This is a genomic window from Escherichia sp. WS547 (assembly GCF_046486065.1).
In the GTDB taxonomy this organism is placed as follows: Bacteria; Pseudomonadota; Gammaproteobacteria; order Enterobacterales; family Enterobacteriaceae; genus Escherichia; species Escherichia coli.
The window spans coordinates 1-55,892 of sequence record NZ_JBJQMA010000031.1 but is presented as its reverse complement, the minus strand read 5'-3'; the positions used below and the strand labels follow the sequence as shown (position 1 = coordinate 55,892).

General features: G+C 49.8%; 53 protein-coding genes, 2 tRNA genes, 3 other RNA genes, 1 pseudogene and 1 other annotated feature. Of the genes and pseudogenes, 26 read left to right on the top strand and 33 right to left on the bottom strand.

From position 1 onward, the window contains the following. Positions 1–206: 206 nt before the first annotated feature. The 3 genes from ACJHWK_RS21615 to chaA all read right to left on the bottom strand — a co-directional run bounded on the left by ACJHWK_RS21615 (position 207) and on the right by chaA (position 2,355). Positions 207–314, bottom strand: a complete 108-nt coding sequence (locus ACJHWK_RS21615) for a type I toxin-antitoxin system toxin Ldr family protein (RefSeq protein ID WP_000176713.1) — start codon at positions 312–314, stop codon at positions 207–209. Positions 315–741: 427 nt separating this feature from the next. Next, a complete protein-coding gene (locus tag ACJHWK_RS21610) occupies positions 742–849 on the bottom strand; it encodes a type I toxin-antitoxin system toxin Ldr family protein (protein ID WP_000170955.1) in 108 nt (35 codons plus the stop codon). A gap of 405 nt (positions 850–1,254) precedes the next feature. Continuing rightward, complete coding sequence (gene chaA, locus ACJHWK_RS21605) at positions 1,255–2,355, bottom strand: sodium-potassium/proton antiporter ChaA (RefSeq protein WP_001309461.1); 1,101 nt, start codon at positions 2,353–2,355, stop codon at positions 1,255–1,257. 269 nt (positions 2,356–2,624) lie between these two features. Between chaA and chaB the strand changes: the two genes are divergently transcribed. Next, a complete protein-coding gene (chaB, locus tag ACJHWK_RS21600) occupies positions 2,625–2,855 on the top strand; it encodes a putative cation transport regulator ChaB (RefSeq protein WP_001146444.1) in 231 nt (76 codons plus the stop codon). Positions 2,856–3,012: 157 nt separating this feature from the next. Then, entirely contained in the window at positions 3,013–3,708 is a 696-nt protein-coding gene (gene chaC, locus ACJHWK_RS21595) for a glutathione-specific gamma-glutamylcyclotransferase (protein ID WP_001295621.1), read from the top strand. A gap of 43 nt (positions 3,709–3,751) precedes the next feature. Here chaC and ychN read toward each other — a convergent pair whose 3' ends face one another. Beyond that, positions 3,752–4,105, bottom strand: coding sequence for a DsrE/F sulfur relay family protein YchN (ychN, locus tag ACJHWK_RS21590; RefSeq protein WP_001169659.1), 354 nt, complete (start codon positions 4,103–4,105; stop codon positions 3,752–3,754). Positions 4,106–4,290: 185 nt separating this feature from the next. Here ychN and ychO point away from each other — a divergent pair, with 185 nt between their 5' ends. Beyond that, positions 4,291–5,685, top strand: a complete 1,395-nt coding sequence (ychO, locus tag ACJHWK_RS21585; protein ID WP_024166529.1) for an inverse autotransporter invasin YchO — start codon at positions 4,291–4,293, stop codon at positions 5,683–5,685. Here ychO and narL read toward each other — a convergent pair whose 3' ends face one another. Both narL and narX read right to left on the bottom strand, forming a co-directional pair. After that, positions 5,686–6,336, bottom strand: coding sequence for a two-component system response regulator NarL (gene narL / locus ACJHWK_RS21580; protein WP_000070491.1), 651 nt, complete (start codon positions 6,334–6,336; stop codon positions 5,686–5,688). Then, positions 6,329–8,125 carry a nitrate/nitrite two-component system sensor histidine kinase NarX gene (gene narX, locus ACJHWK_RS21575; protein ID WP_001522944.1) on the bottom strand — a complete coding sequence of 599 codons (1,797 nt, stop codon included), beginning with the start codon at positions 8,123–8,125 and terminating at the stop codon, positions 6,329–6,331. The genes narL and narX overlap by 8 nt, the downstream gene beginning before the upstream one ends. 338 nt (positions 8,126–8,463) lie before the next feature. Here narX and narK point away from each other — a divergent pair, with 338 nt between their 5' ends. The 5 genes from narK to narI all read left to right on the top strand — a co-directional run bounded on the left by narK (position 8,464) and on the right by narI (position 16,912). Then, entirely contained in the window at positions 8,464–9,855 is a 1,392-nt protein-coding gene (gene narK / locus ACJHWK_RS21570; RefSeq protein ID WP_000019817.1) for a nitrate transporter NarK, read from the top strand. Between the two features lie 394 nt (positions 9,856–10,249). Then, positions 10,250–13,993 carry a nitrate reductase subunit alpha gene (locus tag ACJHWK_RS21565; RefSeq protein ID WP_021517071.1) on the top strand — a complete coding sequence of 1,248 codons (3,744 nt, stop codon included), beginning with the start codon at positions 10,250–10,252 and terminating at the stop codon, positions 13,991–13,993. After that, a complete protein-coding gene (narH, locus tag ACJHWK_RS21560) occupies positions 13,990–15,528 on the top strand; it encodes a nitrate reductase subunit beta (RefSeq protein WP_000702660.1) in 1,539 nt (512 codons plus the stop codon). The genes ACJHWK_RS21565 and narH overlap by 4 nt, the downstream gene beginning before the upstream one ends. Beyond that, a complete protein-coding gene (narJ, locus tag ACJHWK_RS21555) occupies positions 15,525–16,235 on the top strand; it encodes a nitrate reductase molybdenum cofactor assembly chaperone (protein ID WP_000571694.1) in 711 nt (236 codons plus the stop codon). Before narH ends, narJ begins: the two co-directional genes overlap by 4 nt. Further along, positions 16,235–16,912 carry a respiratory nitrate reductase subunit gamma gene (gene narI, locus ACJHWK_RS21550; RefSeq protein WP_001160110.1) on the top strand — a complete coding sequence of 226 codons (678 nt, stop codon included), beginning with the start codon at positions 16,235–16,237 and terminating at the stop codon, positions 16,910–16,912. Before narJ ends, narI begins: the two co-directional genes overlap by 1 nt. A gap of 184 nt (positions 16,913–17,096) precedes the next feature. Here narI and ACJHWK_RS21545 read toward each other — a convergent pair. The 7 genes from ACJHWK_RS21545 to ACJHWK_RS21515 all read right to left on the bottom strand — a co-directional run bounded on the left by ACJHWK_RS21545 (position 17,097) and on the right by ACJHWK_RS21515 (position 19,344). Then, positions 17,097–17,228, bottom strand: a non-coding RNA gene (locus tag ACJHWK_RS21545) — RtT sRNA. 46 nt (positions 17,229–17,274) lie between these two features. Then, a non-coding RNA gene (locus ACJHWK_RS21540) (RtT sRNA) lies at positions 17,275–17,406 on the bottom strand. A 46-nt stretch (positions 17,407–17,452) separates the two neighbouring features. Next, positions 17,453–17,584, bottom strand: a non-coding RNA gene (locus tag ACJHWK_RS21535) — RtT sRNA. Between the two features lie 46 nt (positions 17,585–17,630). Continuing rightward, positions 17,631–17,715, bottom strand: a tRNA-Tyr gene (locus ACJHWK_RS21530). 34 nt (positions 17,716–17,749) lie between these two features. Then, positions 17,750–17,834: transfer RNA gene (locus ACJHWK_RS21525), tRNA-Tyr, on the bottom strand. A gap of 159 nt (positions 17,835–17,993) precedes the next feature. Beyond that, a complete protein-coding gene (gene purU, locus ACJHWK_RS21520; protein ID WP_000555849.1) occupies positions 17,994–18,836 on the bottom strand; it encodes a formyltetrahydrofolate deformylase in 843 nt (280 codons plus the stop codon). 49 nt (positions 18,837–18,885) lie between these two features. After that, positions 18,886–19,344 carry a YchJ family protein gene (locus tag ACJHWK_RS21515; protein ID WP_001314642.1) on the bottom strand — a complete coding sequence of 153 codons (459 nt, stop codon included), beginning with the start codon at positions 19,342–19,344 and terminating at the stop codon, positions 18,886–18,888. Positions 19,345–19,456: 112 nt separating this feature from the next. On the opposite strand from ACJHWK_RS21515, the gene rssA reads away from it, so the two are divergent. From rssA to galU, 3 genes are all read left to right on the top strand, one after another. Beyond that, entirely contained in the window at positions 19,457–20,362 is a 906-nt protein-coding gene (gene rssA / locus ACJHWK_RS21510) for a patatin-like phospholipase RssA (RefSeq protein ID WP_001226476.1), read from the top strand. Positions 20,363–20,453: 91 nt separating this feature from the next. Continuing rightward, complete coding sequence (gene rssB / locus ACJHWK_RS21505; protein ID WP_000193447.1) at positions 20,454–21,467, top strand: two-component system response regulator RssB; 1,014 nt, start codon at positions 20,454–20,456, stop codon at positions 21,465–21,467. Between the two features lie 201 nt (positions 21,468–21,668). Beyond that, positions 21,669–22,577 carry a UTP--glucose-1-phosphate uridylyltransferase GalU gene (galU, locus tag ACJHWK_RS21500; RefSeq protein WP_000718995.1) on the top strand — a complete coding sequence of 303 codons (909 nt, stop codon included), beginning with the start codon at positions 21,669–21,671 and terminating at the stop codon, positions 22,575–22,577. Positions 22,578–22,721: 144 nt separating this feature from the next. Here the strand turns inward: galU and hns are convergent, their stop codons facing one another. After that, positions 22,722–23,135, bottom strand: coding sequence for a histone-like nucleoid-structuring protein H-NS (gene hns / locus ACJHWK_RS21495; RefSeq protein WP_001287378.1), 414 nt, complete (start codon positions 23,133–23,135; stop codon positions 22,722–22,724). A 603-nt stretch (positions 23,136–23,738) separates the two neighbouring features. Between hns and tdk the strand changes: the two genes are divergently transcribed. Then, on the top strand, positions 23,739–24,356 hold the full coding sequence (gene tdk, locus ACJHWK_RS21490; RefSeq protein ID WP_000068076.1) for a thymidine kinase: 618 nt from the start codon (positions 23,739–23,741) through the stop codon (positions 24,354–24,356). Between the two features lie 302 nt (positions 24,357–24,658). Here tdk and adhE read toward each other — a convergent pair whose 3' ends face one another. Continuing rightward, positions 24,659–27,334 carry a bifunctional acetaldehyde-CoA/alcohol dehydrogenase gene (gene adhE, locus ACJHWK_RS21485; protein ID WP_000301651.1) on the bottom strand — a complete coding sequence of 892 codons (2,676 nt, stop codon included), beginning with the start codon at positions 27,332–27,334 and terminating at the stop codon, positions 24,659–24,661. 392 nt (positions 27,335–27,726) lie between these two features. Here adhE and ychE (ACJHWK_RS21480) point away from each other — a divergent pair, with 392 nt between their 5' ends. Both ychE (ACJHWK_RS21480) and ychE (ACJHWK_RS21475) read left to right on the top strand, forming a co-directional pair. Continuing rightward, positions 27,727–27,780 (top strand): protein YchT, encoded by a 54-nt coding sequence (ychE, locus tag ACJHWK_RS21480; RefSeq protein WP_211180492.1) that lies wholly within the window; start codon positions 27,727–27,729, stop codon positions 27,778–27,780. Between the two features lie 30 nt (positions 27,781–27,810). Then, complete coding sequence (ychE, locus tag ACJHWK_RS21475; RefSeq protein ID WP_000616773.1) at positions 27,811–28,458, top strand: NAAT family transporter YchE; 648 nt, start codon at positions 27,811–27,813, stop codon at positions 28,456–28,458. A 157-nt stretch (positions 28,459–28,615) separates the two neighbouring features. Here ychE (ACJHWK_RS21475) and ACJHWK_RS21470 read toward each other — a convergent pair whose 3' ends face one another. Then, positions 28,616–28,912: a hypothetical protein gene (locus ACJHWK_RS21470; protein WP_001211521.1), complete on the bottom strand. Its 297-nt coding sequence runs from the start codon at positions 28,910–28,912 to the stop codon at positions 28,616–28,618. A 283-nt stretch (positions 28,913–29,195) separates the two neighbouring features. On the opposite strand from ACJHWK_RS21470, the gene oppA reads away from it, so the two are divergent. The 5 genes from oppA (at position 29,196) to oppF (ending at position 34,782) form a co-directional block, all read left to right on the top strand. Beyond that, positions 29,196–30,827, top strand: coding sequence for an oligopeptide ABC transporter substrate-binding protein OppA (gene oppA, locus ACJHWK_RS21465; RefSeq protein WP_000182042.1), 1,632 nt, complete (start codon positions 29,196–29,198; stop codon positions 30,825–30,827). Positions 30,828–30,912: 85 nt separating this feature from the next. Further along, positions 30,913–31,833, top strand: a complete 921-nt coding sequence (gene oppB, locus ACJHWK_RS21460) for an oligopeptide ABC transporter permease OppB (protein ID WP_000911112.1) — start codon at positions 30,913–30,915, stop codon at positions 31,831–31,833. 14 nt (positions 31,834–31,847) lie between these two features. Further along, positions 31,848–32,756 carry an oligopeptide ABC transporter permease OppC gene (oppC, locus tag ACJHWK_RS21455; RefSeq protein WP_000979661.1) on the top strand — a complete coding sequence of 303 codons (909 nt, stop codon included), beginning with the start codon at positions 31,848–31,850 and terminating at the stop codon, positions 32,754–32,756. An 11-nt stretch (positions 32,757–32,767) separates the two neighbouring features. Next, positions 32,768–33,781: a murein tripeptide/oligopeptide ABC transporter ATP-binding protein OppD gene (gene oppD / locus ACJHWK_RS21450; RefSeq protein ID WP_000110954.1), complete on the top strand. Its 1,014-nt coding sequence runs from the start codon at positions 32,768–32,770 to the stop codon at positions 33,779–33,781. Then, positions 33,778–34,782, top strand: coding sequence for a murein tripeptide/oligopeptide ABC transporter ATP-binding protein OppF (oppF, locus tag ACJHWK_RS21445; RefSeq protein WP_000994905.1), 1,005 nt, complete (start codon positions 33,778–33,780; stop codon positions 34,780–34,782). Before oppD ends, oppF begins: the two co-directional genes overlap by 4 nt. Positions 34,783–34,834: 52 nt before the next feature. Here the strand turns inward: oppF and ACJHWK_RS21440 are convergent, their stop codons facing one another. Both ACJHWK_RS21440 and cls read right to left on the bottom strand, forming a co-directional pair. Further along, entirely contained in the window at positions 34,835–35,164 is a 330-nt protein-coding gene (locus tag ACJHWK_RS21440) for an HI1450 family dsDNA-mimic protein (protein ID WP_000366959.1), read from the bottom strand. 34 nt (positions 35,165–35,198) lie between these two features. Beyond that, the gene (cls, locus tag ACJHWK_RS21435) at positions 35,199–36,659 is read right to left on the bottom strand and encodes a cardiolipin synthase (RefSeq protein ID WP_000214516.1); all 1,461 of its coding nucleotides are present in this window, start codon (positions 36,657–36,659) and stop codon (positions 35,199–35,201) included. Between the two features lie 142 nt (positions 36,660–36,801). Here cls and ACJHWK_RS21430 point away from each other — a divergent pair, with 142 nt between their 5' ends. Then, positions 36,802–36,975: a YciY family protein gene (locus tag ACJHWK_RS21430; protein WP_001309467.1), complete on the top strand. Its 174-nt coding sequence runs from the start codon at positions 36,802–36,804 to the stop codon at positions 36,973–36,975. A 54-nt stretch (positions 36,976–37,029) separates the two neighbouring features. Here the strand turns inward: ACJHWK_RS21430 and kch are convergent, their stop codons facing one another. Both kch and ACJHWK_RS21420 read right to left on the bottom strand, forming a co-directional pair. Next, positions 37,030–38,283, bottom strand: a complete 1,254-nt coding sequence (gene kch, locus ACJHWK_RS21425; RefSeq protein WP_000020078.1) for a voltage-gated potassium channel protein — start codon at positions 38,281–38,283, stop codon at positions 37,030–37,032. Positions 38,284–38,583: 300 nt separating this feature from the next. Next, positions 38,584–38,880, bottom strand: coding sequence for a YciI family protein (locus ACJHWK_RS21420; RefSeq protein ID WP_000967595.1), 297 nt, complete (start codon positions 38,878–38,880; stop codon positions 38,584–38,586). Positions 38,881–39,103: 223 nt separating this feature from the next. Here ACJHWK_RS21420 and tonB point away from each other — a divergent pair, with 223 nt between their 5' ends. Further along, positions 39,104–39,829 carry a TonB system transport protein TonB gene (tonB, locus tag ACJHWK_RS21415; protein ID WP_001306569.1) on the top strand — a complete coding sequence of 242 codons (726 nt, stop codon included), beginning with the start codon at positions 39,104–39,106 and terminating at the stop codon, positions 39,827–39,829. A gap of 39 nt (positions 39,830–39,868) precedes the next feature. Here tonB and yciA read toward each other — a convergent pair whose 3' ends face one another. From yciA to ACJHWK_RS21395, 4 genes and pseudogenes are all read right to left on the bottom strand, one after another. Further along, the gene (yciA, locus tag ACJHWK_RS21410; protein ID WP_000108160.1) at positions 39,869–40,267 is read right to left on the bottom strand and encodes an acyl-CoA thioester hydrolase YciA; all 399 of its coding nucleotides are present in this window, start codon (positions 40,265–40,267) and stop codon (positions 39,869–39,871) included. Positions 40,268–40,371: 104 nt separating this feature from the next. Further along, complete coding sequence (locus tag ACJHWK_RS21405; RefSeq protein ID WP_000808667.1) at positions 40,372–40,911, bottom strand: septation protein A; 540 nt, start codon at positions 40,909–40,911, stop codon at positions 40,372–40,374. A gap of 29 nt (positions 40,912–40,940) precedes the next feature. After that, the gene (locus ACJHWK_RS21400; protein WP_000028541.1) at positions 40,941–41,684 is read right to left on the bottom strand and encodes a YciC family protein; all 744 of its coding nucleotides are present in this window, start codon (positions 41,682–41,684) and stop codon (positions 40,941–40,943) included. Between the two features lie 27 nt (positions 41,685–41,711). Beyond that, positions 41,712–41,801 (bottom strand): annotated as a pseudogene (locus tag ACJHWK_RS21395) (YkgJ family cysteine cluster protein); the annotation flags it as partial. A gap of 239 nt (positions 41,802–42,040) precedes the next feature. Here ACJHWK_RS21395 and ompW point away from each other — a divergent pair. Next, a complete protein-coding gene (gene ompW, locus ACJHWK_RS21390; RefSeq protein WP_000737245.1) occupies positions 42,041–42,679 on the top strand; it encodes an outer membrane protein OmpW in 639 nt (212 codons plus the stop codon). Positions 42,680–42,737: 58 nt separating this feature from the next. Here the strand turns inward: ompW and ACJHWK_RS21385 are convergent, their stop codons facing one another. From ACJHWK_RS21385 to trpL, 9 genes are all read right to left on the bottom strand, one after another. Further along, positions 42,738–43,244: a ferritin-like domain-containing protein gene (locus tag ACJHWK_RS21385; protein ID WP_001523116.1), complete on the bottom strand. Its 507-nt coding sequence runs from the start codon at positions 43,242–43,244 to the stop codon at positions 42,738–42,740. 45 nt (positions 43,245–43,289) lie between these two features. Next, on the bottom strand, positions 43,290–43,790 hold the full coding sequence (locus ACJHWK_RS21380) for a ferritin-like domain-containing protein (RefSeq protein WP_001056491.1): 501 nt from the start codon (positions 43,788–43,790) through the stop codon (positions 43,290–43,292). A gap of 85 nt (positions 43,791–43,875) precedes the next feature. Beyond that, complete coding sequence (locus tag ACJHWK_RS21375) at positions 43,876–44,055, bottom strand: general stress protein (RefSeq protein ID WP_000807651.1); 180 nt, start codon at positions 44,053–44,055, stop codon at positions 43,876–43,878. A gap of 380 nt (positions 44,056–44,435) precedes the next feature. Beyond that, complete coding sequence (trpA, locus tag ACJHWK_RS21370) at positions 44,436–45,242, bottom strand: tryptophan synthase subunit alpha (RefSeq protein ID WP_000443071.1); 807 nt, start codon at positions 45,240–45,242, stop codon at positions 44,436–44,438. Beyond that, on the bottom strand, positions 45,242–46,435 hold the full coding sequence (gene trpB / locus ACJHWK_RS21365) for a tryptophan synthase subunit beta (protein WP_000209513.1): 1,194 nt from the start codon (positions 46,433–46,435) through the stop codon (positions 45,242–45,244). The genes trpA and trpB overlap by 1 nt, the downstream gene beginning before the upstream one ends. Before the next feature lie 11 nt (positions 46,436–46,446). Next, positions 46,447–47,808: a bifunctional indole-3-glycerol-phosphate synthase TrpC/phosphoribosylanthranilate isomerase TrpF gene (gene trpCF, locus ACJHWK_RS21360; RefSeq protein WP_020233119.1), complete on the bottom strand. Its 1,362-nt coding sequence runs from the start codon at positions 47,806–47,808 to the stop codon at positions 46,447–46,449. Then, positions 47,809–49,404, bottom strand: a complete 1,596-nt coding sequence (trpD, locus tag ACJHWK_RS21355) for a bifunctional anthranilate synthase glutamate amidotransferase component TrpG/anthranilate phosphoribosyltransferase TrpD (RefSeq protein ID WP_000763524.1) — start codon at positions 49,402–49,404, stop codon at positions 47,809–47,811. Then, entirely contained in the window at positions 49,404–50,966 is a 1,563-nt protein-coding gene (trpE, locus tag ACJHWK_RS21350; RefSeq protein ID WP_001194628.1) for an anthranilate synthase component I, read from the bottom strand. The genes trpD and trpE overlap by 1 nt, the downstream gene beginning before the upstream one ends. Before the next feature lie 21 nt (positions 50,967–50,987). Then, positions 50,988–51,081, bottom strand: a sequence feature (Trp leader region). Next, a complete protein-coding gene (trpL, locus tag ACJHWK_RS21345) occupies positions 51,058–51,102 on the bottom strand; it encodes a trp operon leader peptide (RefSeq protein WP_001700591.1) in 45 nt (14 codons plus the stop codon). (Overlaps the previous feature by 24 nt.) A 137-nt stretch (positions 51,103–51,239) precedes the next feature. Here trpL and rnm point away from each other — a divergent pair, with 137 nt between their 5' ends. The 4 genes from rnm (at position 51,240) to rluB (ending at position 55,737) form a co-directional block, all read left to right on the top strand. Further along, complete coding sequence (rnm, locus tag ACJHWK_RS21340; protein ID WP_001285692.1) at positions 51,240–52,121, top strand: RNase RNM; 882 nt, start codon at positions 51,240–51,242, stop codon at positions 52,119–52,121. After that, on the top strand, positions 52,118–52,738 hold the full coding sequence (locus ACJHWK_RS21335; RefSeq protein WP_001295575.1) for an L-threonylcarbamoyladenylate synthase: 621 nt from the start codon (positions 52,118–52,120) through the stop codon (positions 52,736–52,738). The genes rnm and ACJHWK_RS21335 overlap by 4 nt, the downstream gene beginning before the upstream one ends. 27 nt (positions 52,739–52,765) lie before the next feature. Further along, the gene (locus ACJHWK_RS21330) at positions 52,766–54,649 is read left to right on the top strand and encodes a DUF2207 domain-containing protein (RefSeq protein WP_021523068.1); all 1,884 of its coding nucleotides are present in this window, start codon (positions 52,766–52,768) and stop codon (positions 54,647–54,649) included. Between the two features lie 212 nt (positions 54,650–54,861). Then, a complete protein-coding gene (gene rluB / locus ACJHWK_RS21325) occupies positions 54,862–55,737 on the top strand; it encodes a 23S rRNA pseudouridine(2605) synthase RluB (protein WP_001291208.1) in 876 nt (291 codons plus the stop codon). Positions 55,738–55,892: the final 155 nt, after the last annotated feature.

Genomic DNA, 55,892 nt, shown 5'->3' with positions numbered 1-55,892 from the left:
ACGAAGTTGGATGCAAATGTCAGATCGTGTGCGCCTGTTAGGGCGCGGCTGGTAAGAGAGCCTTATAGGCGCATTTGAAAAACCTCCGGCTATGCCGGAGGATATTTATTCATGGGGCCGGATACAAAAAAGGCCGCAGGCTGTTACTCCTGCGGCCGGTTTCGGGCGCATATTGCCATCACGGCAGCCTGACGCCCGTTTTCACCTTACTTCCGGTTACGCCACCAGCTGACAATCGCTGCGGTAATAATTCCCGCCAGGATCGGTGCTGCCAGGTCGTGCCAGAAAGTCATGGCAAACTGCGTGAGCGTCATATAGCCGCCTTGTTGTAATGACAACATTTTGCGGCTATTCTTGAATTGTTCTGGTTCAAGATTAGCCCCCGTTCTGTTGTCAGGTTATACCTCTCAACGTGCGGGGGTTTTCTCTTTCCAGCAACCAATGCCACCAGGGATAGAGCCCCCGCAACATTGCGCCTCACCGGATAACGCCGGCTTGGTGTGGATACTACGACTCAATTCATCTTCACTTCATCCCTGAAATGTATGCAATGAAGAGTGCATTCCGGTTTTTCAACAGCTGTTACAGTCGTTTCATGAGTGCTCTGGATGATGCTTCCAGCTCGGGTTGCCAATATTTACTTGTGGAAGAGATAAAGACAAAAAAGGCCGCAGGCTGTTACACCTGCGGCCGGTTTCGGGCGCATATTGCCATCACGGCAGCCTGACGCCCGTTTTCACCTTACTTCCGGTTACGCCACCAGCTGACAATCGCTGCGGTAATAATTCCCGCCAGGATCGGTGCTGCCAGGTCGTGCCAGAAAATCATGGCAAACTGCGCGAGCGTCATATAGCCGCCTTGTTGTAATGACAACATTTTGCGGCTATTCTTGAATTGTTGATGGTTCAAGATTAGCCCCCGTTCTGTTGTCAGGTTTTACCTCTCAACGTGCGGGGGTTTTCTCTTTCCAGCAACCAATGCCACCAGGGATAAAGCCCCCGCAACATTGCGCCTCACCGGATAACGCCGGCTTGGTGTGGATACTACGTCTCAATTCATCTTCACTTCATCCCTGAAATGTTTGCAATAAAGAGTACATTCCGGCTTTTCAACAGCTGTTGCAGTGGTTTCGTGCAGGTTCTGGTACAGGCTCGCAATTCTGATTAACAACCTGTTCAGGTAGTATGAAGAAATACAATAAGCAGGAATTTATATTATCTCCCCCGATTTCTGTCATCGGAGGAGATATAACTGTCAGGCAAATATCGTCATCAAATAGGCGGCAAACAGTGCCAGATGCGCTGCGCCATTGAGCACGTTAGTACGTCCGGTGGAGAAGGAGATATGGCACAGCACTAAAGAGGCCACCATCACTACCATTTCTGGCGCACCAAGTGCAAACTGCAATTCGTTACCCGTCATAAAGGCAATTAGCGTGACGACAGGTACGGTAAGCGAAATGGTTGCTAACACTGAACCAAAGAACAGATTCATCGCGCGCTGGACCTGGTTGTTCAACACTGCTTTTAACGCACCTAAACCTTCCGGCGACAGAATCAACAGAGCCACCAGGAAGCCAGTAAAGGCGACAGGGGCATTCATGCTGTCGAGCAATGTCTCCAGCGGGCTGGCGTTCATTTTGGTGACTGCAATAACGGCAATCAGATGGACAATCAACCAGATAGCATGCCAAAGGCTGCTATGGGCAGACGGTTTACCGTGGTGCGGGTCGTCATCATCACTGTCATCTTCGTGCTCGTAGACAAATAAACTTTGATGCGTTTTGGTCTGGATCAGCAAAAATACGCCATACATTGCCGCAGAAATTAATGCTACCAGTAACGCCTGACCGGTTGAAAAATTCGCCGCAGGCAGAGCCATTGGAAATACCAGTACGATTATCGCCAGGGGGAACAGCGCAATTAAATACTGCTTGATACCAAACAGATTCATATATTGGGTGGCAAACTTGCGTCCGCCCAACAATAATGAAAAGCCAACCAGCCCACCGGTAACAATCATAATGATTGAATAGAGCGTATCACGCATTAGCGTTGGCGCGGCGTCGCCGGTTGCCATTAAAGCTGAAATCAAACTGACTTCAAGAATAACCACTGAAAGGCTAAGAATAAGCGAACCGTAAGGTTCTCCCAGGCGATGGGCTAATACGTCCGCATGACGGACAACACTAAAGGCGCTACTTAAAATACCAATAAGAGCAAGAAGATTGATGCCAATGACCACTGGTAGTGTCTGGCTGCTTCCCCACAGGAACAGCACTACCAGCGCCAGAACCGGGAAAATAAGCGAAGTCTCCTTGTGGCGGGTTTTTACCGCCTCTTGAGCATTTGACATTATGGTTATCCCTTTGCAGATGAATTTATCGAAAATGTAAAAAATAGGTAGGAAAAATAACAGAAAGTGTCTGGATATCGGTAACATTTTACGAATTTTTACCCCGCTGTCGATTTTTTACTCATCGGGCCATAAAAATAAGCAATGCGTTTAGACAATGTTTGTTTTAGCGTTTCTTAAGAAGAGTCTGACATGAAAATTCTTATGTTTTGGCAAGAGTGGATATTGTTGACCACACTTAATGTTCAACTTTGTAAAAGGAGTCAACGATGCCGTATAAAACGAAAAGCGATCTGCCGGAAAGCGTAAAGCACGTGCTACCGTCTCATGCTCAGGATATCTATAAAGAAGCGTTCAACAGCGCATGGGATCAATATAAAGATAAAGAAGATCGGCGTGATGACGCCAGTCGCGAAGAAACCGCGCATAAAGTGGCCTGGGCTGCTGTGAAGCATGAATATGCCAAAGGGGATGATGATAAATGGCATAAAAAATCGTAAAACCGGTAGCTTAGTTAAAGCAATTCGTGCGGTGTTGCCTTGCAAGTGGTCCGTGGATTGCATATTGTCCCGTTAGTGGTTTCAAAATGAGCAGTAAAAATGTCCGGAAGACACCAAAAAGTTGTCGCAGGGAAGTATGCAGTGGCGGAGGTGTAAGGTGATAACGCGTGATTTCTTGATGAATGCCGATTGTAAAACGGCATTTGGTGCCATTGAAGAATCACTCTTATGGTCAGCAGAGCAACGGGCGGCTTCGCTGGCGGCGACGCTGGCTTGTCGACCTGATGAGGGACCGGTGTGGATCTTCGGTTATGGATCGTTGATGTGGAATCCGGCACTGGAGTTTACCGAGTCGTGCACCGGTACACTGGTTGGATGGCATCGTGCGTTTTGCCTGCGTCTGACCGCCGGGCGTGGGACTGCGCACCAGCCGGGACGAATGCTTGCACTGAAAGAGGGCGGACGCACCACAGGCGTCGCCTATCGACTGCCAGAAGAGACGCTGGAGCAGGAACTAACCCTGTTGTGGAAGCGCGAGATGATTACCGGCTGTTATCTGCCAACCTGGTGTCAGCTTGATCTTGATGATGGACGCACAGTAAACGCCATTGTGTTTATTATGGACCCGCGACATCCAGAATATGAATCTGACACTCGCGCTCAGGTCATCGCGCCGTTGATTGCGGCGGCGAGCGGTCCACTGGGAACCAACGCACAATACCTGTTTTCACTGGAACAGGAGCTTATCAAACTGGGAATGCAGGACGATGGGCTGAATGATTTGCTGGTATCGGTAAAAAAACTGCTGGCGGAGAATTATCCGGATGGTGTGTTACGGCCGGGATTCGCCTGAGTAAACTTCCCTCATAGTGGGGCGTCAGACGCCCCCTCAAACATTAAAATGTGAGCACTTTATCGGCTGACAGCGTCCATTGCGCCAGTTCCACAAGAGTACCGATTTCCACCCCATCAATCAGAGGAAGTGTGCTAATCCCGCGCCCGTCGGTACAGGTTTTGCACAATTTCACCGGTACATTCTGAGCGGTAAGGATCTCCAGCATTTGCTGAATGTTGTAGCCTTCCCCTGGTTTTTGCCCGCGCAACCCGGCTGTGACCGCATCAGACATCAGGAACAGACGCAGATCCAGATTGTTCTCCTGCTCTCGTAACGCAATGGCCAGCCGCAAGCTGTTAAACAAGGATTCGCTCCCGTAAGGTGCGCCATTGGCAACGATCACGATTTTTTGCATTATTTACTCCTGTATTCAGGGAATTAGACACTCATCTTCTATCTTACTGCTTCTGCAGCGTCTGACCAATCGGTCACATTTTTAAGGATTTTCCTGAAAGCGCGAGAAAATACGACAAAAGTTGCCAGTAATCGTTATTCTTTAGGGCTATGGTTTTTCATTTTTTACCGGAAGTTACCGACGTTTTGAGCCGTTTCGTTCCTCGCATTATTCCGTTTTATTTACTCTTGCTGGCGGCAGGCGGTACAGCTAACGCACAATCTACCTTCGAGCAAAAAGCGGCAAATCCCTTTGATAATAACAATGATGGTCTGCCGGATTTAGGCATGGCACCTGAAAATCATGATGGGGAAAAACACTTTGCTGAAATTGTGAAAGATTTCGGCGAAACCAGTATGAATGATAACGGGCTGGATACTGGCGAGCAGGCAAAAGCTTTCGCATTGGGAAAAGTCCGCGATGCGCTTAGTCAACAGGTTAATCAGCACGTAGAGTCCTGGCTATCACCGTGGGGAAATGCCAGTGTTGACGTCAAACTGGATAACGAAGGACATTTCACCGGCAGTCGTGGAAGCTGGTTTGTGCCGTTACAAGATAATGATCGTTATCTCACCTGGAGCCAGCTGGGTCTTACTCAGCAGGATGATGGGTTGGTGAGCAATGTGGGCGTTGGGCAACGCTGGGCGCGCGGCAGCTGGCTGGTGGGTTATAACACTTTTTATGACTACTTGCTGGACGAAAATCTTCAGCGAGCGGGCTTTGGTGCCGAAGCGTGGGGCGAATATTTGCGACTATCGGCAAACTTTTACCAGCCGTTTGCTGCATGGCACGAACAGACAGCCACGCAGGAACAACGGATGGCGCGCGGGTACGACCTGACAGCCCGGATGCGCATGCCGTTCTATCAACACCTCAATACCAGTGTCAGCGTAGAACAGTATTTTGGTGATCGTGTTGATTTGTTTAACTCTGGTACGGGTTATCACAATCCCGTCGCGTTGAGTCTGGGATTAAATTACACCCCAGTGCCATTAGTCACTGTGACGGCCCAGCATAAACAGGGTGAAAGTGGCGAAAATCAAAATAACCTCGGGCTGAATCTTAATTACCGCTTTGGTGTACCGCTCAAAAAACAACTTTCTGCGGGCGAGGTTGCCGAAAGTCAGTCGTTACGTGGTAGTCGCTATGACAATCCGCAGCGAAATAATCTACCGACTCTTGAGTACCGACAGCGAAAAACGTTAACGGTGTTTCTGGCGACACCTCCGTGGGATCTAAAACCTGGCGAAACAGTGCCGCTGAAATTACAAATCCGCAGTCGTTACGGTATTCGGCAACTGATTTGGCAGGGCGATACGCAGATATTAAGTTTGACGCCGGGCGCACAAGCCAACAGCGTGGAGGGCTGGACGCTGATCATGCCTGACTGGCAGAACGGGGAAGGGGCGAGCAATCACTGGCGATTGTCGGTGGTGGTGGAAGATAACCAGGGGCAGCGTGTCTCCTCCAATGAGATCACGCTAACGCTTGTCGAACCGTTCGATGCATTGTCAAACGACGAACTGCGCTGGGAACCGTAATCAGAAAATGCGCTCCTGATGCACCCATACCGCTGCTTCCACGCGAGACTTGAGCTTCATTTTCTTCAGCATGTGCTTGACGTGCACTTTTACTGTGCTTTCGGTGATGTCCAGGCGGCGGGCAATCATCTTGTTCGGCAAACCCTGGGCAATCAGCTTGAGAATATCGCGCTCGCGTGGGGTTAACTGGTTAACATCGCGCTCAGTAGTGGCACGGTTAGCACGCAAGCTGGCGGCCAGAACAGGCGTTAATGCTTCGCTTAATACCATTTCGCCAGCAGCTGCCTGATGTAACGCTTTCAGCAGATCTTCCGGTTCCATATCTTTTAACAGATAGCCATCCGCGCCGCGTTTCAGTGCGGTGACCACATCTTCTTCATGGTTAGAAACGCTGAATACCACAATGCGCCCGGAGAGGGACTTTTCGCGCAGTTTATCCAGCGTTTCCAGACCGTTCATGCCGGGCATATTGAGATCTAACAGGATCAAATCGGGATCAAGAGATTCCGCCAGTTCAATACCCTGTTCGCCATTACTCGCTTCGCCAACCACGGTGATATCTGGTGCCATACTGATAAGCTGTTTTACGCCAGTTCGCAGCATCGGGTGATCGTCGATCAGCAGGATAGTAGCCGGTTCCTGATTACTCATGGGTATCTCCTTGGACGTCTGTGAAAGTTTTTTCGGGAATAAAGGTGACCACCACTTCGGTGCCACCTGATTCACGACGGCGGACGCGGCAATCGCCTCGTAAACTTTGCGCACGGTCGCGCATTATTATCATGCCGTAGTGATTGCTGCGGATGGCATTTTCAGGCACGCCGCAGCCGTTATCCTGGACGGTCAGTTTGACCTGATTATCGTTTTGCGCCACCGTCACCACGACTTCACTCGCTTGCGAATGTTTGAGGGCGTTACTTAATGCCTCACGGGCAATTTGCAACAAGTGGATTGCCTGATGCGAAGGCACCAGACGAGGCGGCAATTGATAATTCAGCTTCACCGGGAAGCCAAATTTGGCGCTGTACTCTTCGCAACTCGCCTCCAGCGCCGGACGTAATCCAGGCTCGGTGAGCTGCAAACGGAATGTGGTGAGCAATTCACGCAACTGCGCCCAGGATGCATTCAGTTCGTTACGGATCTGACTTAACAGTTCGCGACTGCTTTCTGGCAGCGCATCGCCCTGCATCTGTAAACAACTCACCTGCATCTTCATGCAAGAGAGAGATTGGGCAATAGAATCATGCAGTTCGCGCGCAATGGTGGCACGCTCTTCCATCACGATCAACTGTTGCTGACGTTCCTGATGGCGATCCAACGCCAGCGTGGCGGTGAGTTGTTCAACCAAGGTATCCACCAGTTGTTGTTGATCATGGCTAAGATGACGCCCCTGCGGCAGGGTCGCCAGCAAAATGCCGTACTGCGTATGAGAGTCAGCCAGCCGCCACTTCAGGGTTGTGCCGCGATCGCCAACGGGTAATACGCCGCGCGGGCAGAGCTGGCAGCCTTTATCATCACAAGTCATATCTGGCTGGCAGGTAAACTCCTGATGATTCTCTTCATCATCAGTGTCATACACCCGCAGTTCAATATCACGTAGCAGGGTCAAATTCTGTAAGCCGTTGAGTACAGGTGACAGGCGTTCACACAGCGGGGCGCGGGAATGCAATCGGCGGTTGGCCTGCCATAAAAAAGAGAGGATCTGATTTTTATGCTCCAGCCCGGCGGTTTTCTCCTGAACCCGCTGCTCAAGTACGGCATAACTTTCGGCCAGTTCTGCAGACATATTGTTCAACGCAGTTCCAAGCATCGCCATTTCGTTGCGCCCGCTGATGTTCGCGCGTTGGGTAAAATCGCGATGACTGACGGCACTCGCCATTGCCAGCAATTGCCGCCACGGTTGTAGCAGTCGCGCCCGCAACCAGATAATAGTGAACACCAGTAAAAGTGCCATAAATACCGCCATTACCCGATGGACCAGTACCACTGTCTCAATGCGCATTTCCGTGGTGCGGTCAAAACCAGATACCAGCTGATCAAGCCCGGCAACAAACTGGCTGACATCCGCTGACACCGTTTCGCGGTTTTGTGCACGCATCAGCGCAGGGATCAGTTCATTACGCCAGTAATCTTGTAAACCCTGTAATTGCGCCAGTTGTCCGTCTCGTTCTGCTGCTCGGGTTAATTCGGCGCTAAATGCTGTTTGTTCCATCTCTTTAATTAAGGGCTTGTCTTTCTCGCTTAATGGCACTGCTGCCAACAGACGGTAACTTTGCATGCGCAGCGATCCCGCTTTGTTGATCGCATGGGCGCTACCCTGAACGCCTTGCACCAGCCAGCCAGAAACCGCCATCCCTGCCAGTCCAATAGCAGTAGAAAGCAACACAATAAGCGCAACCTGATTAACCAGGGTGAGCGGAGAGAGACAACGTTTAAGCATGTAAACCTCTTCCTTCAGGCTTTAAATGAGCAATAACCTTAATGAATGTGACGATACATTCTGGAATGGCAGTATTCTCGGCTATTGGCTGAAGTATACCCATACCCGGAAAGAGTTACTCCTTATTTGCCGCGTGGTTAGTCGCTTTACATCGGTAAGGGTAGGGATTTTACAGCACCGTGAAAAATCTCATAATTTTTATGAAATCACTGTACTCACTATGGGTAATGATAAATATCAATGATAGATAAAGTTATCTTATCGTTTGATTTACATCAAATTGCCTTTAGCTACAGACACTAAGGTGGCAGACATCGAAACGAGTATCAGAGGTGTCTATGAGTCACTCATCCGCCCCCGAAAGGGCTACTGGAGCTGTCATTACAGATTGGCGACCGGAAGATCCTGCGTTCTGGCAACAACGCGGTCAACGTATTGCCAGCCGCAACCTGTGGATTTCCGTTCCCTGTCTGCTGCTGGCGTTTTGCGTATGGATGTTGTTCAGCGCTGTTGCGGTGAACTTACCGAAAGTCGGTTTTAATTTTACGACCGATCAGCTATTTATGTTGACTGCGCTGCCTTCGGTTTCTGGCGCGTTATTACGTGTTCCATACTCCTTTATGGTTCCTATCTTCGGTGGTCGTCGCTGGACGGCGTTCAGCACCGGTATTCTGATTATTCCTTGCGTCTGGCTGGGTTTTGCCGTGCAGGATACCTCCACGCCTTATAGCGTCTTCATCATCATCTCTCTGCTGTGCGGCTTTGCTGGCGCGAACTTCGCTTCCAGTATGGCAAACATCAGCTTCTTCTTTCCGAAACAGAAGCAGGGTGGCGCGCTGGGTCTGAATGGTGGTCTGGGCAACATGGGCGTCAGCGTCATGCAGTTGGTTGCTCCGCTGGTGGTATCACTGTCGATTTTCGCAGTATTTGGTAGCCAGGGTGTCAAACAGCCGGATGGGAGTGAGCTGTATCTGGCGAATGCGTCCTGGGTATGGGTGCCGTTCCTTGCCATCTTCACCATTGCGGCGTGGTTTGGCATGAACGATCTTGCTACCTCGAAAGCCTCCATCAAGGAGCAGTTGCCGGTACTCAAACGGGGTCATCTGTGGATTATGAGCCTGCTGTATCTGGCAACCTTCGGCTCCTTCATCGGCTTCTCCGCGGGCTTTGCGATGCTGTCAAAAACGCAGTTCCCGGATGTTCAGATTCTGCAATACGCTTTCTTCGGGCCGTTTATTGGTGCGCTGGCGCGTTCTGCAGGTGGTGCATTATCTGACCGTCTGGGCGGAACTCGTGTCACACTGGTGAACTTTATCCTGATGGCGATTTTCAGCGGCCTGCTGTTCCTGACCTTACCGACTGACGGACAGGGCGGAAGCTTCATGGCGTTCTTCGCGGTCTTCCTGGCGCTGTTCCTGACAGCTGGGCTGGGTAGTGGTTCCACTTTCCAGATGATTTCCGTGATCTTCCGTAAACTGACAATGGATCGCGTGAAAGCAGAAGGGGGTTCTGACGAACGTGCGATGCGTGAAGCGGCAACCGACACGGCGGCGGCGCTGGGTTTCATCTCTGCGATTGGCGCGATTGGTGGCTTCTTTATCCCGAAAGCGTTCGGTAGCTCGCTGGCATTAACGGGTTCTCCAGTCGGCGCAATGAAAGTATTTTTGATTTTCTATATCGCCTGCGTAGTGATTACCTGGGCGGTATATGGTCGGCATTCTAAAAAATAAATCTTAATATTTGATTATCCTTTGCGCGGCATGATGTCGCGCTTTTTTTTATCTGTCGTTTAGTTACAACATACTTATGTGTGAGTGGCTTATTTCGCCGGATTTCATTAAGAGCCATTAATATGTTACCCATGGGGAATACTCCTTAATACCCATCTGCATAAAAATCTTAATAGTTTAAATAACTACAGGTATAAAACGTCTTAATTTACAGTCTGTTATGTGGTGGCTGTTAATTATCCTAAAGGGGTATCTTAGGAATTTACTTTATTTTTCATCCCCATCACTCTTGATCGTTATCAATTCCCACGCTGTTTCAGAGCGTTACCTTGCCCTTAAACATTAGCAATGTCGATTTATCAGAGGGCCGACAGGCTCCCACAGGAGAAAACCGATGAGTAAATTCCTGGACCGGTTTCGCTACTTCAAACAGAAGGGTGAAACCTTTGCCGATGGGCATGGCCAGCTTCTCAATACCAACCGTGACTGGGAGGATGGATATCGCCAGCGTTGGCAGCATGACAAAATCGTCCGCTCTACCCACGGGGTAAACTGCACCGGCTCCTGCAGCTGGAAAATCTACGTCAAAAACGGTCTGGTGACCTGGGAAACCCAGCAGACTGACTATCCGCGTACTCGCCCGGACCTGCCAAACCATGAACCTCGCGGCTGCCCGCGCGGTGCCAGCTACTCCTGGTATCTTTACAGCGCCAACCGCCTGAAATACCCAATGATGCGCAAACGCCTGATGAAAATGTGGCGTGAAGCGAAGGCGCTGCATAGCGATCCGGTTGAGGCATGGGCTTCTATCATTGAAGACGCCGATAAAGCGAAAAGCTTTAAGCAGGCGCGTGGACGCGGTGGTTTTGTTCGTTCTTCCTGGCAGGAAGTGAACGAACTGATCGCCGCCTCTAACGTTTACACCATCAAAAACTACGGCCCGGACCGTGTCGCTGGCTTCTCGCCAATTCCGGCAATGTCGATGGTTTCTTACGCGTCGGGTGCGCGCTATCTCTCGCTGCTTGGCGGTACTTGCTTAAGCTTCTACGACTGGTACTGCGACCTGCCTCCTGCGTCTCCGCAAACCTGGGGCGAGCAGACTGACGTACCGGAATCTGCTGACTGGTACAACTCCAGCTACATCATCGCCTGGGGGTCAAACGTGCCGCAGACGCGTACTCCGGATGCTCACTTCTTTACTGAAGTGCGTTACAAAGGCACCAAAACTGTTGCCGTCACACCGGACTACGCTGAAATCGCCAAACTGTGCGATCTGTGGCTGGCACCGAAACAGGGCACCGACGCAGCAATGGCGCTGGCGATGGGCCACGTAATGCTGCGTGAATTCCACCTCGACAACCCAAGCCAGTATTTCACCGACTATGTGCGTCGCTACACCGACATGCCGATGCTGGTGATGCTGGAAGAACGCGACGGTTACTACGCTGCGGGTCGTATGCTGCGCGCTGCCGATCTGGTGGATGCGCTGGGCCAGGAAAACAATCCGGAATGGAAAACTGTCGCCTTTAATACCAATGGCGAAATGGTTGCGCCGAACGGTTCTATTGGCTTCCGCTGGGGCGAGAAGGGCAAATGGAATCTTGAGCAGCGCGACGGCAAAACTGGCGAAGAAACCGAGCTGCAACTGAGCCTGCTGGGTAGCCAGGATGAGATCGCTGAGGTGGGCTTCCCGTACTTTGGTGGCGACGGCACTGAACACTTCAACAAAGTGGAACTGGAAAACATTCTGCTGCACAAGCTGCCGGTGAAACGCCTGCAACTGGCTGATGGCCGCACCGCTCTGGTGACCACCGTTTACGATCTGACGCTGGCAAACTATGGTCTGGAACGTGGCCTGAACGACGTTAACTGCGCAACCAGCTACGACGATGTGAAAGCTTACACCCCTGCGTGGGCCGAGCAGATTACCGGCGTTTCTCGCAGCCAGATTATTCGCATCGCCCGTGAATTTGCCGATAACGCGGATAAAACGCACGGTCGTTCGATGATTATCGTCGGTGCGGGGCTGAACCACTGGTATCACCTCGATATGAACTATCGTGGTCTGATCAACATGCTGATTTTCTGCGGCTGTGTCGGTCAGAGCGGGGGTGGCTGGGCGCACTATGTAGGTCAGGAAAAACTGCGTCCGCAAACCGGCTGGCAGCCGCTGGCGTTTGCCCTCGACTGGCAGCGTCCGGCGCGTCACATGAACAGCACCTCTTATTTTTATAACCACTCCAGCCAGTGGCGTTATGAAACCGTGACCGCAGACGAGTTGCTGTCGCCGATGGCGGATAAATCCCGTTATACCGGACATCTGATCGACTTTAACGTCCGTGCAGAACGTATGGGCTGGCTGCCGTCTGCGCCGCAGTTAGGCACTAACCCGCTAACTATCGCTCGCGAAGCGGAAAAAGCGGGCATGAATCCGGTGGATTACACCGTGAAATCCCTGAAAGAGGGTTCTATCCGTTTTGCGGCAGAACAACCAGAAAACGGTAAAAACCACCCGCGTAACCTGTTCATCTGGCGTTCTAACCTGCTCGGTTCTTCCGGTAAAGGTCATGAGTTTATGCTCAAGTACCTGCTGGGGACGGAGCACGGTATCCAGGGCAAAGACCTGGGGCAGCAGGGCGGCGTGAAGCCGGAAGAAGTGGAATGGCAGGACAACGGTCTGGAAGGCAAGCTGGATCTGGTGGTGACGCTGGACTTCCGTCTGTCGAGCACCTGTCTCTATTCCGACATCATTTTGCCGACGGCGACCTGGTACGAAAAAGACGACATGAATACTTCGGATATGCATCCGTTTATTCACCCGCTGTCTGCGGCGGTCGATCCGGCCTGGGAAGCGAAAAGCGACTGGGAAATCTACAAAGCCATCGCGAAGAAATTCTCCGAAGTGTGCGTTGGTCATCTGGGTAAAGAAACTGACATCGTCACGCTGCCTATCCAGCACGACTCTGCCGCTGAACTGGCGCAACCGCTGGATGTGAAAGACTGGAAAAAAGGCGAATGCGACCTGATCCCAGGTAAAACTGCACCGCACATTATGGTCGTAGAGCGCGATTATCCGGCAACTTACGAACGCTTTACCTCTATCGGCCCACTGATGGAGAAAATCGGTAATGGCGGTAAAGGGATTGCCTGGAACACCCAGAGCGAGATGGATCTGCTGCGTAAGCTCAACTACACCAAAGCGGAAGGTCCGGCGAAAGGTCAGCCGATGCTGAACACCGCCATTGATGCGGCAGAGATGATCCTGACGCTGGCACCGGAAACCAACGGTCAGGTAGCCGTGAAAGCCTGGGCTGCCCTGAGCGAGTTTACCGGTCGTGACCATACGCATCTGGCGCTGAATAAAGAAGACGAGAAGATTCGCTTCCGCGATATTCAGGCACAGCCGCGCAAAATCATCTCCAGCCCGACCTGGTCTGGCCTTGAAGATGAACACGTTTCTTACAACGCCGGTTACACCAACGTTCACGAGCTGATCCCGTGGCGTACGCTCTCTGGCCGTCAGCAGCTGTATCAGGATCACCAGTGGATGCGTGATTTCGGTGAAAGCCTGCTGGTTTATCGTCCGCCGATCGACACCCGTTCGGTGAAAGAAGTGATAGGCCAGAAATCCAACGGCAACCCGGAAAAAGCGCTCAACTTCCTGACGCCGCACCAGAAGTGGGGTATCCACTCCACCTACAGCGACAACCTGCTGATGCTGACTTTAGGTCGCGGTGGTCCGGTGGTCTGGCTGAGTGAAGCCGATGCCAAAGATCTGGGCATTGCCGATAACGACTGGATTGAAGTCTTCAACAGCAACGGTGCTCTGACTGCCCGTGCGGTTGTCAGCCAGCGTGTTCCGGTAGGGATGACCATGATGTACCACGCGCAGGAACGTATCGTTAACCTGCCGGGTTCGGAAATTACCCAACAGCGTGGTGGTATCCATAACTCGGTCACCCGTATCACGCCGAAACCGACGCATATGATTGGCGGCTATGCCCATCTGGCATACGGCTTTAACTACTACGGCACCGTAGGTTCTAACCGCGATGAGTTTGTTGTAGTGCGTAAGATGAAGAACATTGACTGGTTAGATGGCGAAGGCAATGACCAGGTACAGGAGAGCGTAAAATGAAAATTCGTTCACAAGTCGGCATGGTGCTGAATCTCGATAAGTGCATCGGCTGCCACACCTGTTCAGTTACCTGTAAAAACGTCTGGACCAGCCGCGAAGGCGTGGAATACGCGTGGTTCAACAACGTGGAAACCAAGCCGGGCCAGGGCTTCCCGACTGACTGGGAAAACCAGGAAAAATACAAAGGCGGCTGGATTCGTAAAATCAACGGCAAACTGCAGCCGCGCATGGGTAACCGTGCCATGCTGCTGGGTAAAATCTTCGCTAACCCGCATCTGCCGGGGATCGACGATTATTACGAGCCGTTCGATTTTGACTATCAGAACCTGCATACCGCGCCGGAAGGCAGCAAATCGCAGCCGATTGCCCGTCCGCGTTCGCTGATTACCGGGGAACGGATGGCGAAAATCGAAAAAGGGCCGAACTGGGAAGATGACCTGGGCGGTGAGTTTGACAAACTGGCGAAAGACAAGAACTTCGACAACATCCAGAAGGCGATGTATAGCCAGTTCGAAAACACCTTCATGATGTATTTGCCGCGCCTGTGCGAACACTGCCTGAACCCGGCATGTGTGGCGACCTGCCCGAGCGGTGCGATTTACAAGCGTGAAGAAGATGGCATCGTCCTGATCGACCAGGATAAATGCCGTGGCTGGCGTATGTGCATCACCGGATGCCCGTACAAAAAAATCTATTTCAACTGGAAGAGCGGTAAGTCTGAGAAGTGCATCTTCTGCTATCCGCGTATTGAAGCGGGTCAGCCGACCGTGTGCTCTGAAACCTGTGTCGGTCGTATCCGTTATCTCGGCGTGCTGTTGTACGATGCGGACGCCATTGAACGTGCAGCCAGCACCGAGAACGAGAAAGATCTTTACCAGCGTCAGCTGGAGGTGTTCCTCGATCCGAACGATCCGAAAGTCATCGAGCAGGCGATTAAAGACGGTATTCCGCTGAGCGTTATTGAAGCTGCACAGCAGTCGCCGGTTTATAAAATGGCAATGGAATGGAAACTGGCGCTGCCGCTGCATCCAGAATATCGCACACTGCCGATGGTCTGGTACGTGCCGCCTCTGTCTCCGATTCAGTCTGCAGCAGACGCGGGTGAGCTGGGTAGCAACGGCATTCTGCCAGACGTCGAAAGCCTGCGCATTCCGGTGCAGTATCTGGCGAATCTGCTGACCGCCGGTGATACCAAACCGGTACTGCGCGCGCTGAAACGTATGCTGGCGATGCGTCATTATAAACGTGCTGAAACCGTTGACGGGAAAGTGGATACCCGTGCGCTGGAAGAGGTCGGTCTGACCGAAGCCCAGGCACAGGAGATGTACCGTTATCTGGCGATTGCTAACTACGAAGATCGCTTTGTGGTGCCGAGTAGTCATCGTGAACTGGCGCGGGAAGCCTTCCCGGAGAAAAATGGCTGCGGCTTTACCTTTGGTGATGGCTGCCACGGTTCAGATACCAAATTCAATCTGTTCAACAGCCGCCGTATCGATGCCATCGACGTAACCAGCAAAACGGAGCCGCACCCATGATCGAACTCGTGATTGTATCGCGTCTCCTTGAATATCCGGATGCTGCCTTATGGCAGCATCAACAAGAGATGTTTGAGGCGATTGCCGCGTCGAAAAATCTGTCGAAAGAAGATGCCCATGCGCTGGGCATTTTCCTGCGCGATTTAACGGCGATGGATCCGCTCGATGCTCAGGCCCAGTACAGCGAACTGTTCGACCGTGGTCGTGCCACGTCACTGTTGCTGTTTGAACATGTGCACGGTGAATCCCGCGACCGCGGTCAGGCGATGGTAGACCTGCTGGCGCAGTATGAGCAGCACGGTTTGCAGTTAAACAGCCGCGAATTGCCCGACCATCTGCCGCTGTATCTGGAGTACCTGGCGCAGCTGCCGCAAAGCGAAGCCGTGGAGGGTTTGATAGATATTGCGCCGATTCTGGCATTGCTGAGTGCGCGTCTGCAACAGCGTGAAAGCCGTTATGCCGTGCTGTTTGATCTGCTGCTGAAACTGGCGAATACCGCAATCGACAGCGACAAAGTGGCGGAAAAAATTGCCGACGAAGCGCGCGACGATACGCCGCAGGCGCTGGATGCTGTCTGGGAAGAAGAGCAGGTTAAATTCTTTGCTGACAAAGGCTGCGGTGATTCAGCAATCACTGCTCATCAGCGTCGCTTTGCTGGTGCCGTCGCGCCGCAATATCTGAATATCACCACCGGAGGACAGCACTAATGCAATTCCTGAATATGTTCTTCTTTGATATCTACCCGTACATAGCCGGGGCGGTCTTCCTGATTGGTAGCTGGCTGCGTTATGACTACGGGCAGTACACCTGGCGCGCGGCGTCCAGCCAGATGCTGGATCGCAAAGGGATGAACCTGGCGTCGAACCTGTTCCATATCGGTATTCTGGGGATTTTTGTTGGTCACTTCTTCGGTATGCTGACGCCGCACTGGATGTATGAAGCTTGGCTGCCGATTGAAGTGAAACAGAAAATGGCGATGTTTGCTGGTGGTGCCAGCGGTGTGCTGTGTCTGATTGGCGGCGTGCTGTTGCTGAAGCGTCGTCTGTTCAGCCCACGCGTGCGTGCAACCACTACCGGAGCGGATATCCTGATCCTGTCGCTGCTCGTTATCCAGTGCGCGCTGGGCTTGCTGACCATTCCGTTCTCCGCCCAGCATATGGACGGTAGCGAGATGATGAAACTGGTTGGCTGGGCGCAGTCGGTAGTGACCTTCCACGGTGGCGCTTCTCAACACCTTGATGGTGTGGCGTTTATCTTCCGTCTGCACCTGGTGCTGGGGATGACGTTATTCTTGCTGTTCCCGTTCTCACGTCTGGTGCACATCTGGAGCGTACCGGTGGAGTATTTGACACGTAAGTATCAGCTGGTGCGCGCTCGTCACTAAGCGAATTTTAGTTTGCATAGACCCCGCTTCGGCGGGGTTTTTTTATGGGCACGGTACGGGGTGAGTTGTCGGATGCGCTTCGCTTATCCGAACTTCAGGGGAGGATATTGTAGGTCCGGTAAACGCGGTGCCATTGGGTAGAATTAGCTCGGAGTAACAGGTTTTGAGTATTTACAGGAAGTGATGGTGGTGGGGGAAGGATTACTCAGCGCTGCGCGCTTCACCCTTCGGGTCGTTGCCTGCGGCAACGCTTTCTCGCTGGCGCTCGAGTCGCACCTTGGTCGAAGCTTCTCATCCTTCCCCGCATGGGCAGAATATCTAATTGCGGATTCGTTTGAGAGTTCACGGACTTTTGAAAGTGATGGTGGTGGGGGAAGGATTACTCAGCGCTGCACGCTTCGCCCTTCGGGTCGTTGCCTGCGGCAACGCTCTCTCGCTGGCGCTCAAGTCAAACCTTGGTCGAAGCTTCTCATCCTTCCCCGCTTGGGCAGAATATTTAATCGCGGATTCGTTTGAGAGTTCACGGACTTTTGAAAGTGATGGTGGTGGGGGAAGGATTACTCAGCGCTGCGCGCTTCGCCCTTCGGGTCGTTGCCTGCGGCAACGCTCTCTCGCTGGCGCTCGAGTCGAACCTTGGTCGAAGCTTCTCATCCTTCCCCGCTTGGGCAGAATATTTAATTACGGATTCGTTTGAGAGTTCAGGGACTTTTGAAAGTGATGGTGGTGGGGGAAGGATTCGAACCTTCGAAGTCGATGACGGCAGATTTACAGTCTGCTCCCTTTGGCCGCTCGGGAACCCCACCAGGGGTAATTCAAATTTTGAGGTAATGCTTGAGATGGTGGTGGGGGAAGGATTCGAACCTTCGAAGTCGATGACGGCAGATTTACAGTCTGCTCCCTTTGGCCGCTCGGGAACCCCACCACGGGGTAATGCTTTTTACTGGCCTGCTCCCTTATCGGGAAGCGGGGCGCATCATATCAAATGACGCGCCGCTGTAAAGTGTTACGTTGAGAAAAATGAACTGGTTGCGTAATTTTCACCCGTAACGGATTAAAGGTAACCAGTTATTTTTGCTGGCGATTAAAGAATAATCGTCCGATTACCGTAAACAAAGACGCGCTGCGCCAGTACTTTGTAGAGTGCGCGACTTAAGACGTTTTTCTCGACGTCACGACCTGCGCGCATCATATCTTCAGCTGTGTAGGTATGATCGACATGAATAACGTCCTGCATGATGATTGGACCTTCGTCCAGATTGTCATTCACATAGTGAGCGGTTGCGCCAATAATCTTCACGCCACGTTCATAGGCCTGGTGATAAGGACGTGCGCCGATAAACGCTGGCAGGAATGAATGGTGAATATTGATGATCTTATTCGGGAAGCGTGCCACAAATTCTGGCGTTAATACCCGCATATACTTCGCCAGCACCACGTAGTCAGGCTGATAAGCATCAATGGCATCCGCCATCTTTTGATCGTGCTCGTTGCGGCTTAACCCTTCATGGCTTACCAGCTCAAACGGAATATCAAAACGCTCAACCAGAGAACGTAAAGTATCGTGGTTACCAATAACTGCCGCGATTTCGACATCCAGGCCGCCGTAATTGGCTTTCATCAACAAATCGCCAAGGCAATGCGCCTCTTTAGTGACCAGAATCACTATCCGGCGACGACCAGCAGGATTCAGCTCACGTACGGAGCCTTCTGGCAATGCGCTGTCGAGATCCGCCAGCAGGGTGGAATCATTAAAAATTCCTTCCAGTTCCGTGCGCATAAAAAAGCGCCCGGTACGGTGATCAACAAATTCATTGTTCTGTACGATATTTAACTCGTGCTTGTAGCAAATATTGGTAATACGTGCGATCAGACCTTTTTGGTCCGGACAAATAGTACGCAGAACTTTACGTTGGAGTGAATGCATTGCTGGAAAAACCTTGTTGAGAGTGTTTGCTAAACCGTACCGTCAACCATTATTGGCCGCAGCACTTTTTAAATTTTTTACCTGAACCACAAGGGCAGGGATCGTTGCGGCCAAACTGCGGACGTGTACCGTCAATATAGTACCATTGACCGTTTTCTTTCAAAAATCGCGAACGTTCAATGATTGCACCTGTTTTGCCACCTTCGGTATATCGCGCAACAAAACTGACAAATCCGATATTGTCGACGTCCTGCCAACAATGTTCAAATACGGTCAATCCTAACCATTCAGTATGCGCAAATCCGGCAATCAATTCGGCACGTAACGCCGCCGCTCCACAAGATGGATGCCAGGTCTTTATTAAATAATCTGCGTCTTTCATCACAAAAGCGCAGTAACGCGAACGCATGAGATGTTCTGGATCAGGTGCAACCTTTTCACCAGACACATAAGGGTGGCAACATAGGCTATACTCGACAGCACTACCACAGGGACAAAGCTGAGACACAAATAATCTCCCTGGAAACAATAACGGCGTATTAACCGCCTGAGTAGCACTATGTTAACCGAGCAGTAGCGATGTTGCTACGATTGCATTCCAGGGGAATCTTGCGGGAATAATGAGAAAGATAAAAATAGGGCTGGCGCTGGGATCTGGCGCGGCGAGAGGTTGGTCGCATATTGGCGTTATTAATGCGCTAAAAAAAGTGGGTATTGAAATTGATATCGTTGCAGGATGTTCAATTGGTTCGCTGGTGGGCGCTGCCTATGCATGCGATCGACTATCTGCGCTGGAAGATTGGGTGACCTCTTTCAGTTATTGGGATGTTTTACGCCTGATGGATCTCTCCTGGCAGCGCGGTGGGTTACTGCGCGGCGAGCGTGTCTTCAATCAATATCGCGAAATAATGCCGGAAACAGAGATCGAAAATTGTTCCCGTCGCTTCGCGGCTGTTGCCACCAATTTAAGTACTGGGCGCGAATTATGGTTTACAGAAGGCGATCTCCATCTTGCTATTCGTGCATCATGCAGTATTCCAGGACTAATGGCACCCGTTGCGCATAACGGCTACTGGCTGGTTGATGGCGCTGTAGTTAACCCAATTCCTATTTCGCTCACGCGTGCATTGGGTGCTGATATTGTGATAGCGGTCGACCTGCAGCACGATGCTCATTTGATGCAACAAGATCTGCTCTCCTTTAATGTCAGTGAAGAAAATAGCGAGAATGGTGATTCTCTGCCGTGGCATGCGCGTCTGAAAGAAAGGTTAGGCAGCATAACGACACGTCGGGCGGTGACAGCGCCAACGGCAACAGAGATTATGACCACTTCTATCCAGGTGCTGGAGAACCGCCTTAAAAGGAACCGCATGGCAGGTGATCCGCCCGATATTCTGATTCAACCTGTTTGCCCGCAAATATCTACGCTTGATTTCCATCGCGCGCACGCTGCCATTGCGGCCGGGCAGCTGGCAGTGGAAAAGAAAATGGACGAACTTTTGCCGTTGGTACGCACCAACATTTGACCAGAATTTTTATCTACACTTAAGTTAATTCTGACAGGCGCAGGTGGCAATAGCATGCCACTATTGAGTAAAGCCAGTCAGGGGAGAGAACATGACGCAGCCATTGGTCGGAAAACAGATTCTCATTGTTGAAGATGAGCAGGTATTTCGCTCGCTTCTGGATTCGTGGTTTTCCTCATTGGGAGCGACAACGGTACTAGCGGCTGATGGGGTGGATGCCCTTGAGTTGCTGGGAGGTTTCACTCCAGACCTGATGATATGTGATATCGCTATGCCACGAATGAACGGGCTTAAACTGCTGGAACATATACGCAACAGAGGTGACCAGACACCTGTTCTCGTGATATCTGCCACTGAAAATATGGCAGATATTGCCAAAGCGTTACGTCTGGGCGTTGAAGATGTTTTGCTGAAACCAGTTAAAGATCTGAATCGTTTGCGCGAGATGGTTTTTGCCTGTCTCTATCCCAGCATGTTTAATTCCCGCGTTGAGGAAGAGGAGAGGCTTTTTCGCGACTGGGATGCAATGGTTGATAACCCTGCCGCAGCGGCGAAATTATTACAGGAATTGCAACCGCCGGTTCAGCAGGTGATTTCCCATTGCCGGGTTAATTATCGTCAATTGGTTGCCGCGGACAAACCCGGCCTGGTGCTTGATATTGCCGCACTTTCGGAAAACGATCTGGCATTTTATTGCCTTGATGTCACCCGAGCTGGACATAATGGCGTACTTGCTGCCTTGTTATTACGCGCATTGTTTAACGGATTATTACAGGAACAGCTTGCACATCAAAATCAACGGTTGCCAGAGTTGGGCGCGTTATTGAAGCAGGTAAACCATTTACTCCGTCAGGCCAATCTGCCGGGGCAGTTTCCACTATTAGTTGGCTATTATCATCGCGAACTGAAAAATCTCATTCTGGTTTCTGCGGGTCTGAATGCGACGTTAAATACCGGCGAACACCAGGTGCAAATCAGTAATGGTGTTCCGTTAGGCACTTTAGGTAACGCTTATTTGAATCAATTGAGCCAGCGATGCGATGCCTGGCAATGCCAAATTTGGGGAACCGGTGGTCGGCTTCGCTTGATGTTGTCTGCAGAATGAGCAAACGATAACGCGGGCTAAATTTGCATTACCAGCTAATGTCGGCTGGTGGTACTATCGTCGCCATTCGTATAAGTAATTGTCTTAATTATGCTAACTCGCCTCCTTTTCAGAACTTAGCCCCTTCGGGGTGCTGATATACTGGGATGCGATACAGAAATATGAACACGTTCAAAACACGAACAGTCCAGGAGAATTTAAATGGCTGCCATTAATACGAAAGTCAAAAAAGCCGTTATCCCCGTTGCGGGATTAGGAACCAGGATGTTGCCGGCGACGAAAGCCATCCCGAAAGAGATGCTGCCACTTGTCGATAAGCCATTAATTCAATACGTCGTGAATGAATGTATTGCGGCTGGCATTACTGAAATTGTGCTGGTTACTCACTCATCTAAAAACTCGATTGAAAACCACTTTGATACCAGTTTTGAACTGGAAGCAATGCTGGAAAAACGTGTAAAACGTCAACTGCTTGATGAAGTGCAGTCTATTTGTCCGCCGCACGTGACTATTATGCAAGTTCGTCAGGGGCTGGCGAAAGGCCTGGGACATGCGGTATTGTGTGCTCACCCGGTAGTGGGTGATGAACCTGTGGCTGTTATTTTGCCTGACGTTATTCTGGATGAATATGAATCCGATTTGTCACAGGATAACCTGGCAGAGATGATCCGCCGCTTTGATGAAACGGGTCATAGCCAGATCATGGTTGAACCGGTTGCTGATGTTACCGCATATGGCGTTGTGGATTGCAAAGGCGTTGAATTAGCGCCGGGTGAAAGCGTACCGATGGTTGGTGTGGTAGAAAAACCGAAAGCGGATGTTGCGCCGTCTAATCTCGCTATTGTGGGTCGTTACGTACTTAGCGCGGATATTTGGCCGTTGCTGGCAAAAACCCCTCCGGGAGCTGGTGATGAAATTCAGCTCACCGACGCAATTGATATGCTGATCGAAAAAGAAACGGTGGAAGCCTATCATATGAAAGGGAAGAGCCATGACTGCGGTAATAAATTAGGTTACATGCAGGCCTTCGTTGAATACGGTATTCGTCATAACACCCTTGGCACGGAATTTAAAGCCTGGCTTGAAGAAGAGATGGGCATTAAGAAGTAACATCCGTATCGGTGTTATCCACGAAACGGCGTTGAGCAATCGACGCCGTTTTTTTATAGCTTATTCTTATTAAATTGTCTTAAACCGGACAATAAAAAATCCCGCCGATGGCGGGATTTTTAAGCAAGTGCAATCTACAAAAGATTATTGCTTGATCAGGAAATCGTCGAGGGATTTACCTTGCTCATCCATTGCTTTTTTGATTACAGCTGGAGTACGGCCCTGGCCAGTCCAGGTTTTAGTTTCGCCGTTTTCGTCAACGTAGCTATATTTTGCCGGACGCTGAGCACGTTTAGCTTTGGTGCCAGATTTAACGGCAGCAAGGCTATTCAGCAGTTCGTTCGGGTCAATACCGTCAGCGATCAGCATTTCGCGATATTGCTGCAGTTTACGAGTGCGCTCTTCAACTTCAGCAGCAGCCGCGCTTTCTTCTTCGCGACGTTCGTTAACAACAACTTCTAATTTTTCCAGCATTTCTTCCAGCGTTTCAAGTGTACATTCTCTTGCCTGCGCACGAAGAGTACGGATGTTGTTCAGAATTTTAAGTGCTTCGCTCATTGTAGTAATCTCAAACTTATATTGGGGTGGTTTGTTGAGGTAATAATAGAGCCTTAAATTCAGTTGTGCAATAGCCAGGAATGTAAGGAATTCAAAATTGTTCTTTATTTTGTGCCTCCAATAAATATCTTTTCATAAAATTAGCCAGAAAAGACGCGGCATATAGCCCTATTTGCGCCGATGATTTCGCAGCACGTGAGGTTAAAACTTCCTGATTCATGTCACATTTTATGGGGAGATTATCGTAGGCTGACGACCTTTCAGTCTTCTGTATTAGTCGTGTTTACGAGAATTCCCTATTAAGCGAATGATGAAAAGTAGAACAGTCGCAATAAGAGCAGGGACTTAGTATTGCACTATCTCCTGGAGGTCAACAGAGGGCTATTACTTGCGCAACGGGTTAAAGATTGTGAATAGTTACCAGCAGTCATTTACCCGCTTATAACAAGCGAGGCAGTTGTAATGATAGCTCAGAAGGATTATGCAAGGCTTCGTAAGGGAGAACGCATATACCACTTCTGTGCATACTGTTGAGCTGAAAAACTGACGAATTATGATAAACTCCAGCCAACTTTAATTCATATCATTGAGGGCCTGTGGCTGATGGCACAGCTATATTTCTACTATTCCGCAATGAATGCGGGTAAGTCTACAGCATTGTTGCAATCTTCATACAATTACCAGGAACGCGGCATGCGCACTGTCGTATATACGGCAGAAATTGACGATCGCTTTGGTGCCGGGAAAGTCAGTTCGCGTATAGGTTTGTCATCGCCTGCAAAATTATTTAACCAAAATTCATCATTATTTGATGAGATTCGTGCGGAACATGAACAGCAGGCAATTCATTGCGTACTGGTTGATGAATGCCAGTTTTTAACCAGACAACAAGTATATGAATTATCGGAGGTTGTCGATCAACTCGATATACCCGTACTTTGTTATGGTTTACGTACCGATTTTCGAGGTGAGTTATTTATTGGCAGCCAATACTTACTGGCATGGTCCGACAAACTGGTTGAATTAAAAACCATCTGTTTTTGTGGCCGCAAAGCAAGCATGGTGCTGCGTCTTGATCAAGCAGGCAGACCTTATAACGAAGGTGAGCAGGTGGTTATTGGTGGTAATGAACGCTACGTTTCTGTATGCCGTAAACACTATAAAGAAGCGTTAGAAGTCGGCTCATTAACGGCTATTCAGGAAAGGCATCGCCACGATTAATAAGAATTTCTTTACTGACAGGGTGAGCAGGGCGCTTTTATCCTGTCAGTTCGTTTTACTCACTTCATCCGGTGTATATACCCTTCTCGACAGTTCTTTAACGCCACTATACCCCTCACAGAGCGCTTTTACAGTGACGTTGACTTGTGACCTGTAAAGTACAATATCGCTGTGTGTAGGCGTTATACATCGCCGTAAATATGATGAAGGCAAATGCTGTCGGTTTATGGGAAAGTTGCTTTGGGTAAAACAAAAAAACGGCCCCAGAAGGGACCGTTTATGTTGCCAGACAGCGCTACTGATTAAGCGGATTTCTTCGCTTTTTTCTCAGCTTTAGCCGGAGCGGCTTCTTTTTTCGCTGCAGTTTCACCTTCTACATAATCACGACCGTAGTAGGTATCCAGCAGAATCTGTTTCAGCTCGGAGATCAGTGGGTAACGCGGGTTAGCGCCGGTGCACTGGTCATCGAATGCATCTTCAGACAGTTTATCCACATTCGCCAGGAAGTCTGCTTCCTGAACGCCAGCTTCACGGATAGATTTCGGAATACCCAGTTCAGCTTTCAGCGTTTCCAGCCATGCCAGCAGTTTCTCGATCTTAGCAGCAGTACGGTCGCCCGGTGCGCTCAGACCCAGGTGGTCAGCAATTTCAGCATAACGACGGCGAGCTTGCGGACGGTCATACTGGCTGAATGCAGTCTGCTTGGTCGGGTTGTCGTTCGCGTTGTAGCGAATAACGTTACAAATCAGCAGGGCGTTTGCCAGACCGTGCGGAATATGGAACTGGGAACCCAGTTTGTGCGCCATTGAGTGACATACACCCAGGAAGGCGTTCGCAAACGCGATACCCGCGATAGTTGCTGCACTGTGAACACGTTCACGCGCTACCGGATTTTTAGATCCTTCGTGGTAGGACGCTGGCAGATATTCTTTCAGCAGTTTCAGCGCCTGCAGAGCCTGACCATCAGAGAACTCAGATGCCAGTACAGAAACATAAGCTTCCATGGCGTGAGTTACTGCGTCCAGACCACCGAAAGCACACAGGGACTTCGGCATGTCCATAACCAGGTTGGCATCGACAATCGCCATATCCGGGGTCAGCGCATAGTCTGCCAGCGGATATTTCTGACCAGTAGCGTCGTCAGTTACAACCGCAAACGGAGTGACTTCAGAACCTGTACCAGAAGTGGTGGTGACAGCGATCATTTTCGCTTTCACGCCCATTTTCGGGAACTTGTAGATACGTTTACGGATATCCATAAAGCGCAGCGCCAGTTCTTCGAAGTGAGTTTCCGGATGTTCGTACATGACCCACATGATCTTCGCGGCATCCATCGGGGAACCACCACCCAGCGCGATAATCACGTCTGGTTTGAAGGAGTTTGCCAGTTCTGCACCTTTACGAACGATGCTCAGGGTCGGGTCAGCTTCTACTTCGAAGAAGACTTCAGTTTCAACGCCTGCTGCTTTCAGTACGGAAGTGATCTGATCAGCATAACCATTGTTGAACAGGAAGCGGTCAGTCACGATGAGCGCACGTTTGTGGCCATCAGTAATCACTTCATCCAGCGCGATTGGCAGGGAGCCACGGCGGAAGTAGATAGATTTCGGAAGTTTGTGCCACAACATGTTTTCAGCTCGCTTAGCAACGGTTTTCTTGTTGATCAGGTGTTTCGGACCAACGTTTTCAGAGATGGAGTTACCACCCCAGGAACCACAACCCAGAGTCAGGGAAGGTGCGAGTTTGAAGTTATACAGGTCACCGATACCACCCTGAGAAGCCGGGGTGTTAATCAGGATACGAGCCGTTTTCATTTTCTGACCGAAGTAAGAAACGCGAGCCGGTTGGTTATCCTGGTCAGTGTACAGGCAAGAGGTATGACCGATACCGCCCATAGCTACCAGTTTCTCTGCTTTTTCTACCGCGTCTTCGAAATCTTTAGCGCGGTACATTGCCAGAGTCGGGGACAGTTTTTCATGTGCGAACGGTTCGCTTTCATCAACAACGGTCACTTCACCGATCAGAATCTTGGTGTTTTCTGGTACAGAGAAGCCTGCCAGTTCAGCAATTTTATAGGCTGGCTGACCAACGATAGCCGCGTTCAGCGCACCGTTTTTCAGGATAACGTCCTGAACAGCTTTCAGCTCTTTACCCTGCAACAGATAGCCGCCATGGGTTGCGAAACGTTCACGTACTGCGTCATAAACAGAGTCAACAACAACAACAGACTGTTCAGAAGCACAGATTACGCCGTTGTCGAAGGTTTTGGACATCAGCACAGATGCAACTGCACGTTTGATATCAGCAGTTTCATCGATAACAACAGGCGTGTTACCCGCGCCTACACCGATAGCTGGTTTACCGGAGCTGTATGCGGCTTTAACCATGCCCGGACCACCAGTCGCGAGGATCAGGTTGATGTCTGGGTGGTGCATCAGTGCGTTAGACAGTTCAACCGAAGGTTGATCGATCCAGCCGATCAGATCTTTCGGAGCACCGGCAGCGATAGCAGCCTGCAGAACGATATCAGCTGCTTTGTTGGTTGCATCTTTTGCACGTGGGTGCGGGGAGAAGATAATGGCGTTACGGGTCTTCAGGCTGATCAGCGATTTGAAGATAGCAGTTGAAGTCGGGTTAGTGGTCGGAACGATACCGCAAATAATACCGATTGGTTCAGCGATAGTGATGGTACCAAAAGTGTCGTCTTCAGACAGAACACCACAGGTTTTTTCATCTTTATAGGCGTTGTAGATATATTCAGAAGCAAAGTGGTTTTTGATCACTTTATCTTCGACGATACCCATGCCGGATTCGGCAACGGCCATTTTCGCGAGTGGGATTCGAGCATCTGCGGCAGCCAGAGCGGCGGCGCGGAAGATTTTGTCTACTTGCTCTTGAGTGAAACTGGCATATTCACGCTGGGCTTTTTTTACACGCTCTACGAGTGCGTTAAGTTCAGCGACATTAGTAACAGCCATAATGCTCTCCTGATAATGTTAAACTTTTTTAGTAAATCATCTGCTCGAATACGAGAGTATAGTCAGTGCGGTGATGATTTGCTTAACCGATGAAAATCAAAAGCTTACTCGCGCTCACACTCACTGTGATTTACTAAAAGAGTTTAAACATTAGAGTTATTATCTCTAATGCGTCACTTCCAGGTGGCGTAAGCAAGATTACTCACTTCTGGGTACTGATTACGTGATCCAAATCAAATTTTTGCAAAGCTGACACCTTTCAGCATCGCTTTTCGCCATTATAGCTAACAGTTAATAAATTGTAGTATGATTTGGTGGCTACATTAGCATGTTTTGCACAACCAGATAACAATAACGAATGATAGCAATTTTAAGTAGTTAGGAGGTGAAAAATGCTGTCAAAAGGCGTATTGTCAGCGCGTCTTTTCAACCTTATTTATGGCTAACATTATCCGGCTTTTGCTTCGGAGCTAACCGTGATTCAGACCCTTTTTGATTTTCCCGTTTACTTCAAATTTTTCATCGGGTTATTTGCGCTGGTCAACCCGGTAGGGATTATTCCCGTCTTTATCAGCATGACCAGTTATCAGACAGCGGCAGCGCGAAACAAAACTAACCTTACAGCCAACCTGTCTGTGGCCATTATCTTGTGGATCTCGCTTTTTCTCGGCGACACGATTCTGCAACTTTTTGGTATATCAATTGATTCGTTCCGTATCGCCGGGGGCATCCTGGTGGTGACGATAGCGATGTCGATGATCAGCGGCAAGCTTGGCGAGGATAAACAGAACAAGCAAGAAAAATCAGAAACCGCGGTACGTGAAAGCATTGGTGTGGTGCCACTGGCGTTGCCGTTGATGGCGGGGCCAGGGGCGATCAGTTCTACCATCGTCTGGGGTACGCGTTATCACAGCATTAGCTATCTGTTTGGTTTCTTTGTGGCTATTGCATTGTTCGCTTTATGTTGCTGGGGATTGTTCCGCATGGCACCGTGGCTGGTACGGGTTTTACGCCAAACCGGCATCAACGTGATCACGCGTATTATGGGGCTATTGCTGATGGCATTGGGGATTGAATTTATCGTTACTGGTATTAAGGGGATTTTCCCCGGCTTGCTTAATTAATTCCTTTCAAATGAAACGGAGCTGTCATGCTCCGTTTACTTCGTCATTATTTTTACTTTGTTCCGGTGCAGTTATCAAAAGCAAAGGGAATGGGTAAAAATATTCTTCTTGAATTACAGTTGGTTATAAGGATTTCCTTAACTGCTTCTCCTCACCATCATGTTATTTTCGCCACATCATAATCCTGGGCTTGCTGAAGAATAATTGAAATGATATTAGTAATTCCACTGCCTTTGGTAGAGGAAAGTGCTAAATAATAATCAATTGTTAAATTATTGTGCATTTCACTACTGGAACTGTAATCAGAAAAGATAGACATGCTTAACCAATCTCTATTTGATTGAATTGAAAGATGTTTGTTAAGACATGGATGCAAGCTATAGATTCTGATACGGTCAATAAAAGAGAATTGCTTAACAATTTTGCAAAATGTATTGGCGAGTAAGAAGCGCATTTGGTACTTTCCGGGCAACCGCCAGACGATTCTTTATTGGTAATGAGAATAATTAACAATTAAAGAGCGTCGCGAAAGAATAATGTGTCTCGACAGGGGAGACACAGTACGAATCGACATAAGGTGATCGTCTGAATCACCAGAATAAATAAAGTCGGTGATAGTAATACGTAACGATAAAGTAACCTGACAGCAGAAAGTCTCCGAGCCTGTGCAGGGTCCCAATCCGGGATTACACATGCTGGTTAATACCAGTAATTATAATGAGGGAGTCCAAAAAACAATGACCAACATCACCAAGAGAAGTTTAGTAGCAGCTGGCGTTCTGGCTGCGCTAATGGCAGGGAATGTCGCGCTGGCAGCTGATGTACCCGCAGGCGTCACACTGGCGGAAAAACAAACGCTGGTACGTAACAATGGTTCAGAAGTTCAGTCATTAGATCCGCACAAAATTGAAGGTGTTCCGGAGTCTAATATCAGCCGAGACCTGTTTGAAGGCTTACTGGTCAGCGATCTTGACGGCCATCCGGCACCTGGCGTCGCTGAATCCTGGGATAATAAAGACGCGAAAGTCTGGACCTTCCATTTGCGTAAAGATGCGAAATGGTCTGATGGCACGCCAGTCACAGCCCAAGACTTTGTGTATAGCTGGCAACGTTCTGTTGATCCGAACACCGCTTCTCCGTATGCCAGTTATCTGCAATATGGGCATATCGCCGGTATTGATGAAATTCTTGAAGGGAAAAAACCGATTACCGATCTCGGCGTGAAAGCTATTGATGATCACACATTAGAAGTCACCTTAAGTGAACCTGTTCCGTACTTCTATAAATTACTTGTTCACCCATCAACTTCACCGGTGCCAAAAGCCGCTATCGAGAAATTCGGAGAAAAATGGACCCAGCCTGGTAATATCGTCACCAACGGTGCCTATACCTTAAAAGATTGGGTCGTAAACGAACGAATCGTTCTTGAACGCAGCCCGACCTACTGGAACAACGCGAAAACCGTTATTAACCAGGTAACCTATTTGCCTATTGCTTCTGAAGTTACCGATGTCAATCGCTACCGTAGTGGTGAAATCGACATGACTTATAACAACATGCCGATCGAATTGTTCCAGAAGCTGAAAAAAGAGATCCCGGACGAAGTTCACGTTGATCCATACCTGTGCACTTATTATTACGAAATTAACAACCAGAAACCGCCATTTAACGATGTACGTGTGCGTACCGCACTGAAACTGGGTATGGACCGCGATATCATTGTTAATAAAGTGAAAGCGCAGGGCGACATGCCCGCCTATGGTTACACTCCACCGTATACTGATGGCGCAAAATTGACTCAGCCGGAATGGTTTGGCTGGAGCCAGGAAAAACGTAACGAAGAAGCGAAAAAACTGCTGGCTGAAGCGGGTTATACCGTAGACAAACCGTTGACCATCAACCTGTTGTATAACACCTCCGATCTGCATAAAAAGCTGGCGATTGCTGCCTCTTCATTGTGGAAGAAAAACATTGGTGTAAACGTCAAACTGGTTAACCAGGAGTGGAAAACGTTCCTCGACACCCGTCACCAGGGCACTTTTGATGTGGCCCGTGCAGGCTGGTGTGCAGACTACAACGAACCAACTTCCTTCCTGAACACCATGCTGTCGAACAGCTCGATGAATACCGCGCATTATAAGAGCCCGGCCTTTGACAGCATTATGGCGGAAACGCTGAAAGCGACTGACGAGGCGCAGCGCACAGCTCTGTACACTAAAGCAGAACAACAGCTGGATAAGGATTCGGCCATTGTTCCTGTTTATTACTACGTGAATGCGCGTCTGGTGAAACCGTGGGTTGGTGGCTATACCGGCAAAGATCCGCTGGATAATACCTACACCCGGAATATGTACATTGTGAAGCACTAATGGCAATACGTGGGGCAGGAGTGTCCTGCTCCACGGTGTCTGATTTTTATCGCATTACAGAAGGCACAGGCCAGAAGGTAGGGCAATGTTAAAATTTATTCTACGTCGCTGTCTGGAAGCGATTCCGACGCTATTTATTCTTATTACTATTTCGTTCTTCATGATGCGCCTCGCGCCGGGAAGCCCTTTTACCGGCGAACGTACTTTACCGCCAGAAGTGATGGCCAATATCGAAGCGAAATATCATCTTAATGATCCGATCATGACACAGTATTTCAGCTACCTGAAACAACTGGCGCATGGCGATTTCGGTCCATCGTTTAAATATAAAGATTATTCGGTCAACGACCTGGTTGCATCCAGTTTTCCCGTTTCTGCCAAACTGGGAGCCGCAGCATTTTTCCTTGCGGTAATACTGGGTGTTAGTGCTGGCGTTATTGCCGCATTAAAACAAAACACCAAATGGGACTATACCGTGATGGGGCTGGCAATGACCGGGGTTGTTATCCCCAGTTTTGTGGTTGCGCCATTATTAGTAATGATATTTGCGATCATTTTGCATTGGCTGCCGGGCGGTGGCTGGAATGGTGGGGCGCTTAAATTCATGATATTGCCGATGGTGGCGTTGTCACTCGCCTATATCGCCAGTATTGCGCGTATTACCCGTGGCTCTATGATTGAGGTTTTACACTCCAACTTTATTCGTACTGCCCGGGCGAAAGGGTTACCTATGCGGCGGATCATTTTACGCCACGCATTAAAACCTGCTCTGTTACCCGTGCTCTCCTATATGGGCCCCGCATTTGTCGGCATTATTACCGGTTCTATGGTTATCGAAACCATTTATGGTTTGCCGGGGATTGGGCAACTGTTCGTTAATGGCGCATTGAACCGTGACTATTCCTTAGTGTTAAGCCTGACTATCCTGGTTGGTGCGTTAACCATTTTGTTTAATGCCATTGTCGATGTGCTATATGCGGTTATCGACCCGAAAATCCGTTACTGATACTGGAGCTCGCGATGATGTTAAGTAAGAAAAACAGCGAGACGCTGGAAAATTTCAGTGAAAAGCTGGAGGTCGAAGGGCGCAGCTTGTGGCAGGACGCACGTCGACGTTTTATGCATAACCGTGCGGCGGTTGCCAGTCTGATAGTGCTGGTGCTGATCGCGTTATTTGTAATCCTGGCACCGATGCTTTCGCAGTTTGCCTATGACGATACTGACTGGGCGATGATGTCCAGCGCCCCGGATATGGAGTCCGGTCACTACTTTGGTACTGACTCATCCGGTCGCGACCTGCTTGTGCGCGTTGCGATTGGCGGGCGTATCTCACTCATGGTCGGTGTTGCTGCGGCACTGGTGGCAGTGGTCGTGGGGACACTTTACGGTTCGCTTTCCGGTTATCTGGGCGGTAAAGTGGATTCGGTAATGATGCGTCTGCTGGAAATCCTCAACTCCTTCCCATTCATGTTCTTCGTCATTTTGCTGGTGACCTTTTTCGGTCAAAACATCCTGCTGATTTTCGTGGCGATTGGCATGGTTTCCTGGCTGGATATGGCTCGTATTGTGCGTGGGCAAACCCTGAGTCTGAAGCGTAAAGAGTTTATTGAGGCGGCACAAGTTGGCGGTGTATCGACGTCGGGCATTGTTATTCGCCACATTGTGCCGAATGTACTCGGTGTGGTGGTGGTCTACGCATCACTTCTGGTGCCCAGCATGATCCTCTTTGAATCTTTCCTTAGCTTCCTGGGGTTGGGTACGCAAGAGCCGTTAAGCAGCTGGGGTGCATTGCTGAGTGATGGCGCGAACTCGATGGAAGTCTCTCCATGGTTATTGTTGTTCCCAGCGGGATTCCTCGTGGTGACACTGTTTTGTTTCAACTTTATCGGCGATGGCTTGCGTGATGCCCTCGACCCGAAAGATCGTTAAGGAGTGCAGCCATGAGCGTAATTGAAACTGCAACTGTGCCGCTCGCACAACAACAGGCTGACGCACTGCTGAACGTGAAAGATTTGCGTGTTACCTTTAGTACCCCGGACGGCGACGTCACGGCGGTCAATGATTTAAATTTTTCCCTACGTGCCGGAGAAACGCTGGGCATTGTAGGTGAGTCTGGTTCGGGTAAATCGCAAACTGCATTTGCGTTGATGGGCCTGTTGGCTGCCAACGGACGTATTGGCGGATCGGCAACCTTCAATGGGCGTGAAATCCTCAATTTGCCAGAGCGTGAACTCAATAAACTGCGCGCTGAACAAATCTCAATGATTTTTCAGGACCCAATGACTTCGTTGAATCCCTATATGCGCGTCGGTGAGCAGTTGATGGAAGTGCTGATGCTGCATAAGAACATGAGCAAAGCTGAGGCGTTTGAAGAGTCGGTGCGGATGCTCGATGCGGTAAAAATGCCGGAAGCGCGTAAACGCATGAAAATGTACCCGCACGAATTTTCTGGCGGCATGCGTCAGCGAGTCATGATTGCGATGGCATTGCTATGTCGACCTAAGCTGCTGATTGCTGATGAACCCACTACTGCGCTGGACGTCACCGTACAGGCGCAGATCATGACGCTATTAAATGAACTGAAGCGGGAATTTAATACCGCCATCATTATGATCACCCACGATCTTGGCGTGGTTGCGGGGATCTGCGACAAAGTGCTGGTAATGTACGCCGGGCGCACGATGGAATATGGCAATGCGCGCGATGTCTTTTATCAACCCGTTCATCCTTATTCTATCGGTTTGCTCAACGCGGTGCCGCGTCTTGATGCGGAAGGTGAAACAATGTTGACCATCCCGGGTAATCCGCCAAACTTGCTGCGATTACCGAAAGGTTGCCCGTTCCAGCCACGTTGTCCGCATGCGATGGAAATTTGTAGTAGCGCACCGCCGCTGGAAGAGTTTACGCCTGGCCGTCTGCGTGCTTGCTTTAAACCGGTGGAGGAACTGTTATGAATGCTGTAACTGAAGGAAGAAAAGTCCTCCTTGAAATCGCCGATCTGAAAGTGCACTTTGAAATCAAAGATGGCAAACAGTGGTTCTGGCAACCGCCGAAAACGCTCAAAGCCGTCGATGGTGTCACTCTTCGCCTGTATGAAGGGGAAACTTTAGGTGTGGTAGGGGAATCGGGATGCGGTAAGTCCACCTTTGCTCGCGCCATCATCGGTTTGGTCAAGGCGACCGACGGTCATGTTGCCTGGTTAGGTAAAGAGTTGCTGGGCATGAAGCCCGATGAATGGCGTGCCGTTCGCAGTGATATTCAGATGATTTTCCAGGATCCGTTGGCATCGCTTAACCCGCGTATGACCATCGGCGAGATCATCGCTGAACCACTGCGTACTTATCATCCGAAAATGTCACGCCAGGAAGTTCGCGAGCGCGTGAAGGCGATGATGCTGAAAGTCGGGTTATTGCCTAACCTGATTAACCGCTATCCGCATGAGTTCTCTGGTGGGCAGTGCCAGCGTATCGGGATTGCTCGTGCTCTTATTCTTGAACCGAAGCTGATTATCTGTGATGAGCCGGTGTCGGCGCTGGACGTGTCAATTCAGGCGCAGGTGGTCAACCTGCTCCAGCAGCTGCAACGCGAGATGGGATTGTCATTAATTTTTATCGCTCACGACCTGGCCGTGGTAAAACACATTTCCGATCGTGTGCTGGTGATGTATCTCGGCCATGCGGTAGAACTGGGGACCTATGATGAGGTCTACCACAATCCACTACATCCTTACACCAGGGCATTGATGTCGGCAGTCCCCATACCTGATCCGGATCTGGAGAAGAACAAAACCATCCAGTTACTGGAAGGGGAATTACCGTCGCCGATCAACCCGCCTTCCGGTTGTGTTTTCCGTACCCGTTGCCCGATTGCCGGTCCGGAGTGCGCCAAAACACGTCCTGTTCTGGAGGGGAGTTTCAGACACGCCGTTTCTTGCCTGAAAGTCGATCCGCTTTAAACACAATAAGGGCTGACAGTTGTCAGCCCTTTTTCACGCCGAAAGCGATTATTTATTCCCGCCAGATGATATGGCACAGTTTGTGATCTTTTTCGCGGCATAACAGAATGCGGGCGAAAACATCGTTGATTTCACCATCTTCACTGTCCGCCAGACCAATCACCACTTCGGCAAAAAAGTCCGGGTTCAAATCGAAATCAACATGTTCCTGCCAGTCTTCTGCCGGATCGAATAACTCCGCGCCGCCGCGCTCTTCAAACTGAAGATTGAACAGCAGAACATCAGCTGGATCGAGATTGTCGGCAGCCAGTTCGAGAAAAATATCGTAGGCCTGCTCAAGCGTTTCATCTTCAGTCAGGCGATTGTTTAGATCCATATCCATAGTCACTACCTGTTTAACCTCTGTTGGCGACGTTTTACAGCAACGGGCTGAAGAAGTAAAACAGTCGCTCGGCGACACGTTGCCATAATGGACGTTTTAGCCATAAACGGGCATCGAGCAGACGAGAACGCGAAATATAATCGTCCTGAACGGCGGCGAGGTCAGCACCAAACCCTTTATCGTCGATTGCCAGCGTAATCTCGAAATTCAGCCACAGACTCCGCATATCAAGGTTAACGGTACCAACCAGACTTAATTCGCCATCGACCAGCACACTCTTGGTATGCAATAACCCGCCTTCAAACTGATAAATTTTAACCCCAGCAGCCAGCAGTTCCGTAAAGAACGCGCGACTGGCCCAGCCAACCAGCATTGAATCATTTTTTCGCGGAAGGATAATACTGACATCCACTCCGCGCTGTGCCGCCGTGCAAATCGCATGAAGTAAATCATCGCTGGGCACAAAGTAGGGCGTTGTCATGATCAAATATTCACGTGCCGAATAAGCCGCAGTCAATAATGCCTGGTGAATGAGATCTTCCGGAAAGCCGGGGCCAGAAGCAATTGTGTGAATGGTGTGACCGCTGGCCTGCTCAAACGGCATAATATTGACATCTGGTGGTGGCGGCAGAATACGTTTCCCGGTTTCAATCTCCCAGTCGCAGGAATAAATAATCCCCATCGCGGTGGCGATGGGGCCTTCCATACGCGCCATCAGATCAATCCATTGCCCTACGCCCGCATCTTGTTTGAAGTAGCGAGGGTCGACCATATTCATGCTGCCGGTGTACGCGATGTAATTATCGATCATGATCATCTTGCGATGTTGGCGCAGGTCCATACGGCGTAAAAACACACGCATCAGATTGACCTTTAAGGCTTCGACCACTTCAATACCGGCATTACGCATTAGCTCGGGCCACGGGCTGCGGAAAAAAGCCACACTCCCGGCGGAGTCGAGCATCAATCGGCAATGAATGCCGCGTCGCGCAGCCGCCATTAATGATTCAGCCACCTGGTCCGCCATGCCGCCGGGCTGCCAGATATAAAACACCATCTCAATATTATGGCGCGCGAGCTGGATGTCGCGGATTAACGCCTGCATCACATCATCTGACTCGGTCATCAGTTGTAGCTGATTCCCTTTGACCCCAGCGATCCCCTGACGACGCTCACAAAGCTTGAATAGTGGCGCAGCGACACTGCTATTTTCTTCGGCGAAGATATGCTTACAGGCTTTAAGGTCGTTAAGCCACTTTGCGGTGGAAGGCCACATCGCTCTGGCGCGCTCAGCGCGGCGTTTGCCTAAATGGAGCTCGCCAACGGCAAGATAGGCAATAATTCCGACTAACGGCAGAATGTAAATAATCAACAGCCAGGCCATCGCGGAGGGAACTGCGCGTCGTTTCATTAGAATGCGTAAAGTTACGCCTGCAATGAGCAACCAGTATCCCAGAATGGCCAACCAACTCACCAACGTATAAACGGTTGTCATAGATTAGAAATCCTTTTGAAAGCGCATTGTTATGAGTTTACGCATATGGATTCATCTGGCAAATAAAAACGCGGGAAAAGCACTGGTCAGCGTCGGGGGCGGGGGTATAATGACCATTCTGTTATTGCATAGAGTAGTTAACATGAAGCGGAGTAGAACGGAAGTGGGGCGCTGGCGCATGCAGCGTCAGGCTAGCCGACGTAAATCGCGTTGGCTTGAGGGGCAATCGCGCCGAAATATGCGTATCCACAGCATCAGGAAGTGCATTCTAAACAAACAGCGTAACTCGTTATTGTTTGCGATCTACAATATCTAAATGTACTGGGCACCATTGCGGTGCCCAATAAGTTTACTCTTCCGTCTTTAAACTCTATTTTTGCGCCGATTCTTTACTGTCAGCTTTCGTTTCTTGTTCATCGTTATCGCTGAAAATGCCATGACCGGAGTTCAACAACATTGAAACGAGCATATCATTATTAATCTCTTCACCATTTAAAACTCGCGCCAGAATTTCGCTGCCAAACAGTTGCGGCGAGAGAATGATATCCGGATGTACCATCTTAATCTTATTCAGGTTTTTGCTATCACTGACGGCGAGAACTGTTTTGACATCACTGCTCATATCTTTTGCCGAGAGTACAACAAACGCGTTATCTGCATCGTTATCACTCAGCGCCAGAATGGCCCGGCAACGATCGATTCCCGCTTTCTTCAAGACTGAACTGTCATTACTGTCACCGGGGATAACATCAGCGTTATCGCCTAAGCGTTGCTCAAGTTGCTTGATATCATCTTCAGGCAAGTTGCTGATAACCGTTACGTTTTGTCCGCGTTGATTCAGTTGCAGGATCGTATTGATGGCGAGAATCGAATGTCCGCAAACAATAAAATGATCTTTACGATGCATTGTATGATTGTTTCCTTTTACAAGTTTGTTGAATCCCCCGCGGATAAGCGGACCAAAAATTGAGGTCATAGAGGTGGCAAAAACGGTAATGCCGGAAATAATGACCGAAATAGTGAACAATCGTGCTGATTCAGAAACAGGGACAATATCGCCATAGCCGACGGTTGACATGGTTTCTATCGAAAAATAGAACGCGGTCATCAAACTTTCTATTCGCGGATTAAAACCTTCGCTTAAATAAAGCGCACCGTAGGTGGAGTAAAACAGTAACGTCGTGAAACTAATAAATGCGAAAATTGTCCCGGCTGCGGCGCTACTGTGGGAGAAGTCTTTGCGCAGTATCAGCAAAAACACCAGCGTAAAAATGCAAAATCCAATACTAAATTTCAGCCAGGGATAAAAATGCAGGGTGTAAATTAGCGCTATCAACAACAAAATGATACTGATTGCCCATGCGAGCTTTGCCCGGAACAGTAAGCCAATGGAGTTCAGGACAAGAAAGACGCCGAGCATAAAGAGTGGGGCGTTTGCCAGCAAGGAGAGATCCAACTCTGAAAATGCTTTGATATGGAAAATATCTAGCAAATTTACCGACATACCATAGATTGTTTTAAAAATAAGCAATCCATTTAAAAAGACGGCCAGCGCGAGAATGTCGTGCCGTAGGGTCACCCATAAATTAGTTGCTGTTTGTTTGAATGTAGCCCAGTGACTCACTGATACCTCTGTAACCACAATTTTGTTTAATTATCTGAGCGTGCACATTTTCTGAACATACATGCAGCGCGTGAATGTGTTAAACAATAGTAGATGACTTTATCCGCAGTAATCAAAGGTTTTGAGTGAGCAACTCTGCGTCAGGAAAGGGCATTTTTCCTGAATATGCTCACATCATATAAAGAAATACAGATAAAGTTATTATCTGCTTGTGGGGGTGAATGCACTGACCGACCTATAAGGAAAGGCCAAACAAGAACACGGTTGCAAAAACCGTGCCCTTAAATATTGAATCTCTATTCAGAACACTTTCTTAAATGGTTTCACTGAAACGTGTTCATAGACTCCTGCCGCTACGTACGGGTCAGCATCGGCCCAGGCCTGAGCTGCTTCCAGCGATTCAAATTCAGCAATAACGGTTGAGCCAGTAAATCCCGCAGCCCCTGGATCGTTACTGTCTACCGCTGGCATTGGACCAGCTGTCAACAAACGACCTTCATCATGCAGTAACTGTAAACGTGCTAAATGTGCCGGACGAACGGAAAGGCGTTTTTCGAGGCTATCAGCTTTGTCTTGAGCGTAAATAACATACAACACGGGCACAACTCCTTGTTCGGGAAAGTTGTAAAGTACGTTATTTGAAAGGGCGAAGATCTGCAACGGAAAGATGATGTCTTTGTTAAGACCATGCATAAAGTAAGGTCAATTACGCCAAAAATGACATTTTCACTGATCCTGATCGTCTTGCCTTATTGAATATGATTGCTATTTGCATTTAAAATCGAGGCCTGGTTTTTCTACTGAAATGATTATGACTTCAATGACCCTTGATTTACCTCGCCGCTTCCCCTGGCCGACGTTACTTTCGGTCTGCATTCATGGTGCTGTTGTGGCGGGTCTGCTCTATACCTCGGTACATCAGGTTATTGAACTACCTGCGCCTGCGCAGCCAATTTCTGTCACGATGGTTGCGCCTGCGGATCTCGAACCGCCACAAGCCGTTCAGCCGCCACCGGAGCCGGTGGTAGAGCCAGAACCGGAACCTGAGCCGATCCCCGAACCGCCAAAAGAAGCACCGGTGGTCATTGAAAAGCCGAAGCCGAAGCCGAAACCTAAGCCAAAACCGAAGCCGGTGAAAAAGGTACAGGAGCAGCCAAAACGCGATGTCAAACCCGTAGAGTCGCGTCCGGCATCACCGTTTGAAAATACGGCACCCGCGCGCCCGACATCAAGTACGGCAACGGCTGCAACCAGCAAGCCGGTTACCAGTGTGGCTTCAGGACCACGCGCATTAAGCCGCAATCAGCCGCAGTATCCGGCACGAGCACAGGCATTGCGCATTGAAGGGCAGGTTAAAGTTAAATTTGATGTCACGCCGGATGGTCGCGTGGATAACGTGCAAATCCTCTCAGCCAAGCCTGCGAACATGTTTGAGCGTGAGGTGAAAAATGCGATGCGCAGATGGCGTTATGAGCCGGGTAAGCCAGGCAGTGGGATTGTGGTGAATATCCTGTTTAAAATTAACGGCACCACCGAAATTCAGTAAGCAGAAAGTCAAAAGCCTCCGACCGGAGGCTTTTGATTATTACTCAACAGGTAAGGCGCGAGGTTTTCCTTCAGGATCAACCGCGACATACTTAAATAATGCTTCTGTCGCTTTATAGCGTTGCCCGATGGGTTCAGACGCGACTTTTTTCACCCACACTTCAATATTAATGCTGACCGATGTCGTCCCTTTCTGGACACAGCGTGCATAGCAGCACACCACATCGCCGACCGCAACCGGCCGTAAGAAAGTCATTCCTTCAACCCGCACAGTCACGACGCGACCGTGGGCAATTTCTTTCGCCAGAATAGCGCCGCCAATATCCATTTGTGACATTAACCAACCACCAAAGATGTCACCATTGGCATTGGTATCGGCGGGCATGGCTAAAGTACGTAAAACAAGATCGCCCTGAGGGACGTTATGTGTTGTAGACATGGTAAAACCGACTTAAAAGGAAAATCACAGGCGCGATGCTACTATGATTTTCCTGAGGAGAACAGAGGAGATACAGCGCCAGCCCCGAAGGACTGGCAGTCTGGTTAGGATTTATCTTCCTGCGGCATGTGGCGGTAGATATAGATACCGCTTAACAATGTGAAGATTAAGGTAAGGGCGGTCAGGCCAAAGACTTTAAAGTTGACCCAAATATTTTGCGGCAGCCAGAATGCGATGTAGATGTTTGCCAGACCGCAAAGGATAAAGAAAACAGCCCAGGCCAGATTCAGCTTCGACCATACCGGTTGCGGCAGCGTGAGTTCTTTACCCAGCATCCGCTGAATTAGCGGCTTTTTCATCACCCATTGGCTGACTAACAGGGCTCCCGCAAACAGAGCATAAATGACTGTAACCTTCCATTTAATAAACTCATCATTGTGGAAGAACAGCGTCAAGCCACCGAAGACGACCACCAGAACAAAAGTGATCAGGGCCATCTTCTCAACCTTACGAAAGCGAACCCAGCTATATATAAGCACAATCGCCGTGGCGACGATCAGCGCCGCAGTAGCCGCATAGATGTCATAAATCTTGTAAAACGCGAAAAAGACAACCAGCGGTAAAAAATCAAGAAACTGCTTCATTTTACGATTCCGTAATCAAATGCTTAAGGTTATTGGCGAATCAACATATACAGGCGGAACAGATAGATGAGCAGTACGGCTGAAATCAGGTTGCTCAAGGTGTTCGCCAGTACGGCACCAATTTCCGGGGTTAATGCGGCAAAAGAAGAGGCAAAAAGCAGCAACAGTGTCTTTGCCAGCAACCAGCTCAGTACTGCGGGTGCCACCAGACGCATATTCGCCCAGGTCAGGCGCATGCTGCTTCGCATCGAGGCAAAAATGCCCATTTTGTCCTGTACCAACATCACCGGTGCCAGGGCCAATAAAATGGCCATGATAATTCCCGGAACGACCACCAGCATGATGCCAATCTGTACTAAAAGGGTAGTCAGAAAAATCAGAATAAATAACTTGGGCAATATCGGCGCACTGGCACCAATAGCTCGCAGCGCACTGACTCTCTGACCCGCAGACACCAGCTGGATAATTAATATTACGCCTCCGGCGAGAATGGCGTTACCGATTAATCCTGAAAAAGTGGACGCCGCTGAAGCCTGCAGCAAAATTTGTTGCTGTTCCGGTGACATATTCTGAACCAGGTCGAACAACCCACTACTGCCGCTAACGGGCACGCCGTCATTGAGCTGCGCAAGCTGTGCATCACTGGGTGAGAAAACATGCCCTAACACCACTGTGATAAACGCACATAGCAACGATACCAACAGAATGGTCATAAATTGATTACGGAAGAAATTTCCGGTGTCACGGTATACGGACTGCGCCGTGATAGACATGCACTCTCCTTGAGTTTTATGCAGGTGTTAATTAGCGGGCAATTGTACCCTGGTTAAGCCTCGGGTGGCAGCATCAGGTCTTGTATGGAAAAGCATATCTTTGTAAAGCGGAGGTAATTGCTGGCCTTCAGGCGTGGGCAAACCGCGGCAAGTGGCGAACGAGTTAATATTTGCGTAGCGAAAATATTTAAAAATTGATTTAAATCACATTAACCAGGATTCTCAATGCAACTTCTAAATTAATCCAGATCAATAAATGGTGAATTATCATATGTAATGTGATCTATGTAGGATCATTTGTTACTCCAATGTAGGTATATTCGTCACGTTTTTATAACCATAACGACGGAGCGGATATGAAAAAGTTAACAGTGGCGGCTTTGGCAGTAACAACTCTTCTCTCTGGCAGTGCCTATGCGCATGAAGCAGGCGAATTTTTTATGCGTGCAGGGTCTGCAACCGTACGTCCAACAGAAGGTGCTGGTGGTACGTTAGGAAGTCTGGGTGGATTCAGCGTGACCAATAACACGCAACTGGGCCTGACGTTTACTTATATGGCGACCGATAACATTGGTGTGGAATTGCTGGCAGCGACGCCGTTCCGCCATAAAATCGGCACCCGGGCGACCGGCGATATTGCAACCGTTCATCATCTGCCGCCAACACTGATGGCGCAGTGGTATTTTGGTGATGCCAGCAGCAAATTCCGTCCTTACGTTGGTGCAGGTATTAACTACACCACCTTCTTTGATAATGGATTTAACGATCATGGCAAAGAGGCGGGGCTTTCCGATCTCAGTCTGAAAGACTCCTGGGGAGCTGCCGGGCAGGTGGGGGTTGATTATCTGATTAACCGTGACTGGTTGGTTAACATGTCAGTCTGGTACATGGATATCGATACCACTGCCAATTATAAACTGGGCGGTGCACAGCAACACGATAGCGTACGCCTCGATCCGTGGGTGTTTATGTTCTCAGCAGGATATCGTTTTTAATTCCGCACAAAAATGACCCCGTAATTACGGGGTCAATAAGGACATGGTATAAAGGGTATTATTTCTTCGCTTCCACGCCATCAGTTTCAGAGCGAATTAAGAATTTCTCAGTTGTTTGCGGAATATGCTGAATTAGCCAGTCGGCCATGTGCTTTTCCTCATTTAAAATCGCTTCGATAATCGGAATTGAGGCTGTATCACCGGCATTTTTTGCTGCTGCTAAGAGTGAGGTATAACAGGCGATTTCAAATTGCTCGAAGACATATCCGCTAATAGAGCCTTTGACTATTTCATCAGAAGGGAATATACCACCGATTGACTGTCCAAGCGCAGCCATTTTACTCATGGAATCTTTAATGACTGAACGTGAAATGTCATTACGATCAAGAATAGTTTCCAGTTGAACAATCTGGTTTTTGGTTTCACTAAGATGTTGTTCAATACGAGCGCGTAGTTCAGGATAATTATCTATACGACTGGCCATGGATTCAAGCATAGATTCGGCTTGCTTTTCCATTGCGTGGGCGTCACGTAACCAGTCATGATAATGTTCAATACGATTCATGAAAATGTCCTCTTTATAAAATGACTAAAAGTTAAAGTTCATATTTCAGGCTTTATTTTCGGCTTTCTTATTTACGTTATTAAGGGCCAGATCAGTCAGTTTGATGTCTGTGGCCTTTTCTTCTTCCAAAGTTTCTTTCAGAAGCTTCGCTGCTTTACGGTAACCTAATTGTTCAGCCAGCGTCGCTAAGGTCCCGTAACTGGCGATCTCATAGTGCTCGACTTTCTGTGCAGCGGCAATTAGTGCGGCATCACGTACTTCGTTTTTCTCGGTGCTTTCGATAACCTCATTAGCTTCTTCAATGAGACCTTCCATTGCCACACATTTCATGCGCTTAATTTTCAGGTTCGATTCAGATTCCACAACTTGATCAATTCGTTCAATCTGTCCATGAGTTTCCTCGAGGTGCGCATGAAAAGCCTGACTTAATTTTTCGTTTGATGTTGCTCTAGCGAGTTTTGCCAGTGCACGGGTTAATTGTTTTTCTGCGCTGTAGGTATCTGAAAGCAGGTGAATAAATACATCTTCAATGGTCTTCATATTCATATTTTTCTCCAGTGGAATCACTGCGAGCCATACGGCCCGCAGATGAAATTATCTTTATCAGCTGATATTAATAATTAACGGTGAATCAGGATTTGCCTGATTTATTACCACCGCTTTGTTGACCGCCTTTTTTACCCGCTTCAGATGCGCGTTGCGGATCATTTTTAAAATTACCGCCGCTATGCTGACCGCCTTTACGGCCTGCGTCGGATGCCTTCTCACGGTCTTCGGCGAAATTTCCTGAACCACCACGATGTTCGGCCATGTTATTTCTCCCGTTGCGTTGCATTGTTTGATTAATATGAGTGTTGTGTGTCGACACTCATTAAAATTAGTCGCTAATGAGAATTAGTCAAATTAAGCGTAACGAGAAGAAAGTGGGAAAATATATTATGAGGAACGTTCTGGATATATTAACAATTGCCTGAGGAATAAGTGACTTAGAGAAAATTATTTATTTTACTGGTGTTATGTTGCGGGATTAATTTGTTTGATTATATTACTGTTGGGCGGAAAAATAACGTAAGTTGACGTTCGACAGGGGTAAGCGAAACGGTAAAAAGATAAATATAAAATGAATTTAGGATTTTTCCGGCTTCGTTAAAGAAAGTTAAAATGCCGCCAGCGGTACTGGCGGCTGTGGGATTAACTGCGCGTCGCCGCTTTCATCGGTTGTACAAAAGCTTTCAGTGCCGCCAGCATTTTCTCTGGCTCATTAATATGTTGCTCGATGATTTTAACAATGGCCGAACCAGAAATCGCGCCCGCAGCTCCTGCATCAATCGCTGCTTTTACCTGATCCGGGGCGGAAATACCAAAGCCCTGCAATGGAGGCGCAGCATTGTACTCTTTCAGCTTCGTGACCAGATGATTGAGGGGTAACGCGGCGCGGTTTTCTGCGCCGGTCACGCCCGCACGTGACAATAAATAGGTGTATCCACGACCGTAGGAGGCTATCTGGCGCAGCAAATCATCGTCGGCATTCGGCGGGCAAATAAAGATAGGTGCGACATTATGACGCAACGCGGCCTGGCGGAAGGGAGCGGACTCTTCCACTGGCACATCGGCAACCAGCACCGAATCGACGCCGACTTTCTCGCACTGGGCATAAAACTCATCAATGCCTTTGTTAAACACCAGGTTGGCATACATCAAAAGGCCGATGGGAATGGTCGGGTGCTTCTGGCGAATCAGTGCCAGCATCTCAAAGCACTGTGCCGGGGTCACACCTGCCGCAAAGGCACGCAGTGTGGCGTTTTGAATCGTCGGGCCATCCGCCAGTGGGTCGGAGAAGGGGATACCTAACTCCAGCGCGTCAGCACCGGCTTCAATTAGCGTGTCGATAATTTTCAGCGACTGCTCAATGCCCGGATCACCGAGCGTGACGAAAGGAACGAATGCGCCTTCTTTGCGCTCCTTCAACTGGGCAAACAGAGATTCGTAGCGTTCCATCAGATTTCCCCTCGTGCTTTCAAAATATCGTGAACGGTGAAGATGTCTTTATCGCCGCGACCGGAAAGGTTAACCACCAGTAGCTGCTCTTTTTCCGGGTTTTCGCGCATCATTTTCAGCGCATGGGCCAGGGCGTGGGAGGATTCTAGCGCCGGGATGATCCCTTCGTGCAGGCACAGCGTTTTGAAGGCTTCCAGTGCTTCATCATCGGTAATTGACACGTAATCAGCGCGTCCAGTGCTGTTAAGATACGCGTGTTGTGGGCCGACAGACGGGAAATCCAGTCCGGCGGAGATGGAGTAAGATTCTTCAATCTGTCCGTCTTCGGTTTGCATCATCGGCGCTTTCATACCGAAATAGATGCCCACGCGACCGTGTTTTAACGGTGCGCCGTGCTCGCCAGTTTCGATACCGTGACCGCCTGGTTCGACACCAATCAGGCCGACGTCGGTTTCGTTGATAAAATCAGCAAACATGCCGATGGCATTCGAACCGCCGCCAACACAGGCGATAACCGCATCCGGCAGGCGACCTTCTCTTTCCAGAATCTGCGCTTTCGTTTCTTCGCCAATCATTCGCTGAAACTCACGCACAATGGTCGGGTAAGGATGCGGGCCAGCCGCGGTGCCCAGCATATAGTGCGCGGTTTCATAACTGCCGGACCAGTCGCGTAGCGCCTCATTACAGGCATCTTTCAGCGTCGCGGAACCGCTATGCACCGGGATCACTTCCGCACCCATTAAGCGCATACGAAAAACGTTAGGCGACTGGCGCTCGACGTCTTTGGCACCCATATAAATGCGACATTTCAGGCCGAGCAGGGCGCTGGCAAGGGCCGACGCCACGCCATGCTGACCGGCTCCGGTTTCGGCGATGATTTCCGTTTTACCCATCCGCTTCGCCAGCAACGCCTGGCCGAGCACCTGGTTGGTTTTATGCGCGCCGCCGTGCAGCAAATCTTCGCGCTTCAGATACAGCGTGGTGTTCGTGCCAGCCGTAATGTTCTGGCATTTGGTCAGCGCGGTTGGACGCCCGGCATAGTTTTTCAGCAGGTCGTTGAACTGAGCCTGAAATTCAGGATCTTTTTGCGCACTGACAAAAGCTTCTTCCAGCTGGCGCAGAGCAGGCATCAGGATTTGTGGCACGTACATGCCGCCAAACTCACCAAAATAGGGGTTAAGTAATGTTGTCATTGTTCCTTTCCTTAATATGCGCGCAGCGTCTGGAAAACCGAGGCCAAAAGACGTGCGTCTTTGATGCCCGGTTGCGACTCTACAGCAGAATTAAAATCAAGTCCGGCGCAGCCGGTTTGTGCCGCTTCCACGCAGTTATCTGCGCCTAAGCCCCCCGCCAGCAGAACGTTGCCAAGCGATTGACCGTTTAACAGTGACCAGTCGAAACGTTGCCCGCTTCCACCCTGGCCGTTGTCTAAAACATATTTATCAACGTGCTGAAGCTCGCGGGCTGGCAGGGTTTCACCGACGCTTAATGCTTTCCAGATGGCAACGTTTTCAGGCAGCGCACCACGCAGCGTATCGATATACAGCTGATCTTCATTACCATGCAGTTGCACTGCTGCCAGCGATAACACCTTAGCTTTGTCCACCACATCGGCAATATCGTGATTGCGGAACACGCCAACATACTGCAACGGTGCCGCAGCCATCACTTCCTGCGCCTGTTCAACGTTGACGCAACGCGGTGACGTCGCAACAAAAATCAACCCACCGTAAATTGCGCCCGCGTCATAAGCTGCTTTAGCATCTTGCCCACGCGTCAGGCCACATACTTTATTCTCACCCAGCAACACCCGGCGCACGGCGGCGTGCAAATCGTCATGGGCCATCAACGCCGAACCAATCAGAAAACCGTTAGCGAAGTGGCTTAACTCGCGCACCTGAGCGTAAGTATTGATGCCGGATTCGCTGATTACCGTAACGTTGTGCCCCAGTTTCGGCGCAAGCTCGCGGGTACGGTTGAGATCAATCGACAAATCACGCAGATCGCGGTTGTTGATGCCAACGACCTTTGCCCCCAATGCAATGGCACGCTCCAGTTCCTCTTCATTACTGACTTCGGTCAGCACACCCATCTCCAGACTGTGGGCGACGGCGGCAAGCTGGCGATATTGTTCGTCATCAAGTACTGAAAGCATTAATAAGCAGGCATCGGCCTGGTAATAGCGCGCCAGATAGATCTGGTAAGGGTCGATTATGAAGTCTTTACATAAAATCGGCTGCGGGGCGATTTGACTGACGATGGGGAGGAAATCAAAGCTCCCCTGAAAATATTTCTCATCAGTCAGCACCGAAATTGCCGAAGCGTAATGTTTATAAATGGCGGCAATGCGTGCCGGATCGAAATCATCACGGATCACGCCTTTTGACGGCGACGCTTTTTTACACTCCAGAATAAACGCCGTGCGTGCGCCCTGAAGTGCATCATAAAAATGTCGCGTGCTCGGCTGAACCACATTCTGAAAACTGGCCAGCGGTTGCTGTTCTTTGCGGGTTTCCACCCAAATCGCCTTGTCTGCGACGATTTTCGCTAAAACGGTTTGCATCATTTACCCTCGTGCCGCCAGTGCGGTGACTCTGTCGTAAGCGGAACCACTGCGCAGTACCTCAAGAACGGTTTGCGCATTGGCTTGCAGATCTTCATGGCCATGCAGGCGCATTAACATGGCGACATTCGCCGCGACGGCTGCTTCATGGGCGGCGTCGCCTTTACCTTGTAACAAGCGTGTTAAAATGTCACGGTTTTCTTCCGGTGTTCCGCCTGCCAGTTGCTCCTGGTGGTAGGGTGTCAGGCCAAAATCTTCAGCGGTCAATTGATAGCTCTTAATTTCGCCGTCATGCAGTTCGGCAACGATTGTCGGTGCGTGTAATGAAACTTCATCCATCCCACCGCTGTGCACTACCGCCGCGCGTTGATACCCCAGCACGCGCAAGGTTTCGGCAATCGGCAGCACCAGTTCCGGGCTGTAGACACCAATTAACGCCAGCGGAGGATGCGCCGGGTTAATCAATGGTCCCAGCACGTTGAACAGGGTGCGGGTTTTTAGTTGCTGGCGAACCGGCATCGCGTGGCGGAATCCGGTGTGATATTTCGGCGCAAAGAGGAAACAGACGCCTAACTCATCCAGCGCCTGGCGCGATTTATCGGCGTTCATATCAAGATTAATACCGAATGCCGCCAGCAGATCCGACGAACCGGATTTACTGGAGACACTACGGTTGCCGTGTTTCGCCACTTTCAGCCCACAGGCCGCGGCGACAAACGCACTGGCGGTAGAAATATTGATGCTGTTACTGCCGTCACCGCCAGTACCGACGATATCAGCAAACAGATAATCCGGGCGCGGGAACGGCGCGGCGTTTTCCAGTAGCGCGGTTGCTGCTCCGGCGATCTCGTTCGGGTGCTCGCCGCGAATTTTCATGCTCACCAGCGCCGCCGCCAGTTGTTCCGGTTTCAGTTCGCCACGTACCACCGCTGAAAACAGCTGGTGGCTTTCTTGTTGGCTAAGCGTCTGCGCCTGATAAAGTTTTTCCAGAATCGGTTGCAGCGTGTTAGTCGGTTCCAGTTTCTGCTGCGCCCAGGCCAATGTTTGTTCCAGCAGGCGAGCGCCCTGGGTAGTAAGAATGGATTCCGGATGGAACTGGAATCCACAAACGCGATCTGCATCGTGACGCACCGCCATCACCATGCCATTAAAATGGGCGTTGATGGTTAAACCGGCCGGAATGTTACTGCCAACCAGCGAGTGATAACGCGCCACTGGCAGCGGGTTTGTTAATCCGGCAAACATCGCCTGACCGTCATGTTCAATGCTGGAGGCTTTACCGTGAAGAATTTCGCCCGCCTGACCGACATACCCCCCATAAGCTTCGACAATCGCCTGATGACCGAGGCAAATGCCAATAATTGGCAGCTTGCCACGCAAGCGGGTGAGGAGTTCCGGCATACAACCGGCTTCGCTTGGCACACCGGGGCCAGGAGAAAGCATCAGCACCGGATTGCTCATTGTCGCCAGGCGTTCAATTAAGGTCTGCGCCGGAATATGGTTGCGGTAAATCACCACGTTATGACCATTGCTGCGCAACTGATCTGCCAGGTTGTAAGTAAAAGAGTCGATATTATCGAGCAGCAGAATGTCAGCCATCAGAACGTCTCCTGTGCATGATGCGCGGTGGCAATAGCGCGCAGTACAGCGCGGGCTTTATTACGTGTTTCGTCGGCTTCCGACTGCGGAACAGAATCAAGTACCACGCCAGCACCGGCTTGCACGGTGGCGATACCGTTTTCCACCAGCGCCGAGCGGATCACTATGCAGGTGTCGAGATCGCCATGCGCGGTGAAATAACCTACCGCGCCGCCGTAGCTGCCGCGGCGACGACCTTCCGCCCCGGCAATTAACTGCATGGCGCGCACTTTCGGCGCGCCGCTTAACGTGCCCATATTCATACAGGCGCGGTAAGCGTGCAGGGCGTCGAGATCGTGGCGCAGCTCACCGACCACGCGGGAGACGAGATGCATCACATAAGAATAACGGTCAACTTTGGTGAGATCGGCGACATAGCGACTGCCGGGGGTGCAAATACGCGCCAGGTCATTACGGGCGAGATCCACCAGCATCAGATGTTCAGAAAGCTCTTTATGATCGGTACGCATTTCCAGTTCGATGCGGCTGTCGAGGTCTCTGTCCAGCGAACCATCGGCACGACGACCGCGTGGACGTGTTCCGGCAATGGGGTAGATCTCAATCTGGCGGCTGGTGGCGTCATACTTGAGCGAGCTCTCCGGCGACGCGCCAAACAGGGTGAAATCATTATCCTGCATAAAAAACATATACGGGCTGGGATTACTCTTTTTCAGCACGTAATAGGCCGCCAGCGGTGACGGGCAGGGCAGAGAGAAACGGCGAGATGGCACCACCTGGAAAATTTCTCCGGCGCGAATCGCTTTTTGCAACAAACGCACTACGCCACCGAACTCTTCATCGCTCTGGTTACATTCACAATGCATATGCGGCACGGAAACCACCGGCAGCGGTGGCGCGGTTTCGGTCAGCTGCTGGCGAAGATCGTTCAGGCGAGCAGTGAGACGTTGTTTTTCTTCTTCATTCGGAGCAAAAAGACTGGCCTGAATGCGGGTGCTTTTTTTCTGATGGTCAATCACCATCAGCGTTTCAGCGAGATAAAAACAGAAATCAGGGCAGTTATTTTCCGCTGACAGTTGCGGTAAATCTTCAAACCCCGCCACAAGGTCATAAGAGAACAGGCCGCCGAAGAACATTGCTTCTCGTTCTTCCTTCGGTACATTCAACAGATTCTGCAATAAGCGGAAAGCGTCAAAAACCGAAAGGGAGCATAAGCGGGCGTCTTCATCCAGCAGTGGACTGACAGGGGGGAAGCGCAGCACACGGCAGTTTGGTGATTGTTCATTTTCCACACCCGCAGGCAGGGCGTTATCCAGTAGTGCCAACAGGGCTTCGCCATTGCCGGAAAGTGCCTGAATTGTGACAGTGTCACCTAATGCTGTAATGCGCAGCGCACTGTCTACCAGCAGCAGGCTTTTTAAATCATCTTTGCTGTCGATATCTGCGGATTCCAGCAGCAGCGTTGCTGGACGATTCCCACACAACTGGTGAAAAAGCGCAGTCGGGTTGTCGCGATAAGCGCCTTCGCAGGTTAGCAGTTCAAGAGTCGGTTTTTGTGTTTGCATTGTTATTCTCTAATTTTGTTCAAAAAAAAGCCCGCTCATCAGGCGGGCTGGGTATCTGATTGCTTTACGCATGGTGAATACACTGCCCGTTTCAGGAAGTGCGCCACCAACCTTTCAGTACGAAAATTGCTTTCATTGTCGATACCCTTTTTACGTGAACTTGCGTACTAGTTAACTAGTTCAATGATTAATTGTCAACAGCTCATTTCAGAATATTTGCCAGAACCGTTATGATGTCGGCGCAAAAAACATTATCCAGAACGGGAGTGCGCCTTGAGCGACACGAATTACGCAGTGATTTACGACCTGCACAGCCATACCACAGCTTCCGATGGCTGCCTGACGCCAGAAGCATTGGTGCACCGTGCAGTCGAGATGCGCGTTGGCACCCTGGCGATCACCGACCATGACACCACAGCTGCAATCTCACCAGCAAGAGAGGAAATTTCACGTTCGGGACTGGCGCTGAATCTTATTCCCGGCGTGGAAATTTCCACGGTCTGGGAAAATCATGAAATTCATATTGTCGGGCTGAATATTGATATTACTCATCCGCTAATGTGTGAGTTCCTCGCGCAGCAGACAGAACGGCGCAATCAGCGGGCGCAGCTGATTGCCGAAAGACTTGAAAAAGCGCAAATACCTGGGGCACTGGAAGGCGCGCAACGACTGGCGCAGGGCGGTGCGGTGACGCGCGGTCATTTTGCGCGTTTCCTTGTGGAGTGCGGCAAAGCCAGTTCAATGGCGGATGTCTTTAAAAAATATCTGGCGCGCGGGAAAACCGGATACGTTCCGCCACAGTGGTGTACAATAGAACAAGCTATTGATGTCATTCATCATTCTGGCGGTAAGGCGGTGCTAGCTCATCCTGGGCGGTACAATCTTAGTGCTAAATGGCTGAAAAGATTGGTTGCGCATTTTGCCGAACACCACGGCGACGCGATGGAAGTCGCGCAGTGCCAGCAATCGCCCAATGAACGCACCCAGCTGGCGACACTTGCGCGTCAGCATCATTTATGGGCATCACAAGGATCTGATTTTCATCAGCCATGCCCGTGGATCGAACTGGGTCGTAAACTCTGGCTGCCCGCAGGCGTTGAAGGCGTCTGGCAGCTATGGGAACAGCCGCAGAACACCACAGAGAGGGAATTATGAGCCAGTTTTTTTATATTCATCCTGATAATCCGCAGCAACGTCTGATCAACCAGGCGGTGGAGATCGTGCGTAAAGGCGGGGTGATTGTTTATCCAACCGATTCCGGCTATGCGCTCGGCTGTAAAATTGAAGATAAAAACGCCATGGAGCGTATTTGTCGAATTCGCCAGCTGCCGGACGGTCACAACTTTACCCTGATGTGTCGCGATCTTTCTGAGCTCTCGACCTATTCATTCGTGGATAACGTTGCGTTTCGTTTGATGAAAAACAACACGCCGGGCAACTACACCTTCATCCTGAAAGGGACGAAGGAGGTGCCACGCCGTCTGTTGCAGGAAAAACGCAAAACCATCGGTATGCGTGTGCCTTCTAACCCGATTGCGCAGGCGTTGCTTGAAGCACTGGGCGAACCGATGCTTTCCACTTCGCTAATGCTGCCAGGCAGCGAATTTACCGAATCCGATCCGGAAGAAATTAAAGACCGTCTGGAAAAACAGGTGGACTTGATTATTCACGGCGGCTATCTCGGGCAGAAACCAACAACGGTTATTGATCTTACTGATGATACGCCGGTCGTGGTGCGTGAAGGCGTAGGTGATGTGAAGCCTTTCTTATAACAAATTGCGTTCCACGGATGGAAGACTATGGCAGGGATATATCGCTGCATTTTGCTGTTGATAGTTGGGCTTTTTTTCTCTTCGTTGAGTTATCCGAAAAACACGGAGATCCCTTTTTATGAAGAAGGGATCTCGCTCTTTGATGTTGAAGCCACTCTGCAACCGGATGGGGGGCTCGACATCAAAGAAAATATTCATTTTCAGGCGCGAAATCAGCAGATTAAGCACGGATTTTATCGTGATTTACCACGACTCTGGATGCAGCCTGATGGGGACGCTGCACTGCTGAACTATCATATTGTTGGCGTCACCCGTGATGGTGTTCCTGAACCCTGGCATCTTGACTGGCATATCGGTTTAATGAGTATCGTCGTGGGCGATAAACAACGTTTCTTGCCTCAAGGCGACTATCATTATCAAATTCATTATCAGGTTAAAAATGCTTTCCTGCGTGAGGGAGATTCAGATCTGTTAATCTGGAACGTGACCGGTAACCACTGGCCGTTTGAAATCTATAAGACCCGATTTTCACTCAAGTTCCCTGATATCGCGGGTAATCCATTTAGCGAAATCGATCTCTTTACTGGAGAAGAGGGCGACACATATCGAAATGGCCGCATCCTTGAGGACGGAAGAATTGAATCCCGCGATCCGTTTTATCGTGAAGATTTCACGGTACTCTACCGCTGGCCTCACGCTTTACTTAGCAATGCCCCGGCTCCACAAACGACGAATATTTTCAGCCATCTTCTTTTACCCTCCACGTCATCGTTGTTAATTTGGTTTCCGTGTCTATTCCTGGTTTGTGGATGGTTATATCTCTGGAAGCGCAGGCCGCAATTTACGCCGGTAGATGTGATTGAAACCGATGTCATTCCGCCAGATTACACGCCCGGCATGTTACGTCTCGATGCGAAGCTGGTTTACGACGATAAAGGTTTTTGTGCCGATATCGTAAATCTGATTGTGAAAGGCAAAATTCATCTGGAAGATCAGTATGATAAGAACCAGCAAATCCTGATTCGTGTTAATGAAGGCGCGACCAGAAATAATGCGGTATTACTGCCCGCAGAGCAGTTATTACTGGAAGCGTTATTTCGTAAAGGCGATAAGGTCGTTCTTACGGGGAGACGCAACAGAGTCTTACGCAGGGCATTTTTACGGATGCAGCAATTTTATCTGCCGCGTAAAAAGTCTTCGTTTTACCGACCTGATGCGTTTTTGCAATGGGGGGGAATGGCGATATTAGCGGTCATTCTCTACGGTAACCTGAGTCCCGTAGGCTGGGCAGGAATGAGTCTGGTGGGCGATATGTTTATTATGATCTGCTGGCTTCTTCCTTTTTTATTTTGTTCCCTTGAGCTTTTGTTTGCCCGCGATGATGACAAGCCTTGCGTTAATCGTGTAATCATCACTTTGTTTTTACCGCTGATTTGTTCAGGCGTGGCCTTTTATTCTCTCTATATCAATGTCGGAGATGTATTCTTTTACTGGTATATGCCAGCGGGTTATTTTAGCGCTGTTGTCCTGACCGGTTATCTCACTGGCATAGGGTATATTTTTCTGCCAAAGTTTACCCAAACTGGGCAGCAACGTTATGCCCACGGTGAAGCTATCGTTAACTATCTTGCGGGTAAAGAGGCAGCAACACACAGTGGGCGGCGGCGGAAAGGGGAAACACGGAAACTGGATTACGCGTTGTTAGGTTGGGCGGTCTCGGCAAACCTTGGCAGAGAATGGGCAGCACGTATCACCCCATCACTCACAGCGGCTGTTCGCGCCCCGGAAATTGCCCGTAGTGGCGTTTTATTCTCATTACAGACGCACCTGAGTTGCGGGGCCTATACCAGTTTGTTGGGGCGGAGCTATTCCGGTGGTGGTGCTGGTGGCGGAGGCGGCGGTGGCTGGTAATCAAGCTGATGTTAATCGAAACAAGCTTTAACCATAAAGATAGTGTAGTATGTTGCGCCTCAAAGCCAGGCCAGTTAAAACGTCGAGTCGTTTACTTAAGGCCTGAAGAGTTCAAACAGACTTTACTATCAGTGAGTCAGATGTAAGTTCTGACTCACTGTTGCACAAAAGCATATCAGACGCCTGGGAAGGCGACACCAAAAGGAAGCTCTATGAGCGAAAAGCTACAGAAAGTGCTGGCGCGTGCCGGCCACGGTTCTCGCCGTGAAATCGAATCTATTATTGAAGCCGGTCGTGTGAGTGTTGATGGCAAAATTGCTAAACTCGGCGATCGCGTTGAAATTACCCCTGGATTGAAAATCCGTATCGATGGTCACCTGATTTCGGTACGTGAGTCCGCTGAACAAATTTGTCGCGTTCTGGCCTATTACAAACCGGAAGGTGAGTTGTGTACCCGTAACGATCCGGAAGGGCGTCCAACGGTGTTTGACCGTCTGCCAAAGCTGCGTGGCGCACGCTGGATTGCCGTGGGTCGCCTGGACGTTAATACCTGTGGTCTGCTGCTGTTCACTACCGACGGTGAACTGGCAAACCGTTTAATGCATCCAAGCCGTGAAGTTGAACGTGAATATGCCGTGCGTGTATTTGGTCAGGTTGACGACACGAAACTGCGTGATTTGAGTCGTGGCGTGCAGCTGGAAGATGGTCCGGCAGCCTTTAAAACCATCAAGTTCAGCGGCGGCGAAGGGATCAACCAGTGGTACAACGTAACTCTGACCGAAGGCCGTAACCGTGAAGTTCGTCGTCTTTGGGAAGCGGTTGGTGTGCAGGTAAGCCGCCTGATCCGTGTTCGTTACGGTGATATCCCACTGCCGAAAGGTCTGCCACGCGGTGGCTGGACGGAGCTGGATCTCGCCCAGACTAACTATCTGCGCGAACTGGTGGAGCTACCGCCAGAAACCAGCTCTAAAGTCGCTGTAGAAAAAGACCGTCGTCGCATGAAGGCGAATCAGATTCGTCGTGCGGTGAAACGTCATAGCCAGGTGAGCGGTGGTCGCCGTTCTGGCGGACGTAATAATAACGGTTAATTTAAGATAAGTATAAAATAAAGGCCCTGCGGGGCCTTTTCTTCATTGTGCACAGAAAACCCCCAGCTAGGCTGGGGGTTCCGGAAAGCTTTCAGCTTTGAGCCAGTTATTAAAACCCCTTTTGATTTGTTAAAACACCTTGCGGTCTGGCAACT

Excerpts from the sequence above, each read along its gene's own strand:
- ACJHWK_RS21615 (WP_000176713.1), bottom strand. The coding sequence starts at position 314 with ATGACGCTCACGCAGTTTGCCATGACTTTCTGGCACGACCTGGCAGCA.
- ACJHWK_RS21610 (WP_000170955.1), bottom strand. The coding sequence starts at position 849 with ATGACGCTCGCGCAGTTTGCCATGATTTTCTGGCACGACCTGGCAGCA.
- chaA (WP_001309461.1), bottom strand. The coding sequence starts at position 2,355 with ATGTCAAATGCTCAAGAGGCGGTAAAAACCCGCCACAAGGAGACTTCG.
- chaB (WP_001146444.1), top strand. The coding sequence starts at position 2,625 with ATGCCGTATAAAACGAAAAGCGATCTGCCGGAAAGCGTAAAGCACGTG.
- ychN (WP_001169659.1), bottom strand. The coding sequence starts at position 4,105 with ATGCAAAAAATCGTGATCGTTGCCAATGGCGCACCTTACGGGAGCGAA.
- narL (WP_000070491.1), bottom strand. The coding sequence starts at position 6,336 with ATGAGTAATCAGGAACCGGCTACTATCCTGCTGATCGACGATCACCCG.
- narX (WP_001522944.1), bottom strand. The coding sequence starts at position 8,125 with ATGCTTAAACGTTGTCTCTCTCCGCTCACCCTGGTTAATCAGGTTGCG.
- narK (WP_000019817.1), top strand. The coding sequence starts at position 8,464 with ATGAGTCACTCATCCGCCCCCGAAAGGGCTACTGGAGCTGTCATTACA.
- ACJHWK_RS21565 (WP_021517071.1), top strand. The coding sequence starts at position 10,250 with ATGAGTAAATTCCTGGACCGGTTTCGCTACTTCAAACAGAAGGGTGAA.
- narH (WP_000702660.1), top strand. The coding sequence starts at position 13,990 with ATGAAAATTCGTTCACAAGTCGGCATGGTGCTGAATCTCGATAAGTGC.
- narJ (WP_000571694.1), top strand. The coding sequence starts at position 15,525 with ATGATCGAACTCGTGATTGTATCGCGTCTCCTTGAATATCCGGATGCT.
- narI (WP_001160110.1), top strand. The coding sequence starts at position 16,235 with ATGCAATTCCTGAATATGTTCTTCTTTGATATCTACCCGTACATAGCC.
- purU (WP_000555849.1), bottom strand. The coding sequence starts at position 18,836 with ATGCATTCACTCCAACGTAAAGTTCTGCGTACTATTTGTCCGGACCAA.
- rssA (WP_001226476.1), top strand. The coding sequence starts at position 19,457 with ATGAGAAAGATAAAAATAGGGCTGGCGCTGGGATCTGGCGCGGCGAGA.
- rssB (WP_000193447.1), top strand. The coding sequence starts at position 20,454 with ATGACGCAGCCATTGGTCGGAAAACAGATTCTCATTGTTGAAGATGAG.
- galU (WP_000718995.1), top strand. The coding sequence starts at position 21,669 with ATGGCTGCCATTAATACGAAAGTCAAAAAAGCCGTTATCCCCGTTGCG.
- hns (WP_001287378.1), bottom strand. The coding sequence starts at position 23,135 with ATGAGCGAAGCACTTAAAATTCTGAACAACATCCGTACTCTTCGTGCG.
- tdk (WP_000068076.1), top strand. The coding sequence starts at position 23,739 with ATGGCACAGCTATATTTCTACTATTCCGCAATGAATGCGGGTAAGTCT.
- adhE (WP_000301651.1), bottom strand. The coding sequence starts at position 27,334 with ATGGCTGTTACTAATGTCGCTGAACTTAACGCACTCGTAGAGCGTGTA.
- ACJHWK_RS21470 (WP_001211521.1), bottom strand. The coding sequence starts at position 28,912 with ATGCGCTTCTTACTCGCCAATACATTTTGCAAAATTGTTAAGCAATTC.
- oppA (WP_000182042.1), top strand. The coding sequence starts at position 29,196 with ATGACCAACATCACCAAGAGAAGTTTAGTAGCAGCTGGCGTTCTGGCT.
- oppB (WP_000911112.1), top strand. The coding sequence starts at position 30,913 with ATGTTAAAATTTATTCTACGTCGCTGTCTGGAAGCGATTCCGACGCTA.
- oppC (WP_000979661.1), top strand. The coding sequence starts at position 31,848 with ATGATGTTAAGTAAGAAAAACAGCGAGACGCTGGAAAATTTCAGTGAA.
- oppD (WP_000110954.1), top strand. The coding sequence starts at position 32,768 with ATGAGCGTAATTGAAACTGCAACTGTGCCGCTCGCACAACAACAGGCT.
- oppF (WP_000994905.1), top strand. The coding sequence starts at position 33,778 with ATGAATGCTGTAACTGAAGGAAGAAAAGTCCTCCTTGAAATCGCCGAT.
- ACJHWK_RS21440 (WP_000366959.1), bottom strand. The coding sequence starts at position 35,164 with ATGGATATGGATCTAAACAATCGCCTGACTGAAGATGAAACGCTTGAG.
- cls (WP_000214516.1), bottom strand. The coding sequence starts at position 36,659 with ATGACAACCGTTTATACGTTGGTGAGTTGGTTGGCCATTCTGGGATAC.
- ACJHWK_RS21430 (WP_001309467.1), top strand. The coding sequence starts at position 36,802 with ATGAAGCGGAGTAGAACGGAAGTGGGGCGCTGGCGCATGCAGCGTCAG.
- tonB (WP_001306569.1), top strand. The coding sequence starts at position 39,104 with ATGACCCTTGATTTACCTCGCCGCTTCCCCTGGCCGACGTTACTTTCG.
- yciA (WP_000108160.1), bottom strand. The coding sequence starts at position 40,267 with ATGTCTACAACACATAACGTCCCTCAGGGCGATCTTGTTTTACGTACT.
- ACJHWK_RS21405 (WP_000808667.1), bottom strand. The coding sequence starts at position 40,911 with ATGAAGCAGTTTCTTGATTTTTTACCGCTGGTTGTCTTTTTCGCGTTT.
- ACJHWK_RS21400 (WP_000028541.1), bottom strand. The coding sequence starts at position 41,684 with ATGTCTATCACGGCGCAGTCCGTATACCGTGACACCGGAAATTTCTTC.
- ompW (WP_000737245.1), top strand. The coding sequence starts at position 42,041 with ATGAAAAAGTTAACAGTGGCGGCTTTGGCAGTAACAACTCTTCTCTCT.
- ACJHWK_RS21385 (WP_001523116.1), bottom strand. The coding sequence starts at position 43,244 with ATGAATCGTATTGAACATTATCATGACTGGTTACGTGACGCCCACGCA.
- ACJHWK_RS21380 (WP_001056491.1), bottom strand. The coding sequence starts at position 43,790 with ATGAATATGAAGACCATTGAAGATGTATTTATTCACCTGCTTTCAGAT.
- ACJHWK_RS21375 (WP_000807651.1), bottom strand. The coding sequence starts at position 44,055 with ATGGCCGAACATCGTGGTGGTTCAGGAAATTTCGCCGAAGACCGTGAG.
- trpA (WP_000443071.1), bottom strand. The coding sequence starts at position 45,242 with ATGGAACGCTACGAATCTCTGTTTGCCCAGTTGAAGGAGCGCAAAGAA.
- trpB (WP_000209513.1), bottom strand. The coding sequence starts at position 46,435 with ATGACAACATTACTTAACCCCTATTTTGGTGAGTTTGGCGGCATGTAC.
- trpCF (WP_020233119.1), bottom strand. The coding sequence starts at position 47,808 with ATGATGCAAACCGTTTTAGCGAAAATCGTCGCAGACAAGGCGATTTGG.
- trpD (WP_000763524.1), bottom strand. The coding sequence starts at position 49,404 with ATGGCTGACATTCTGCTGCTCGATAATATCGACTCTTTTACTTACAAC.
- trpE (WP_001194628.1), bottom strand. The coding sequence starts at position 50,966 with ATGCAAACACAAAAACCGACTCTTGAACTGCTAACCTGCGAAGGCGCT.
- ACJHWK_RS21335 (WP_001295575.1), top strand. The coding sequence starts at position 52,118 with ATGAGCCAGTTTTTTTATATTCATCCTGATAATCCGCAGCAACGTCTG.
- ACJHWK_RS21330 (WP_021523068.1), top strand. The coding sequence starts at position 52,766 with ATGGCAGGGATATATCGCTGCATTTTGCTGTTGATAGTTGGGCTTTTT.
- rluB (WP_001291208.1), top strand. The coding sequence starts at position 54,862 with ATGAGCGAAAAGCTACAGAAAGTGCTGGCGCGTGCCGGCCACGGTTCT.